55 protein-coding genes, 1 tRNA gene and 1 pseudogene (2 of these 57 running past the window's edge) are annotated in these 55,901 nt (G+C 72.1%); 32 read left to right on the top strand and 25 right to left on the bottom strand.

The window, feature by feature from the left end:
* The 5 genes from FRADC12_RS16880 to FRADC12_RS16860 all read left to right on the top strand — a co-directional run.
* A protein-coding gene (locus FRADC12_RS16880) for a DUF349 domain-containing protein (RefSeq protein ID WP_045877367.1) crosses the window boundary here: on the top strand, positions 1-763 show its 3' portion. It extends 440 nt beyond the left edge of the window; 763 of the gene's 1,203 nt are visible here — the last part of the coding sequence; its start codon lies off the left edge, out of view; its stop codon occupies positions 761-763.
* Between the two features lie 319 nt (positions 764-1,082).
* Entirely contained in the window at positions 1,083-1,838 is a 756-nt protein-coding gene (locus tag FRADC12_RS34055; protein WP_045877366.1) for a helix-turn-helix domain-containing protein, read from the top strand.
* Between the two features lie 180 nt (positions 1,839-2,018).
* Positions 2,019-2,684: a hypothetical protein gene (locus FRADC12_RS30040; protein WP_084010909.1), complete on the top strand. Its 666-nt coding sequence runs from the start codon at positions 2,019-2,021 to the stop codon at positions 2,682-2,684.
* 92 nt (positions 2,685-2,776) lie between these two features.
* Entirely contained in the window at positions 2,777-3,730 is a 954-nt protein-coding gene (locus FRADC12_RS16865; RefSeq protein WP_198152946.1) for an aldo/keto reductase, read from the top strand.
* A 133-nt stretch (positions 3,731-3,863) separates the two neighbouring features.
* Complete coding sequence (locus FRADC12_RS16860; RefSeq protein ID WP_045877364.1) at positions 3,864-4,409, top strand: O-acetyl-ADP-ribose deacetylase; 546 nt, start codon at positions 3,864-3,866, stop codon at positions 4,407-4,409.
* 48 nt (positions 4,410-4,457) lie between these two features.
* Here the strand turns inward: FRADC12_RS16860 and FRADC12_RS16855 are convergent, their stop codons facing one another.
* Positions 4,458-5,645: a glycosyltransferase gene (locus FRADC12_RS16855; protein ID WP_045877363.1), complete on the bottom strand. Its 1,188-nt coding sequence runs from the start codon at positions 5,643-5,645 to the stop codon at positions 4,458-4,460.
* Positions 5,646-5,732: 87 nt separating this feature from the next.
* Positions 5,733-6,605: a hypothetical protein gene (locus FRADC12_RS16850; RefSeq protein ID WP_045877362.1), complete on the bottom strand. Its 873-nt coding sequence runs from the start codon at positions 6,603-6,605 to the stop codon at positions 5,733-5,735.
* Positions 6,606-7,268: 663 nt separating this feature from the next.
* On the opposite strand from FRADC12_RS16850, the gene mshA reads away from it, so the two are divergent.
* The gene (gene mshA / locus FRADC12_RS16845) at positions 7,269-8,501 is read left to right on the top strand and encodes a D-inositol-3-phosphate glycosyltransferase (RefSeq protein ID WP_198153140.1); all 1,233 of its coding nucleotides are present in this window, start codon (positions 7,269-7,271) and stop codon (positions 8,499-8,501) included.
* A 93-nt stretch (positions 8,502-8,594) separates the two neighbouring features.
* Complete coding sequence (locus FRADC12_RS16840; RefSeq protein ID WP_232303853.1) at positions 8,595-9,143, top strand: type III secretion system chaperone family protein; 549 nt, start codon at positions 8,595-8,597, stop codon at positions 9,141-9,143.
* Positions 9,144-9,198: 55 nt separating this feature from the next.
* Here FRADC12_RS16840 and FRADC12_RS16835 read toward each other — a convergent pair whose 3' ends face one another.
* Together FRADC12_RS16835 and FRADC12_RS16830 are read right to left on the bottom strand one after the other, a co-directional pair.
* Positions 9,199-9,774 carry a nitrobindin family protein gene (locus FRADC12_RS16835; protein WP_045877361.1) on the bottom strand — a complete coding sequence of 192 codons (576 nt, stop codon included), beginning with the start codon at positions 9,772-9,774 and terminating at the stop codon, positions 9,199-9,201.
* 15 nt (positions 9,775-9,789) lie between these two features.
* Positions 9,790-9,993 (bottom strand): hypothetical protein, encoded by a 204-nt coding sequence (locus tag FRADC12_RS16830; protein WP_045877360.1) that lies wholly within the window; start codon positions 9,991-9,993, stop codon positions 9,790-9,792.
* Positions 9,994-10,090: 97 nt separating this feature from the next.
* Here FRADC12_RS16830 and FRADC12_RS16825 point away from each other — a divergent pair, with 97 nt between their 5' ends.
* From FRADC12_RS16825 to FRADC12_RS16810, 5 genes are all read left to right on the top strand, one after another.
* Complete coding sequence (locus FRADC12_RS16825; protein WP_045877359.1) at positions 10,091-10,651, top strand: thioredoxin family protein; 561 nt, start codon at positions 10,091-10,093, stop codon at positions 10,649-10,651.
* Between the two features lie 112 nt (positions 10,652-10,763).
* Positions 10,764-10,841, top strand: a complete 78-nt coding sequence (locus FRADC12_RS34975) for an Ms5788A family Cys-rich leader peptide (protein ID WP_368411246.1) — start codon at positions 10,764-10,766, stop codon at positions 10,839-10,841.
* Positions 10,842-10,985: 144 nt separating this feature from the next.
* Positions 10,986-11,408 carry a DUF4395 domain-containing protein gene (locus tag FRADC12_RS16820; protein ID WP_045877358.1) on the top strand — a complete coding sequence of 141 codons (423 nt, stop codon included), beginning with the start codon at positions 10,986-10,988 and terminating at the stop codon, positions 11,406-11,408.
* Positions 11,405-12,238, top strand: a complete 834-nt coding sequence (locus tag FRADC12_RS16815; RefSeq protein ID WP_045877357.1) for a sulfurtransferase — start codon at positions 11,405-11,407, stop codon at positions 12,236-12,238. Before FRADC12_RS16820 ends, FRADC12_RS16815 begins: the two co-directional genes overlap by 4 nt.
* A 75-nt stretch (positions 12,239-12,313) precedes the next feature.
* Positions 12,314-12,613 (top strand): DUF1416 domain-containing protein, encoded by a 300-nt coding sequence (locus FRADC12_RS16810; RefSeq protein ID WP_045877356.1) that lies wholly within the window; start codon positions 12,314-12,316, stop codon positions 12,611-12,613.
* 90 nt (positions 12,614-12,703) lie between these two features.
* On the opposite strand, the gene FRADC12_RS16805 is transcribed toward FRADC12_RS16810, so the two are convergent.
* The 6 genes from FRADC12_RS16805 to FRADC12_RS16780 all read right to left on the bottom strand — a co-directional run bounded on the left by FRADC12_RS16805 (position 12,704) and on the right by FRADC12_RS16780 (position 16,732).
* Complete coding sequence (locus FRADC12_RS16805; protein WP_045877355.1) at positions 12,704-12,916, bottom strand: hypothetical protein; 213 nt, start codon at positions 12,914-12,916, stop codon at positions 12,704-12,706.
* A gap of 119 nt (positions 12,917-13,035) precedes the next feature.
* On the bottom strand, positions 13,036-13,398 hold the full coding sequence (locus FRADC12_RS16800) for a DsrE family protein (protein ID WP_045877354.1): 363 nt from the start codon (positions 13,396-13,398) through the stop codon (positions 13,036-13,038).
* A gap of 84 nt (positions 13,399-13,482) precedes the next feature.
* Positions 13,483-14,247: an LmeA family phospholipid-binding protein gene (locus FRADC12_RS16795; RefSeq protein ID WP_084010903.1), complete on the bottom strand. Its 765-nt coding sequence runs from the start codon at positions 14,245-14,247 to the stop codon at positions 13,483-13,485.
* A gap of 4 nt (positions 14,248-14,251) precedes the next feature.
* Entirely contained in the window at positions 14,252-15,232 is a 981-nt protein-coding gene (locus tag FRADC12_RS16790; RefSeq protein ID WP_045877353.1) for a hypothetical protein, read from the bottom strand.
* 286 nt (positions 15,233-15,518) lie between these two features.
* A complete protein-coding gene (locus tag FRADC12_RS16785) occupies positions 15,519-15,782 on the bottom strand; it encodes a MoaD/ThiS family protein (protein ID WP_045877352.1) in 264 nt (87 codons plus the stop codon).
* A gap of 44 nt (positions 15,783-15,826) precedes the next feature.
* The gene (locus FRADC12_RS16780; RefSeq protein WP_052710969.1) at positions 15,827-16,732 is read right to left on the bottom strand and encodes an alpha/beta hydrolase; all 906 of its coding nucleotides are present in this window, start codon (positions 16,730-16,732) and stop codon (positions 15,827-15,829) included.
* Between the two features lie 158 nt (positions 16,733-16,890).
* Between FRADC12_RS16780 and FRADC12_RS16775 the strand changes: the two genes are divergently transcribed.
* A complete protein-coding gene (locus FRADC12_RS16775) occupies positions 16,891-17,637 on the top strand; it encodes a winged helix-turn-helix transcriptional regulator (protein ID WP_045877351.1) in 747 nt (248 codons plus the stop codon).
* A 203-nt stretch (positions 17,638-17,840) separates the two neighbouring features.
* Entirely contained in the window at positions 17,841-18,818 is a 978-nt protein-coding gene (mshD, locus tag FRADC12_RS16770; RefSeq protein WP_045877350.1) for a mycothiol synthase, read from the top strand.
* Between the two features lie 29 nt (positions 18,819-18,847).
* On the opposite strand, the gene FRADC12_RS16765 is transcribed toward mshD, so the two are convergent.
* A complete protein-coding gene (locus tag FRADC12_RS16765; protein WP_045877349.1) occupies positions 18,848-19,225 on the bottom strand; it encodes an STAS domain-containing protein in 378 nt (125 codons plus the stop codon).
* 223 nt (positions 19,226-19,448) lie between these two features.
* On the opposite strand from FRADC12_RS16765, the gene FRADC12_RS16760 reads away from it, so the two are divergent.
* The gene (locus tag FRADC12_RS16760) at positions 19,449-19,994 is read left to right on the top strand and encodes a hypothetical protein (RefSeq protein WP_045877348.1); all 546 of its coding nucleotides are present in this window, start codon (positions 19,449-19,451) and stop codon (positions 19,992-19,994) included.
* 51 nt (positions 19,995-20,045) lie between these two features.
* Here the strand turns inward: FRADC12_RS16760 and FRADC12_RS16755 are convergent, their stop codons facing one another.
* The 3 genes from FRADC12_RS16755 to FRADC12_RS16745 form a co-directional block, all read right to left on the bottom strand.
* The gene (locus tag FRADC12_RS16755) at positions 20,046-20,417 is read right to left on the bottom strand and encodes a hypothetical protein (RefSeq protein ID WP_045879733.1); all 372 of its coding nucleotides are present in this window, start codon (positions 20,415-20,417) and stop codon (positions 20,046-20,048) included.
* Between the two features lie 264 nt (positions 20,418-20,681).
* Complete coding sequence (locus FRADC12_RS16750) at positions 20,682-21,341, bottom strand: pentapeptide repeat-containing protein (protein WP_045877347.1); 660 nt, start codon at positions 21,339-21,341, stop codon at positions 20,682-20,684.
* Positions 21,342-21,372: 31 nt separating this feature from the next.
* Complete coding sequence (locus FRADC12_RS16745) at positions 21,373-22,125, bottom strand: TMEM165/GDT1 family protein (protein ID WP_045879732.1); 753 nt, start codon at positions 22,123-22,125, stop codon at positions 21,373-21,375.
* A gap of 575 nt (positions 22,126-22,700) precedes the next feature.
* Between FRADC12_RS16745 and FRADC12_RS16740 the strand changes: the two genes are divergently transcribed.
* Positions 22,701-23,552 (top strand): TylF/MycF/NovP-related O-methyltransferase, encoded by an 852-nt coding sequence (locus FRADC12_RS16740; RefSeq protein WP_045877346.1) that lies wholly within the window; start codon positions 22,701-22,703, stop codon positions 23,550-23,552.
* A gap of 160 nt (positions 23,553-23,712) precedes the next feature.
* On the opposite strand, the gene efeB is transcribed toward FRADC12_RS16740, so the two are convergent.
* From efeB to efeU, 3 genes are all read right to left on the bottom strand, one after another.
* On the bottom strand, positions 23,713-24,963 hold the full coding sequence (gene efeB, locus FRADC12_RS16735) for an iron uptake transporter deferrochelatase/peroxidase subunit (RefSeq protein ID WP_045877345.1): 1,251 nt from the start codon (positions 24,961-24,963) through the stop codon (positions 23,713-23,715).
* A gap of 91 nt (positions 24,964-25,054) precedes the next feature.
* Positions 25,055-26,203, bottom strand: a complete 1,149-nt coding sequence (gene efeO / locus FRADC12_RS16730; RefSeq protein WP_045877344.1) for an iron uptake system protein EfeO — start codon at positions 26,201-26,203, stop codon at positions 25,055-25,057.
* 150 nt (positions 26,204-26,353) lie between these two features.
* Entirely contained in the window at positions 26,354-27,379 is a 1,026-nt protein-coding gene (efeU, locus tag FRADC12_RS16725; protein ID WP_045877343.1) for an iron uptake transporter permease EfeU, read from the bottom strand.
* A gap of 304 nt (positions 27,380-27,683) precedes the next feature.
* Between efeU and FRADC12_RS16720 the strand changes: the two genes are divergently transcribed.
* Together FRADC12_RS16720 and FRADC12_RS16715 are read left to right on the top strand one after the other, a co-directional pair.
* The gene (locus tag FRADC12_RS16720; protein WP_045877342.1) at positions 27,684-27,965 is read left to right on the top strand and encodes a hypothetical protein; all 282 of its coding nucleotides are present in this window, start codon (positions 27,684-27,686) and stop codon (positions 27,963-27,965) included.
* A gap of 232 nt (positions 27,966-28,197) precedes the next feature.
* The gene (locus FRADC12_RS16715) at positions 28,198-28,779 is read left to right on the top strand and encodes a DUF433 domain-containing protein (protein WP_045877341.1); all 582 of its coding nucleotides are present in this window, start codon (positions 28,198-28,200) and stop codon (positions 28,777-28,779) included.
* Positions 28,780-28,801: 22 nt separating this feature from the next.
* Here FRADC12_RS16715 and FRADC12_RS16710 read toward each other — a convergent pair whose 3' ends face one another.
* On the bottom strand, positions 28,802-30,466 hold the full coding sequence (locus FRADC12_RS16710) for a hydantoinase B/oxoprolinase family protein (RefSeq protein ID WP_045877340.1): 1,665 nt from the start codon (positions 30,464-30,466) through the stop codon (positions 28,802-28,804).
* A gap of 111 nt (positions 30,467-30,577) precedes the next feature.
* Between FRADC12_RS16710 and FRADC12_RS16705 the strand changes: the two genes are divergently transcribed.
* The 8 genes from FRADC12_RS16705 (at position 30,578) to add (ending at position 39,993) form a co-directional block, all read left to right on the top strand.
* Positions 30,578-32,140: a dipeptidase gene (locus tag FRADC12_RS16705; RefSeq protein ID WP_084010895.1), complete on the top strand. Its 1,563-nt coding sequence runs from the start codon at positions 30,578-30,580 to the stop codon at positions 32,138-32,140.
* A 147-nt stretch (positions 32,141-32,287) separates the two neighbouring features.
* Positions 32,288-35,002 carry a WD40 repeat domain-containing protein gene (locus tag FRADC12_RS28500; RefSeq protein ID WP_198152945.1) on the top strand — a complete coding sequence of 905 codons (2,715 nt, stop codon included), beginning with the start codon at positions 32,288-32,290 and terminating at the stop codon, positions 35,000-35,002.
* 256 nt (positions 35,003-35,258) lie between these two features.
* Complete coding sequence (locus tag FRADC12_RS16690) at positions 35,259-35,792, top strand: MerR family transcriptional regulator (RefSeq protein WP_045877338.1); 534 nt, start codon at positions 35,259-35,261, stop codon at positions 35,790-35,792.
* A 120-nt stretch (positions 35,793-35,912) separates the two neighbouring features.
* Complete coding sequence (locus tag FRADC12_RS16685) at positions 35,913-36,356, top strand: MerR family transcriptional regulator (RefSeq protein WP_045877337.1); 444 nt, start codon at positions 35,913-35,915, stop codon at positions 36,354-36,356.
* Between the two features lie 678 nt (positions 36,357-37,034).
* A complete protein-coding gene (locus FRADC12_RS16680) occupies positions 37,035-37,637 on the top strand; it encodes an ATP-dependent Clp protease proteolytic subunit (RefSeq protein WP_045877336.1) in 603 nt (200 codons plus the stop codon).
* 34 nt (positions 37,638-37,671) lie between these two features.
* On the top strand, positions 37,672-38,034 hold the full coding sequence (locus FRADC12_RS16675; protein ID WP_045877335.1) for a cupin domain-containing protein: 363 nt from the start codon (positions 37,672-37,674) through the stop codon (positions 38,032-38,034).
* A 97-nt stretch (positions 38,035-38,131) separates the two neighbouring features.
* Positions 38,132-38,803, top strand: coding sequence for a helix-turn-helix domain-containing protein (locus tag FRADC12_RS34050; RefSeq protein ID WP_052710965.1), 672 nt, complete (start codon positions 38,132-38,134; stop codon positions 38,801-38,803).
* 146 nt (positions 38,804-38,949) lie between these two features.
* On the top strand, positions 38,950-39,993 hold the full coding sequence (gene add / locus FRADC12_RS16665; RefSeq protein ID WP_045877334.1) for an adenosine deaminase: 1,044 nt from the start codon (positions 38,950-38,952) through the stop codon (positions 39,991-39,993).
* On the opposite strand, the gene FRADC12_RS16660 is transcribed toward add, so the two are convergent.
* From FRADC12_RS16660 to FRADC12_RS16650, 3 genes are all read right to left on the bottom strand, one after another.
* On the bottom strand, positions 39,990-42,440 hold the full coding sequence (locus FRADC12_RS16660; protein WP_232303852.1) for a [protein-PII] uridylyltransferase: 2,451 nt from the start codon (positions 42,438-42,440) through the stop codon (positions 39,990-39,992). The genes add and FRADC12_RS16660 overlap by 4 nt on opposite strands.
* Positions 42,441-42,805: 365 nt before the next feature.
* On the bottom strand, positions 42,806-43,147 hold the full coding sequence (locus tag FRADC12_RS16655; protein ID WP_045877333.1) for a P-II family nitrogen regulator: 342 nt from the start codon (positions 43,145-43,147) through the stop codon (positions 42,806-42,808).
* A gap of 586 nt (positions 43,148-43,733) precedes the next feature.
* Complete coding sequence (locus tag FRADC12_RS16650; protein WP_045877332.1) at positions 43,734-45,077, bottom strand: ammonium transporter; 1,344 nt, start codon at positions 45,075-45,077, stop codon at positions 43,734-43,736.
* Positions 45,078-45,551: 474 nt separating this feature from the next.
* Here FRADC12_RS16650 and FRADC12_RS16645 point away from each other — a divergent pair, with 474 nt between their 5' ends.
* On the top strand, positions 45,552-46,640 hold the full coding sequence (locus FRADC12_RS16645) for a C40 family peptidase (RefSeq protein WP_232303851.1): 1,089 nt from the start codon (positions 45,552-45,554) through the stop codon (positions 46,638-46,640).
* Positions 46,641-46,879: 239 nt separating this feature from the next.
* Here FRADC12_RS16645 and FRADC12_RS16640 read toward each other — a convergent pair whose 3' ends face one another.
* On the bottom strand, positions 46,880-47,104 hold the full coding sequence (locus FRADC12_RS16640) for a DUF3039 domain-containing protein (RefSeq protein WP_041259778.1): 225 nt from the start codon (positions 47,102-47,104) through the stop codon (positions 46,880-46,882).
* Positions 47,105-47,391: 287 nt separating this feature from the next.
* On the opposite strand from FRADC12_RS16640, the gene FRADC12_RS16635 reads away from it, so the two are divergent.
* From FRADC12_RS16635 to FRADC12_RS16625, 3 genes are all read left to right on the top strand, one after another.
* Positions 47,392-48,069 carry a metal-dependent transcriptional regulator gene (locus tag FRADC12_RS16635; RefSeq protein WP_045877331.1) on the top strand — a complete coding sequence of 226 codons (678 nt, stop codon included), beginning with the start codon at positions 47,392-47,394 and terminating at the stop codon, positions 48,067-48,069.
* Between the two features lie 186 nt (positions 48,070-48,255).
* Positions 48,256-48,328 (top strand) — tRNA-Arg (locus FRADC12_RS16630).
* Positions 48,329-48,360: 32 nt separating this feature from the next.
* Positions 48,361-48,552, top strand: coding sequence for a hypothetical protein (locus FRADC12_RS16625; protein ID WP_045877330.1), 192 nt, complete (start codon positions 48,361-48,363; stop codon positions 48,550-48,552).
* Between the two features lie 387 nt (positions 48,553-48,939).
* On the opposite strand, the pseudogene FRADC12_RS34970 reads toward FRADC12_RS16625, so the two are convergent.
* The 3 genes and pseudogenes from FRADC12_RS34970 to FRADC12_RS30015 form a co-directional block, all read right to left on the bottom strand.
* Positions 48,940-49,905, bottom strand: a pseudogene (locus tag FRADC12_RS34970) (recombinase family protein); the annotation flags it as partial.
* 335 nt (positions 49,906-50,240) lie between these two features.
* The gene (locus FRADC12_RS32370) at positions 50,241-50,405 is read right to left on the bottom strand and encodes a hypothetical protein (RefSeq protein ID WP_198152944.1); all 165 of its coding nucleotides are present in this window, start codon (positions 50,403-50,405) and stop codon (positions 50,241-50,243) included.
* A 2,378-nt stretch (positions 50,406-52,783) separates the two neighbouring features.
* On the bottom strand, positions 52,784-53,101 hold the full coding sequence (locus FRADC12_RS30015) for a hypothetical protein (protein WP_084010891.1): 318 nt from the start codon (positions 53,099-53,101) through the stop codon (positions 52,784-52,786).
* Between the two features lie 41 nt (positions 53,102-53,142).
* Here FRADC12_RS30015 and FRADC12_RS16605 point away from each other — a divergent pair, with 41 nt between their 5' ends.
* Both FRADC12_RS16605 and FRADC12_RS16600 read left to right on the top strand, forming a co-directional pair.
* On the top strand, positions 53,143-54,837 hold the full coding sequence (locus FRADC12_RS16605) for a type I restriction-modification system subunit M (RefSeq protein WP_232303850.1): 1,695 nt from the start codon (positions 53,143-53,145) through the stop codon (positions 54,835-54,837).
* Between the two features lie 245 nt (positions 54,838-55,082).
* Positions 55,083-55,901, top strand: the 5' portion of a protein-coding gene (locus tag FRADC12_RS16600) for an IS30 family transposase (RefSeq protein WP_045875091.1). The gene runs 180 nt beyond the window's last position; only the first 819 of its 999 coding nucleotides appear in the window; the start codon lies at positions 55,083-55,085; the stop codon falls past the right edge of the window.

The raw sequence follows: 55,901 nt of genomic DNA, 5'->3' as shown, positions 1-55,901 counted from the left end.
CAGCGAGCGGTTCCGGGTGATCGGCGAGGAGTTCCGCGCCATCACCGGCGTCGACAAGCGGACCGACTCCGGCCTGTGGCGGCGGATCGCCGCCGCGCGCGAGGAGTTCGCCCGCCGGCGCACGGCGCACTTCGCCGCGCTCGACACCCAGCGGGCCAAGTCGAAGGAGCGCAAGGAGGCGCTCATCGCCGAGGCCGAGTCGCTGGCGGACTCGACCGACTGGGGCGCCACCAGCACCCGCTTCCGCGCACTGATGGCCGACTGGAAGACCGCCGGCCGGGCCGCCAAGGACGTCGACGACGAGCTGTGGGCCCGGTTCCGCGCCGCGCAGGACACGTTCTTCAGCCGGCGCAACGCGGTGAACGCCGAGCGGGACGCGGAGGCCCGGGCCAACCAGACCGCCAAGGAGGCGCTGCTGGCCGAGGCGGCCGCGCTCGACTCCGCCGAGGCCGAGCGATCGCTGCGCAAGCTGCGCGAGATCCAGGAGCGCTGGGACGCGATCGGTCGGGTACCACGCGAGGCGGTCGGCCAGCTGGAGCGTCAGCTGGCCACGATCAGCGACCGGATCCGCGAGGCCAACGACGCCCGCTTCTCCCGCAACGACACCGAGACCTCGCCGTTCGTCGCCAAGCTCCGCGAGTCGGTCAGCCGGCTGGAGGAGAAGCTGGAGAAGGCGAAGGCCTCCGGCCGGACGAAGGACGTCGCCAAGGTCGAGGCGGACCTCGCGACCCAACGCGCCTGGCTCGCCCAGGCCGAGCGTTAGCCGCCAGCGCCCGTCGTCCCGGCGGTCGAGATGTCACGCCGCCGGGACGACCGAACCTCGAATCCCGGCCGGCCGCAGGCGGATCCGCTGGTCCCGGTACCGGAAGGCCGGGCGGCGAACCCATCGCGGGCAGGTACGACACGGGGCACATGTGCTAACTGCCCGCTTGCCAGAGTTAGCACCTTGACGTAGCGTCGCCATAGTCCAGCCGGTGTGGCACCGTCACCATACGTCACCAGACGACTAGGCGAGAGCGACAGTCGCGCTCGCCGAAGACGAGCGCGACGAGGCGGAACGTGGACGAAGGGAGGTATAGCCCGTGGCGGCCCTGCATGTCCGCGAGCTCGGCGACTACATCCGGGACCAGCGGCGTGCCGCGCACATCTCGTTGCGCCAGCTCGCCCAGCAGGCCGGGGTGAGCAACCCGTACCTCAGCCAGATCGAGCGCGGCCTGCGCAAGCCGTCGGCGGAGATCCTGCAGCAGATCGCCAAGGCGCTGCGTATCTCGGCCGAGGTCCTGTACGTGCAGGCCGGGATCCTCGAGGAGCGGGAGGGCGGCGAGGACGTGCACGCGGCTGTGCTCGCCGACGAGGTGCTCACCGCCCGGCAGAAGCAGGTCATCCTCGACATCTACGACGCGTTCCGCCGGGAGAACGCGGCGGCGGAGGATCTGGCCGCCAGCACGGTGACCGCGGGCGACGAGGCCGTCGCGCCAGCCCCGGCCGCCGAGACACCACCGGCGAAGGCCGAGCCGGCTCCGGTAGCGACCCGTCGCCGTACTTCGCCGGCCGCCGCCGAAACCGGCGGCACCACCGGAAACGGCACCACCGAGCCGGCGGTGACACGGCGGCCCGCGGCCCGCCGGCCGCCACGCGCGGCGGCCACCGCCGAGCCGGGAGAGACTGCGGGCAGGGCGCCACGACGGGCCACCACGACCCGGCGGACGACGACGCGGCGCGCCACGACCGCGGGCCCGGACCCCGCGAAGCCTGCCGCGCGGGCGTCATCGGACGCGCCCGCCGGCGTCCCGGCCGGATCAGTGCAGCCGGACCAGGCGTCCACGTCCGAGCCCTAGCACCAGCGGGCCGCGGCGGATGTCCCCCGCGGCTGCCGACGCGGGCGGCCAACCCCGACCGCGGCACAACACATCACGGTGTGTCCCGACTGACCCTGAAGGCGGTGCACCGCGCCCAGGACGACCACCGAAACACACGCACGCGGAGGGGCCGCCGGCCCCAGCCGCGGAGGAGGCCAGATGGCTACCGACCGACCCGCCACGCCGAGGACCCGGCGCACCAGCAGCACCGCGGCCGACAAGGCGCCCACGACACGCGCCCCCCGCACCCCGCGCGCCACCTCCAGCGGTTCCGCTACCCGAGCCACCACCACCCGGGCCAGCGCCGCGACCCGGGCCAGCGCCGCCCGCACCTCGACGGCCTCGTCCGCCGGACCGGCCGCGCGGACCGCCCCGACCCAGCGGCGCGCGCCGATGACCGAGATGGCCAAGCCACTGTTCGCGTACGTGGGCGCCGCCGACCTCGCGGTCGAGAAGCTGCGGACGCTGCCCGCGACCGCTGGCACCGAGGTGCGGCGGCTGTCGGACCGCGTCGGCGAGCTGACCGTCGAGGCCGTCAAGGTCCCGACCCAGGTCAGCACGACGGTCCGCGGCCTGCCGGAGACCGTCGGCGCACAGCTGTCCGGCCTGCAGGGCCGGGCCACCCAGCTCTACAACGCCTGGGCGCACCGGGGCGAGCAGCGGGTCACCGAGATCCGGCGCAACCCGGCGACCGAGGAAGCCTTCACCCGGACGAAGACCGCGGTCAGCCGGACCAGGGCGGCCAGCACCTCGGCCCGCCGCGCCGCTGACGCCGTCGGCAAGGCAGCCGTGAGCCAGGCACCGATAGGCCGGCGCGGCCGGTAGCGCCGCCCACCCGGCGCGACGGACGAACGGCCTGGACCACGAGCCCTGGACCCGCGTTCCCGGGCTCGTGGTCCGGGTGTTGTATGGCGGATATGCGCTACCGTCCCCTCGGCAACTCAGGCCTGCTCGTCTCCGTCGTCGGTCTTGGCTGCAACAACTTCGGGTCGAGGGTCGACCTCAACGGCACCCGGGCCGTGGTCGACGCCGCGATCGAGTCCGGCATCAGCCTGTTCGACACGGCCGACACCTACGGCAACAAGGGCGGCTCGGAGACGCTGCTCGGGCACGTGCTGCGGTCCCGCCGCGACGAGATCGTGCTCGCCACCAAGTTCGGCAACGACATGGGTGGCGTCTACGGCCCGGACTACGGTGCCCGCGCCTCGCGCCGGTACATCCGCAAGGCCGTCGAAGGATCGCTGTCCAGGCTGCAGACCGACTACATCGACCTCTACCAGCTGCACAACCTCGACGGCGTCACCCCGATCGAGGAGACGCTCGAGGCGCTCGACGAGCTGGTGAAGGAAGGCAAGGTCCGCTACGTCGGGTCCTGCAACCTTGACGGCTGGCAGGTCGCGGACGCCGAGTGGACGGCCCGGGCGTCGAACCGCACCCGGTTCGTCTCGGCTCAGAACCACTACAACCTGCTGGAACGCTCGGTCGAGGCCGAGCTGGTCCCGGCGACGCTCAGGTACGGGATCGGCATCCTGCCGTATTCCCCGCTGGCGAACGGCATCCTGACCGGCAAGTACATCCGGGACGAGCAGCCGGCTCCTGGCACCCGGCTGGCCGGCCGCCAGGATGAGCTGACCGACGAGGTCTTCGACGCGGTCGAGGCGCTGGAGACGTTTGCCCGGGAGCGGGATCGCTCGCTGCTCGACGTCGCGATCGGTGGCCTGGCCGCGCAGCCGGGGGTCACCTCGGTGATCGCCGGCGCCACCAGCGCCGCCCAGGTACGGGCGAACGCCGTCGCGGGCGCCTGGGTGCCCCGCCCCGACGATCTCGCCGTCCTCGACAAGATCGTCCCCACCCTCCACCCCAGAGGCTGATCCGGCCCGAAGCTCACAGCGCGCGCCCGCGGCTTGTTCGGCGGAAAGGGCAATGCCGTGGGCGCGGCGCGGTACTAGCGTGCCCAGGTGACGGGACGGGAAGCCACTCCGTCTGGGTGAGGGGAGGCCGCTGATGCCGCCGACGACCACCATCACGCTCGTACGCGGGGACATCACCACCCAGCACGTCGACGCGGTCGTCAACGCCGCCAACTCGTCGCTGCTGGGCGGCGGCGGAGTCGACGGGGCCATCCACCGAGCCGGCGGCCCGGCGATCCTGGCGGCCTGCCGGCGGCTGCGGGACACCGCCTTCCCCGCGGGCCTGCCCGCGGGCGGCGCCGTGGCGACGGTCGCCGGACGGCTGCCGGCGAAGCACGTGATCCACGTCGTCGGCCCGGGCTACCGGCGCGACGAGGATCGGTCGGCTGTGCTGCGGTCCTGCTACGTCGAGGCCCTGCGCGTCGCGGACGACGTGGGCGCCCGGACGGTGGCGTTTCCGGCTGTCAGCGCGGGCGCGTACGGCTGGCCACTTGACGACGCGGCGCGCATCGCCGTCGTCGCCGTGCACGAGACAGTGTCCTCGGTCCAGGAGGCGCGCTTCGTGCTCTTCGACGACCACGCCCTGCGCGCCTTCGAGGCCGCCCACGCCCTGTTGCCCGCCGGGCCGGCCGAGCTCTGACGCCTCCCCGGTTCCGTCGATCTCGCCGGCCGGGCAGCCGACGGGTGGTCAGGCGCCGGTCGGCCGCGGGCTGGCCGCCCGGCCGACCGAGACGCGGCGCGGGACCGACTGCTGCCGTGAGATGACGGGGTAGTTCGCGCGGGGAAGCAGCAGCTCCAGCTCGTCGGCCGCCGTGGCGGCGCCGTCGACCGCGCGCAGCTGGGCGCCCAGGCCGGCGGCCGCGGCGCGGTGCGGCCCGTCGTCGAGCATCCGGGCGATCGCGGCGCGGATGCGGCCGGCCGGGGCGGTCCGACGGACCATGAGGCCGGCACCGGAGCGGGCCACGGCGGCGCCGACCGCGCGCTGGTCTCCCAGGTGGAACGCGGGCAGGACGACCATCGGCAGGTCATGCGCCAGCGCTTGCAGCGTGGTGCTGAAGCCGCCGTGGCCGACCACCATGCCGACGTTCGGCAGGACGTCCCGGTGCGGCAGGAAGCCGTGCGCCTCGACGTTGGGCGGCACCTCCAGCTCCGCCGGGGCGACGGCGCGGCCGGTGGTCAGCACCACCTGGACGGGCAGGTCGGCGACCGCGGCCATGATGGCCCGCAGCGTCTCGACCTGCCCGCCGTAGTAGATCGAGCTCAGGCTGACCAGCACACGCCCGGTCCCGGTGTGCGGCCGCGGCGACACGCCAGCCGGCCAGACCGGGCCCGTCAGGCGCACGTTCGTGGCTCGGACGGCCCGGGGCTCCAGCGCGGCGATCCCCGGCATCAGGACCCGGTCGGCCCGCCGCCACAGGCGGATGGGCGAGAGGAGACGTGGGCCGCTCAGCAGCCGGACCCAGGGCGCGAAGCCGCGGGTCATGAAGCCGTGCAGGGTGTGGTGCAGGACGGCGTGGCGCACCGGGCGCCGTGCCTGCAGGACCTGCAGTGCTCCGAGCAGCATCGCGTCGACGACGACGAGGTCGGCGGCCTCCCGGTCGAGAGCGGCCACCAGGTCGAGGCCGGCCCCGGTGTCGAGGAACACCCCGAGGTAGTCCGAGGCCCATCGGGCCAGGCCCTGGCGGTCCAGCGGAGTGTGCGCCGCGGCGCGCCGGTAGGCCTCGAACCGCAGCCCCGCGGCCTCGAAGGTCTCCTCCTGGTCGGCGTTGCCGAGAACCCGCACGTCATGCCCGCGACGGCTCAGCTCACCGGCGATGCCGAGCGCGGGCGGGACATTGCCGCCACCATTGAAGGTAGCCACGAGAATCTTGCTCATGGTGACGACTCTCTAACACTGAGTCTCTGGCGATCCGAGCGGGGGGTTACATATGCCCGATATGCCAGTTGTCAATCAGTGCGCCGATCACACCCGATCCGGCGGCCACGAAATCGTGAGCTCGCCGAGCCGCCAGCGCCGCGGGGCGCGGTGGACGGGCCAGCCGTCGGCCCGCAGCCTCGCGACGGCGACCGACCAGCGCATCCGCGGCCCGAACGGCGCGTAGCTGGCGGCATGGTCCCAGGCCTCGTCAAACGCGGCCAGCAAGGTGTGGATCGGTTCGCCCGGAACGTTGCGGGCGATCAACGCCTTGGGCAGCCGTTCAGCCAGGTCGGATGGGTATTCAAGGCTCGGCAGGTGCGCGGAGAGCGTCAGCGTCGCTGCACCTGCCCAACCGTCCGCCCGGCTGGCGCGGGCCCCCTCGTCCGCGGCGCCGCCAGCTTCGAGGGCGGACAGCGCGAACCAGCAGGCGCGGCGGCCGAGCTCGTCGCAGGTGCCCTCGATCAACAGCCCACCGGGGGCGAGCCGCGCGCGCATCGCCCGCCAGGCGGACGCCACCTCGCGCTCGGGGTACTGCCGCAGGACGTTGAGGGCACGGACGACCGTCGGCCGGCGGCCGGCCAGCTCGAAGCCGCCGCGAGCGAAGGTGAGCGCGGGCGACCGGGCGGCCGACGCCGCCGCGGCGACCCGGTCCGGGTCGAGCTCCAGCCCGAGCACCCGCACGTCCGGGCGGACGGTCCGCAGCCGCTCGTAGAGCTCGACGGTGGTCACCGGCGACGAGCCGTAGCCCAGATCCACGACGAGAGGGTCCGAGGCGGCCCGCAGCCGGCCGGCCTGCGTGCCGACCAGCCAACGGTCGATCCGGCGCAGCCGGTTGGGCGCGGTCGTGCCGCGGGTCGGCAGGCCGAGCGCACGGGCCCGGCCCGCCGCCAGCCGTGGCGCGCGGCGCCCCGAGACCACAGTCACCCCACCACCATGCCAGGGAAACGCACCCGGCCAGCGCGCCCGGGCGGCCGCGTGGGCACGGTCCGGATGACCACCGCCGAACGCGGGGATACCGGCTGCTGGCCACGCCTCGCTGGCCGTCGGTCCGCGGGCCGGTCAGCCCGGCGCGGACAGCCCGTCCGCGCGGCAGGTAGGTACACGGGAGGCCCTGGGACAGACGTGAGGAGGATCGCCCCCACCCAATACACCAGCAAGCAGGCAGTTCAACTCTAAGGTGAACAGTCGGCCGAACCGGATCGCGAGCTCTCTGGTCGGCGGAGCGGCGGGCATAGCTCGGCCGAGCGGTGATGTTGCAACGTTCGGGTAACAAACCGGCCGGCGCTCGGGCCGGTTTCGCGGCAGCTACACGGCCGGGTTTGCCAGCAGTGGGCACGGGCCAGGTCTGCATGGTGGGCACGGGCCGGGTCTGCCTACGGGGCGGGCCAGGCTCTGCCCACAGGGACACGGGCCGGTCTGCCCACAGGGACACGGAGGTGGTCGGTGCGGCTGGTAGCGCGCGGGGCGGCGGCGTCCCCGGCTTCCTCGATCAGGGCCGAGAGCGACACCGGGAGCAGGGCCGAGCCGAACTGGAGCGGCGCCGGCCCGAGGACCCGGCGAGCCGTCCCTCGCCGGGTGGCGATGCTGTCGATGCATACCTCGCCGCTCGAACAGCCAGGCACCGGGGACGCCGGCGGCCTCAACGTGTACGTCGTGGAGCTGTCCCGTCAGCTCGCCGAGCAGGGCACCGAGGTGGAGGTGTTCACCCGGGCCACGAGCAGCGGCCTGCCGCCAGCCGCCGAGCTACACCCGGGGGTGACGGTCCGGCACGTGCCGGCCGGCCCGTTCGAGGAGATGCAGCGCGCGGAACTGCCGGCCTGGATCTGCGCCTTCACGGCCGACGTACTGCGCGCCGAGGCCGAGCGTGAGCCGGGCTGGTTCGATCTGGTGCACTCGCACTACTGGCTGTCCGGCCAGGTGGGCCTCGCCACCGCGCGCCGGTGGGGCGCCCCCCTCGTCCACACCGCGCACACCCTGGCCAAGGTGAAGAACCGGTCGCTGGCGATCGGGGACCATCCCGAGCCGGCCGACCGGGTCCGCGGCGAGCAGGAGGTGGTGGCCGGCTCGACCCGGCTGGTCGCGTCGACCGTCGAGGAGGCCCGTCACCTCGTCGACCTGTACGGGGCCGACCCGCTCACGGTTGACGTGGTCGCGCCGGGCGTGGACCTCGACATGTTCCGGCCGGGTGAGCAGGCGGCGGCGCGGCGGCGGATCGGCGTCCCGGTCGACGGGCACCTGCTGCTGTTCGTCGGGCGCATCCAGCCGCTGAAGGCGCCGGACCTGCTGCTGCACGCGGCCGCCGAGCTGTTGCGCCGCGACCCCTCGCTGCGGGAGTCGCTGACGGTCGCCGTGGTCGGCGGACCGAGCGGCAACGGCCTCGACCGTCCGGACGCGATGGTCAAGCTGGCCGCCGACCTCGGCATCTCGGACGTCGTACTGTTCCGGCCGCCGGTGCCGCGCGCCGAGCTGGCCGACTGGTTCCGGGCGGCGACCGCCGTCATCGTGCCGAGCCACAGCGAGAGTTTCGGCCTGGTCGCGATCGAGGCGCAGGCGTGCGGGACGCCTGTCGTCGCCGCGGCCGTCGGCGGGCTGCGCACGGCCGTGGCGGACGGGAGGTCGGGCCTGCTGGTCGCCGACCGCGACCCGGCGGCCTACGCCACCGTGCTGGCTCGGCTGCTCGCGGAACCAAGCTGGCGGCGGCGGCTGGCGACCGGGGCCCGCGCGCACGCGTCCGGCTTCGGGTGGACGGCGACCGCCCACGGGGTGCTCGCCGCCTACCGGGCCGCACTCTCCCCCGCCGCGGTCGCGGTCTAGGCCGGCAGGCGGCGGGGTAGGGGCTCGTTGCCGATCGCGGCTCACACGCCTACGGTCACAGACAGCCGGGGCGAGGTAGGAGGCTTGTCGTTCATGACCACGACGACGACCGATGTCGATGGTGTCGTACCGGGCGCCCGGACCGGGGTGACGGGGCGCATCGGCGACGCCGACCGCGAGCGCCTCGACGGGATCATCCAGCGCGCGCTCGACGAGCTGGAGCTCGCCTACGAGCACCCGGCGCTCGGTACCTTCCTCGTCACTCTGGAGGGTGAGCACAAGCTGCGGACGATGACGTGGCTCGTCGTCCAGGACCACACCCTGCTGGTCGAGGCGTTCTTCATGCGCAAGCCGGCGGAGAACGCGGCCGGTACCTACGCCTTCCTGCTCAGCCGCAACGCGAAGACCTACGGGGTGCACTTCTCGATCGACCGGATCGGCGACATCTTCCTCACCGGCCAGGTGCCGTTGACCGCCGTCAACGCCGACGAGATCGACCGGCTGCTCGGCTGCGCCCGCACCTACGCCGACGAGAACTTCGACCCGGCGATCGCGCTCGGCTTCGCCCAGGCGGTCGCCCGCGAGAAGGCCTGGCGCGCGAAGGTCGCCGCGGAGGCCCGCGCCGCCCGCGCGCAGGAGTAGAACCACCGGCCGGCCTCGCCCTCGTGCGGCGGGAGCGCGCGCCGAGCGGTGCCGGTCAGCCGACCTTACGCAGGCGGGCCGAGAGGTGCGGCTGCAGGGGCTTGCCGCCGGCCTCCATGTCGATCGCGTAGGCGAGGTCGCCGCCCTCGACGATCCCGTAGAGGCGGACGGACCTGGTCACGTCGCGGGCGGTGGCCGTCCGGATGACGACGTTGTGCTCCAGTTCGATCTTCGTACCGTCCAGCGCGCCGACGTAGATCTCGGCGACGCCGAACGGGTGGGCGAGCATCACCTCGACGAAGCGGCGGCCAGGGTTCTCCGCGTCGTCCTGGAGCCGCCAGAAGCCGGTCTCGGTCGCCAGCGGGCTGCCGGGCGAGCGACCGTCCCGCGGCTCGTCGGCCCACCAGGTCGTCGACGCGTAGCCGAGCGCCGGCCTGCCGGTGGTGACGAACGTGACCTCCTGCTCGTAGCGGAAGTCGGCCAGTCCCTCGTAGCCGCCGACGCCCTCACCGCGCCAGGTGCCGACCAGGAACGCCAGCGGGGTGAGGCTCGGGTGCAGGTCGGGAAGGCCAGTGGGCTGGGCGCTCAGGTCGGGGCTCGACCCCGCCGCCGGGCCGCTCGTGCTCGCCACCTGGTCCTCCTCGTGTCACGGCGCCGCCGGGGAGCTCTTGCCCTCGCGCGGACGACGGGTGGGTGGCCGGTCCGCGCCGGCCGGGTCGGGCACCGATGATCGCACCTGCGCCGGGCCGGGCCGGTGTCGGCCCTGGTGGAGCGCATAGGCGACGGAGCCGCAGCACCAGGCGATCAGCAGCGCGGCCAAGGCCAGCAATCCGGTGAAGACGTACGGCATGCTCCCCGCCACAGGACGGCGTGTGTGCTGACACTCTGACCTTACGACGGCGAGTCGGCGGGAATATCGCGCGGCATCGCCGACGCTTGAGCGTGCTGTGACCGGGCTTTGGGCATTGTTGGCCGCCGTCCTCGTCGCGACCGTGGCCGGGCTGACGCTGCGCCACCGCGACGGGCGGTTCCGGCCGGCGCGGACCCGTCGTCCGGACGACGCACCGGCGGTGGCCGAGGCCCGGGACGCCGAGAGGGCGCCGGCCGGCGGACCGAGCCAGGCCGCGTCTGACGGGGCGGACGACGCTCCGTGGACGGCCGGACCGGCGGCGGGATCACTCGCCGCGGAGCTGTCCGCGCTGGGACAGCCAGGCGGCGAGCGGGCGACGCTGCTGCAGTTCTCCACCGCGTTCTGCGGGCCGTGCCGGACGACGCGGGTCGTGCTCGCGGACGTGGCGCGGATCGTGCCAGGGGTGGCGCACATCGAGGTCGACGCGGAGGCGCACCTCGGGCTGGTCCGCAGGCTCGGGATCCGCCGGACGCCGACGGTGCTGGTGCTGGACGGCGACGCCCGAGAGGTCAGCCGGGCGAGCGGAGCACCGCCCAGCCGGGCGGCCGTGATCGCCGCGCTCGGCCCGGCCGCGACGCCTGACGGCGATGCCCGGTGACCGGCCGCACCGACCCCAGCCGAACGCCGCCGGCCGCCGTCTGCAAAAATCACTCGATTCAGCCGCGAACTGTTAACACCTACGTGACGTCGGCTGCTAACCTGGCACCGTTATGTTCACGACACATTTGATCAAGCGCCGCGCGGTGGATCTATGCCGCGTGGGCAGCTGCTTGTGTCGACTTTCCTGATCGGGCGCTAAGCCCAGGCATGCCCGCGGCCGGATGGCCGGGCACTCGCCTCCGCGAAGGCAGATCTGGCGGGTTCCGCCGGTCCGCCACGGACCCACGGCCTCACCGCCGCCTCCTCGCCTCGCAGTCAGGAAGAAGATCAACATGGTTGACCCTCGAGGTCTGCGGTTCGCCGCGGCCGTCACCACGGTCGTGCTCGCCGTCGCCCTCATCACCGGCAGCCCCTGGGTGCTGCTGGCGCAGCTGGTCATCTTTCTCGTCGGAGCCGTGGGTGGCGTGCGCCGCGCTCCGTACGGGCTGCTCTTCCGGTATCTGATCCGGCCGCGGCTCGGGCCGCCGGCCACCACCGAGGACCCAGTGCCCCCTCAGTTCGCACAGGCCGTCGGCGCCGTGTTCGCCGCCATCGGTGTCATCGCCTTCTTCGTCGGTGTTCCCGTGCTGGGATACGTGGCGGCGGCGTTCGCGTTCATCGCGGCCTTCCTGAACGCCGCGTTCGAGTTCTGCCTCGGTTGTCAGCTTTATCTGTTCATTCGATCCACCATTACTGCGAGAGGAGCCCGCGCATGAGCCGCGAGCAGGCGCTGGTCGACGCGAGTTGGGCCGAGGCGCACCTGGCCGACCCGTCGGTCGTGATCGTCGAGGTCGACGAGGACGTGTCCGCCTACGACAAGGGCCACATTCCGGGTGCCGTCCGGCTGGACTGGAAGTCCGAGCTGCAGGACCCGATCATCCGCGACTTCGTGGACAAGGCGGCCTTCGAGGCCCTCCTGTCCGCCAAGGGCATCTCGAACGACGACACGGTCGTTCTTTACGGCGGCAACAACAACTGGTTCGCCGCCTACGCCTACTGGTACTTCAGCCTGTACGGCCACGCGGACGTCCGGCTGCTCAACGGTGGCCGCAAGAAGTGGGAGCTCGACAGCCGCGAGCTCACCACCGAGGTCACGCCCCGCCCGGCCACCGAGTACAAGGCCAAGGAGGCGCGCACCGACATCCGCGCCTTCCGCGACGAGGTCATCGCCGCGATCGGCGAGAAGGCCCTCGTCGACGTCCGGTCGCCAGACGAGTTCTCCGGCAAGCTGCTCGCCCCGGCGCACCTGCCGCAGGAGCAGTCGCAGAAGGCCGGGCACATCCCGACCGCGAAGAACATCCCGTGGGCGAAGACCGCCAACGAGGACGGCACCTTCAAGAGCAACGACGAGCTGACCGCGCTGTACGGCGAGGCCGACGTCGACCTCTCGAAGGAGATCATCGCGTACTGCCGGATCGGCGAGCGCTCGGCGCACACCTGGTTCGCGCTGCACGAGCTGCTCGGCCTGCCGAACGTCAAGAACTACGACGGCTCGTGGACCGAGTACGGCGCGCTGGTCGGGGTCCCGATCGAGAAGGGCGCCTGAGTAAACCTTTTCCATTGCCGTTGACGAGCAGGGCTCGACTCTTTTCAAGAGACCCATGAATGGAAAAGATTCACTATGTGTGGTGCAGTCTCCGGCGGGCCGTCCACTGAAGGGATTGACGTGGCCAAGGAAACCGTAATTCAGGGAATCGTCGTCAAGGGCGGCGAGCCGGTCTCGTCCGGGTACGCCCGGCTGCTCGACGAGGGCGGTGACTTCACCGCCGAGGTGCCGCTGTCGGCGACCGGCCAGTTCCGCTTCTTCGCCCGCCCCGGCACCTGGACCGTCCGCGCCCTCGTGCCCGGCGCGTCCGGCGAGCAGAAGGTCTTCGCCCGCCAGGGCGAGCCCGTGGACGCCCGCGTCGAGGTCTCGGCCTAGCCAGGCTCCGAACTTCACAGGCAGAAAGAGGAAGGCGGCAGCGGCCCACCGCTGCCGCCTTCCTCTTTTCGGTTCCTCGGCTGGCCAGGTTCAGGTAGGACGCCGGGGGGACGGGATGACCGGTGGGACCGGTGGAGCGGCCAGCACCATGGGCCGGACGGTGAAGTGCCGCATCTCGTTGTCGACGGCGAAGGTGGCTGCGGCGCCGCGGTCGGGAAACGGGGCGACGACCTGGCGGACGTCCTGGCCTCCGGCTCCGTCGTACTGGATGACGGCGTACAGAGCTTGCGGCTCGAACATCATATGATCATCTAACCGCATCCACGCAAAGTCACGGAATCAATCCGCGGTGTGCCTACAGTGGTCCGTGCTCGCGATAGCGCCGGGCTGGGGATGCTCTGACCGTTTCTCCCGGTAGTGGCTCAGTAGACGAGAGCCTGGGCACCGTCGGTCATGATCTCGGCCACGAAGGCGGCGGCGCCGGCGATGCGGATGCCGTCGATGACGTCGCCAGGACCGATCGAACGGCGGGCGGCGCACTGCGTGCACAGGGTCACCGTGCCGGCCGCGAGGACCGCGTCGAGCAGGTCGGGCAGCGGCGCCGCCTCGGGCAGGGAGAACTCGGCGGCCCGACCCGGCAGCGCGAACCAGGCGGACTCCCCGGTCAGCCACAGGGAGACGGCCACTCCGCTGCTGACCGCGACCGACGCGACCGTGAAGGCCTGCGAGCAGCGCTCCGGCGCGTCCGTCCCCGCGGTCACCTTGATGACTAGCGATCGGCTCATCTCGCCAGTCTCGTCCCCACCGAACGGCCCGGGCCACCGGCCTCCGGACCCGGGCCGGCTGACCCGGGTCCGGTCGGCCCCCGATCAGCCGGCCGGCGCCGGAGTCGGAGTGATGGCGGCCGTGTCAATGATCACGTTCGTGCCGGCGGCACTGAACCGCATCCGGTCGGGCAGCACCGTCGCGGCCGTCAGCTTCAGGTTGAACGGCAGGCCCTCCACCGGGACCGTCACGGTCAGCAGCTTGACGACCTCGTCGCGCAGCTGAGGCGGCAGCAGGCCCGCGATGCCCTGGCTGAGCTCCCGCGGGGTGTAGGTGAAGGCGGCCGGCTTCACCCCGATGTCGGCGGTGCCGTCGAACGGGTAGCTCTGCCCACCCCAGTTGATGGTCGAGGTGATCTTGACCGCCGATCCGGCCGCGCCGATCTGGATGTTCGTGACGAGCGCGCCCGGCTGGTTCTGGGTGGCCAGGTAGGCGTTGATGTCGGCGTAGGTGAGCTCGACGTCCGCATCCAGGCTGTCGACCGGGATCCTGGTGACGGCACCGCCGATGATGCTGGAGAGCGGGATGTGGACGCCGTCGAGGTGCGAGCGCACCCGGTCGACGCGCAGGCCGTTCTCGGTGAGGCCGCGGACGTCGACGTCGACGTCCCGGTAGTCGCCCTTGACGACCTGCGGCAGGAACAGCGCGCCGCCGATCGACACGGACGGCTTGGTCGGCAGGTTCTGGCCGCGTTGCGTCTGCGTGGCGATCTGGTCCGAGACGGCGTGAACCGCCAGGCGGTCCGCCACGAATCCCAGCACCAGCAGCACTACGACGACCAGCGTTATTCGAATCGCTCTACTGCCCACCGGATCATCCTGGCAAATGCCGCCCAACCAGGTAGACGAGAGGTGCCGCGACCGTAAGGGGCGCTACGGCGGCCAACAGGACAGCGGCGACGGATCTAGCCGGGACGGGTCGCACCCGCATCCCGCCCGCGGCGAGCAGCGCCGCGGGCGAGCCCAGCGCCGGCCGCCCGCCGTCGCGCGCGCGTCTCGTAGACCGGGGCGACGGTCCCTCGGGTGACGCCTCCGTCGGCGGTGGACCGGACGGCGCTGCCACGGCGTCCACCGAAGCGGCGAGCGCGGGGCCGGCTCGGGCTATGAGCACGCCCATCACCGCGGCGGCCAGGGCGCCCGCGGCGGCGAGCAGCGCACCCGAACCGGCCGACAGCTCGTCGGCGAAGCCACCGTAGCCCGCGCCCAGGCCGGTGCCAGCGGCGAGCCCCAGTCCGCCCGCCAGCAGCGAGCCCGCGCCGAGCAGCCCGGCAAGCCAGGCGACCAGCACCGCGCCGCCGACCCCAGCCAGCCCGACCGCGACGAGCAGGTCTCCCGACTCGGGCGCGCCGGGCTGCGCCCGCAGCGCGAGCAGCCCGGCCAGGAAGGCGACCAGAGTGCCGCCGCCGAGCGCCGCGGCGAGTTCGGCGGTCACTCGCGCACTCGCCGGCGCGTCCGCCTCCGACGCGTCACCGGCCGTGGCCGGGGCGGGCGGGACGCCGAGGCGGCGCCGGCGGAAGAGCTGGTAGACGATCACCACAGCGAGCCCGGCGCCGATGACGCCGGCGATGCTGCCGAGGTCGTGGCGGGTCGCGCCGAGCACGGCGCCGTCCGCGGTCAACGCGGCGGCGGCGAGCAGCAGCACGGTCGGCCGGGACGCCCGCAGCACGGCCACCCAGGCCCAGCCGAAGGCCAGCTGCTCGACAAGCAGCACGGCCGCCAGCTCCGGAGTGCCGGCCATGGCGGCCGCCGCGGGCAGGGCGGCGGCCAGCGCCGCGCAGAGCAGCGCCACGGTCATCCACCGCCCGGCGGCAGGCGTGGCCGGCCGCGGCGACGGCCCGGGCGGGCTCAGGGAAGGTGGGTCCGGGGAGGATGGGTCCGGGGAGGATGGGTCCGGGGAGGATGGGTCCGGGGAGGATGGGTCCGGGAACGCCGCAGGACCCGCCGATCCGGCGGGGGCGCAGGTCCGTGGATCGCGGGCGCGCACCCCCTCATGCTTGCACGACACCCTGCCGCTGCCCGGCCGACCAGGCATGTTCATCCGATCGGCCGTGATATGGGCCGCGCGCCCGCCGCGGCGGGCCTCAGCCGCCCGCGAAGGGCGGCAGCGCCTCGACGACGCTGCCGGCGCGCAACGGGATCGTGGCCGGGTCACGCCTGCCGGCGGGCTCCTCGTCGACGAGGAACGAGCAACGGGCGAGCACCTCGGCGAGCCGTTGACCATGCCGGTCTGCCGCCGCGGTGATCACGGCGGCCAGCGTGTCCGCCCGGAGCAGCTCCTGTGCGGCGCCGGCCGCGTCCCGCGCGGCCGCCCAGTACCGGACGGTTACCTCCGGCGCTTCGGTCACCTCGGCTCCCCTCGTCGACTTCAGATCATCCCCCTCGCCGCAGGTCACGGCACCCCGGGGCGATTGCCGGTATGTTTCACTGTCGTTTCCCAACCGTTATCCACGTCGAGCCCGGAGCCGTGACGGTGCCCATCCAGGAGACAAGGGAGATACCTCCCAATCCTGTCGACGAGCCCCGGCACGACACCGGCCTCCGCATGCCCGAAGCCGGGCACGAGCCAGAGCCGGGCCGACGGGCCGGCCGCGGCGGCGAGCGCCCGCGCGTGCTCCACGGAGAAATAGGCGTCCTGCTCGCCATGGACGATCAACGTCGGTGCAGGGGCGATCTGCCCGATCAGGTCGACCGGCGCGGCCGGCCACTCGGCGGGCACGGGCGACCAGGGCGAAGCCGGAATCCGCACCCCGAAGCCGAGCCGGGCAACCAGCCGGCCCGTCGGCGTCTCGGCCATCCAGTGAATGCGACGCATCGGCGCCGTATCACGCACGAACCACCGACTGGTCGCGCTGACCCCGACGACGGCATCTGGAATGTGACGCAGCAGACGCCCGTAAACGGACGTTCCAGAACGCGCCAACGCGGCGTGTCTCAGTACGGCCGCGCCACCCATCGACCACCCGACAGTGACCACGCGGTCATATCCGAGTCGCCGAGCCTCGCCCACGGCCGCGTCAACGTCGAACACCTCGCGGTCACCGAATGTGCAACGGCCGGTGGAGCTGCCGTGACCCCGCGTCTCGATCAGCAGCACGTTTGTGTGCCAGCGCAGGCCTTCGGCGACGGAGCGCACTGCTCGGCGCGCGATGGTTCCGGAGAATCCCGGGACGACCACGACCACTGGTGGCCGCGGCTCGCCCCCCACCAAAGGGCCGTAGTCAAGCAACGCAGTGGCCAGAATCTCAGCGTCGGCGGTTGGGAGAACCCGGTAGACGGTGGGAGCGCGGTCGAGCACTCCGCTATCCTCCTCACGTACCGATGTGCGTTTCATGCCCATGACGGTCGTGAGACGCCGCAGTCTGACTTGTGTCAACCAAGGCCAAGAACGGACCGCTCGGCACCACCTGGGTCGACGCTGCCCCACCACCATCCGCCGCACCTGGAGGAGCCGTCTTGAGCGTCGTCCTTTTGCTCACCAACGCCCCCGGTCCGTCCGCCGAGTCCTTCCCATCGCTCGGCCTGCTCACCCACACCGTGCGCGTCGCGCCACTGGAGGCCAGCGCGCTGCTCGACGCCCCACCGGTCGACGTCATCGCCGTGGACGGACGGCGCGAGCTCGTCATCGCCCGAGGTCTGTGCCGCCTGCTGCGCACGACGGGCCTCACCACCCCGCTGCTCGCCCTGGTCACCGAGGGCGGCCTCGCCGCGGTCTCCGCCGACTGGGGTGTCGATGACGTGGTGCTCGACACGGCGGGCCCGGCAGAGGTGGAAGCTCGGCTGCGCCTCGCGATCGGCCGGGTGGCCGCCGCTGGCGGGACCGCCGAGGCCGGCGTCATCCGTTCGGGCGACCTGTCCGTGGACGAGACCACCTACTCCGCCAAGCTGCGCGGCCGTCCGCTCGAGCTCACCTTCAAGGAGTTCGAGCTGCTCAAGTACCTCGCCCAGCACCCGGGCCGGGTGTTCACCCGAGCCCAGCTGCTGCAGGAGGTCTGGGGCTACGACTACTACGGCGGTACCCGTACCGTGGACGTGCACGTCCGCCGGCTGCGCGCCAAGCTCGGCGCCGAGCACGAGTCGATGATCGGTACGGTCCGGCACGTCGGTTACAAGTTCGTTGCCCCGCCGATCACGCCGCTGCCTGACACCACGGCGGCCAGCCGCCTGGAGCGCGACGAGATCCGCACGCCCGAGCGCGTCTGACCCCGCGGGCGGCGGACGCCTCGCCCGCCGCCCGGCCCCGGCGGTTCCGGGACCGGGCATTCGGTGATCCCACACGATCGCGACGTCGACGCGGCGTCGGCCACCGGGCCGGCGCCGCGTCGACGTCTGTCGGCGAGTGCTCGCCGGTGGCCGGTTAGTCCATGGTTCGTGCGGCCAGGGCAGGCCTGGCTTACCGTCGGCTGGTGAGCTTGCTGAGCTGGTCGGACAGTCTGCCGGCGGGACTGGCCGCCGGCGTCGGCGCGCTGGTCGCCGCCGCGCGGACCGCCGACGGAGTCGGACCGGTGTCGGACGACGTGGCGCTGACGCTGCGGCCCGGCCCCGGCGCCTCGCCCGGCCGGTCTCATCTGGTCGCCGCCGACGACGCGGGGGTCGTCGGGTACGCCCAGCTGGCGCGGGCCGGCGACGGCGCGTGGGAGGCGGAGCTGGTCGTCCATCCGGCTCACCGGCGCCACGGCGTCGGGACCCGGCTGGTCGAGACGCTGCTAGGCGCCGTGCGCCAGGACATGCCGGCGGGACCAGGCCGACCGGCCACCCTGGACATCTGGGCGCACGGCGACTCGGCCGCCGCCGCGACGCTGGCCGACCGGGCCGGGTTCTCCCGCGGCCGGGTACTGCTGCAGCTGCGCCGCCCGCTGCTCGACGGCGCTGACCTGCCCAAGCCGGTCTGGCCCGCGGGCGTCACGGTGCGGACGTTCGAGCCGGGGGCGGACGAGGGCGGCTGGCTCGCGCTGAACGCCCGGGCCTTCGCGAACCACCCGGAGCAGGGCCGCTGGACCGAGCGGGACCTGCTGCCCCGCGAGGCGGAATCCTGGTTCGACCCGGCCGGCTTCTTCCTGGCGGAACGGGACGGCGAACTGGTCGGCTTCCACTGGACGAAGGTGCATCCGGTGGACCCCGTCCCACCGCCTGGGGCCGTCGCTGCCGGGCCGATCGGGGAGGTCTACGTCGTCGGCGTGGATCCGGCGCGGGCCGGCGGCGGCCTGGGCCGAGCCCTCACTCTGGCCGGGCTGCGCCACCTGCGTGACGACCGGGGCATCGCCGCGGTGATGCTCTATACCGACGAGGACAACGTCCGGGCGGTACGGATGTACGAGGGCCTCGGGTTCAGCCGCTACGCGGTCGACGCGCAGTACCGCGCCACCGTCGCCGCCTCCGGGTGATCAGGGCCGGTCTCCGGCACGCCGGGCCGTCAGCCGCCGCGGCTCACGGAACGCGGGCCGGTGACCGCGGCAGCGGTCGGCGGCTCGCCCACGCCACCCTCGACGTCCAGAACCGCCGTGAGGTTCGTGACGTGCAGCAGGCGACGGGCCATGTCGTTGAGGTTGCGCAGGACCAGCCGGCCGCCGGTGGAGCGCTGCCTGCGGTGCGCGTAGAGGATGACGGCCAAGCCCTGCGAGTCGAGGAACCCCACCTCGGCAAGATCGACTACGATCTCGCTGACGCCCGCCATCCGGGCGTCCATCAGAGCCTCGCGCAGGGGCTCGAGGGACGAGTAGTCGATGTCGCCCTCGGGCCGGATCACGATGGCATGCGGGCCTGTCACTTCGACGCTCACTCTAAGGATCATCGCTCCCCGCCACTGCCGGTTCCAGGCCGATCGGTCGTTGCCCTACCCCCCTCGACGCGGCCTCACACCCCGTCCCCCAAGTCGCCCACCGCTCCCCCACCCGTTTCCGCGGCGGCCCGAAGGCGCAACCGGCGGCCCGGACCGAGAGCCCGCGCGGAGACCGCCAGAAAGGTCCCCGCCTCGCGGGGTGGGATCGGGTCGGCCCCGATGCGATCTTGCGAGCATGCGTGATGAACAGGACCGCACCCTCAGCCAGCGCGCCGCGTCGCCGAGACCCGCGGGAGGCACGAGCTTCGGGCAGCCGATAGCCGTGGCCGGCGGCGAACGAGATCCGCACGGAGTCACGTTCCTGCAGCGGACCGACGGCAGCTCGATCACCATCAGCACCCAGCCGGGCGGCTTCACGGGAGATCGGGTGGTTCTCCTGCGACTGCAGTCACCGCTGCTCGACGCCGTCAACGCGGTCTACCTGCGGCCGGCGGAGGCGGACCGGCTCGCGGACGGCCTGGCCCATGCCGCCGAGCTCACCCGCCGCGGCATCCGCGCAGGCGGGGCCGGTGCCGGGATCCGGGCCGGCGGCGAAGAACCGCACGACGAGCCGGCCGGCCAGCTCGTCGTCGTCGCCGGCCAGGGCACCAGCGCCCAGAGCCTCCGCACCGCGCTGGACGACCTGCCCCCTGGGGCAAGCCTGCTGGACTTCGGCGCGGATGTCGACGTGAGCCTCGTGTTCGCGCTACCGGCCACGGGCGCCAGCCGGGGGCCCGGCTAGGTCCGCCCTCGTGTCGCTTCCCGGGCCAGGCGACGGCCGCAGGCGCGGGGCTCAGCCGCGGGTCAGCCTCGCGTCGAGCTCCGCACGGTCGGCGACCCAGTAGGGGCCATCATCCTCGACCACGTCCGCCAGCAGCACGTGATGACGGCCGGTGTGGCCGTTCGGGAGCAGGCAGGTCAGGCCGTCGGCGCGGCAGCCGGGCGCGACGACGGTCCTCGGGACGGTCCAGAGCAGCCACACCTCGTCATCGCCCCAGCCCTGCAGGACGGCGGTGTGGTTGCCCTGGTGACCGCCCTCGAGCGCGCAGGTCACCTCGTCGGGCACCTCGTACGCGGCTCCGGGCACATCACCGAGCCGCTGCGCGATCTCCTCGGGCACCCGCTGCCATTCGCCACAGGCGCCATCGTCCACGGTCTCGCCCACGCCCCACTCACCTCCGCCGAAGCGGCCACCCGGATCGCCGACGCTGGTCGACCGCGTGGTGCCCGCGCTGTCCATGACGACAGGACACCCCAGACCCGAGGCTGCGCTTCGCCCGATGGCGGGGCGACGACTCAAACCCTGTCGACGCACCGATATAAGCACGCGGGGTCGCGCGCCCCGACACCGGGTCGAAACGATGCGTACAGAATTAGTTACTCGTAGAACCCATAGTAGGGTCGTATGCCTCTTTCGGTGACATTGGTGTCACTGAAAGACGATACCGAGTGCGGTCGCGAGCGACGGAGCGAGGCCAACCAGGTCCCCGGCGCCGATCTGCGCGCCAGCCAGGCCGTCGGCACCGGTCACCCGGTCGAACCGGCAGTCGGCGAACCGTGCGGCGGCCACGGTCATGCCGGTGAAGTCGGCGCCGGTGAGGTCGCAGCGGACGAACTCGACATGGTCGAGCCGGCTTCTGGTCAGGTCCAGGGCGGTCAGGTCGCAGTCCTCGAACCGGCAGCGGCGCAGCCGGCAGAACCGCAGGGTCAGGCCGTCGGCGCGGACACCGGTCAGCCTGGCGTCGTGGACCTCGCCACTCACCCAGACAGCGCCAGACAGCCGGCCACCGTCGACGGTCACCCTCGTCGCCGCACCACCGTCGGCCACGGTCCCCGCGAGCGCGACCTCCCGGAGGGCGACATCCCGCAGGGTGACGCCGGCCAGGTCGCCGCCGACCACCCGCAGCCTCGCCAGCCGGACCCCAACCAGCCGGACGTCGCGCCCGTCCCCGTCGCCGGTCTCGGCGAGCAACTCCGCGAGCTCCACGGCCGCCGCCGGGCCAGGCGTCGCGGGGTCCGGCGGCTCCGCCGGGAGGTCCGGAGCCACCGGAGCCCAGGGATCGCCTCGCCGCCGCGCCGTCGTCGCCATGAGAACAGCATGCCGGGTCGCACCGGCCCGCTCAGCCGCGGATGACGTCGAACAAGCTGATGACCGCGAGGACGACGAAGGCCGCTGCGGCGACCCGGGTGATGACCTTCACGGGGATGACGCGCAACAGGCTGCGGCCGCCGGCGATCGCGAGCCCGGCGACGGCCCAGAGGGCGAGGACCGCGCCGAGCCAGACCGACACCGGCGAACCGAACCGGGCGGCGAGATTGGCCGTCGAGATCTGGGTCAGGTCGCCCATCTCGGCCACGAAGATGACGGTGAACGACGTCGCCGCCACCCGCCAGAACCCGCGCGGCGTCTCCCGGGCCTTCCTGCTCCTGCCACCCATGGCCGCGACGCTCGTCCCCGCGGCGTCCGGGACCGTCGAGGGCTCACCTGGCCGGGCCAGGCCCGGGGCGTCGACGGCACCGGGCATGACCTCGGCCGTCACGCTCCGCCCCTGGCCGACGACCTGCGCGACCTCCGCTTCGGCCTCGAGCTCCTCCTCGGCCTCGTCCTCGTTGCCCTCCCGGTAAACGAGGACCGCTCCGGCGACGAACAGCACGAGGGCCACCGCATCGACGACCCGGTGCGGCAGGAGCGTGAGGACACTGCCGACGGCGACCGCCAGCGTGACGTGGACCAGGAACGCGGCGGCCACCCCGACCCACACGTGCAGCGGCCGGAACCGGCTGCCGAGCACCAGGCTCGCCACGAGGGTCTTGTCGGGAAGCTCAGCCAGAAAAATGATGCCGAACGTTACGAGCGCGGCGGTGGGGCTCACGGCCTGGCCCTTCCTCTCGGGCCGGGCCGGGCGCGGGGACGCCTTCGACCCGGCGTCGCGAACCGGATCGAAGGTCTCGCCCACCCGGCCGGTTCCGAGACCGACCAGGCCCGGCCGCCGGGCCTGCGCCGCCTACCGGCCGGCCGTCGCCGACCCGCCTCGCGACGCCGCCAGTATGTCGACGGCAGGGCCGCCCGACACTCTCATGCCGGACAGCAGGGCTACTCCCCTTCTGAGCCCACCTTACTCAGCGCCGCACGGCACCGGACCGCGCTGCGGCGACCGTCACCCCGCCGCGCGCGGGCGAACGACCGCCACCTGGCCGGCCGCCCAGGCCGGACCGGGCCACAGCCTGAGGGCCGGGAGCGGGCCACAGCCTGAGGGCCGGGAGCGGGCCACAGCCTGAAGGCCAGGAGCGGGCCACAGCCTGAGGGCCGGGAGCGGGCCACGGCTAAATGGGCCAAGACCGGGCCACATATGCCACAGACCGCTATGAAATCATCGCTCGAACGCCGTCGGGCGCACCTGCTCGTACTGCCGACGGCGACGCGCGGGCCGTAGTCGACGAGAGGCGCATGGCTTCCAAGAAGCAGGTCACGGCGTACGCCAACCAGGCCAGGTCGACCCTGCGCAGCGCGGTGCGACAGAGGGGCTTCGATGTCGTCCGTCGCCGCGCCGGGTTCGAGATGCCGGGCATGGACGCGCTGGCCGTCTCGACCATCCGGGAGACCTCGCCGTACACGATGACCGACGCGTCGAAGGTCTTCGGCCTCATCCAGGCCGTTCGTTACCTGCTGAACAACAAGATTCCCGGCGACATCGTCGAATGCGGGGTCTGGGCCGGCGGCTCGGCGATGGCGGCCGCGCGCACGCTGCTCCAGGCCGGCGACACCTCACGTCACCTGTACCTGTTCGACACCTTCGAGGGGATGCCGGCGCCGACCGGCGTGGACATCGCCCCGGACGGGCAGACCGCCGAGAACCTGCTGGCTCACGCCGACCCGACCGACCCGGCCTCGGCGTGGTCGATCGTGCCACTGGAGCAGGTGCGGGAGAACATGGCCCGGATCGGCTACCCGGAAGACAGGATCCATTTCGTCAAGGGACTGGTCGAGCAGACGGTCCCCGAGCAGGCCCCGGAGCGGATCGCGCTGCTGCGGCTGGACACCGACTGGTACGAGTCGACCCGGCACGAGATGGAGCACCTCTACCCGCGGATCATGCCCGGCGGGGTGCTGATCGTGGACGACTACGGCTGGTGGAAGGGCTCCCAGCAGGCCGTCGACGCCTACGTCGCGACCCACCGCATCCCGATCCTGCTGAACCGGATGGGGCCCGAGTGCGGCGCGATCGGCGTCGTCCCGGCGGCGAGCACGCAGCCCGCACCCCTGCCGCGCCCCTCGGCCATCGGCGCGAAGACCTTCTGACGCCACGTCTTCCGGGCCTCCCCGGCCCCCACCCGCCGGCCTCGGTCCAAGATGGCCGTCCTGGCCCTGGAGTGGTCGTGGACGGTCCCGGAACACGACCACTCCAGGGCCAGGACGGCGATCATCTCGACCGCCGGGTCGGCCTGCCCAGCGCCGGGTCTCAGGCGAACAGGCCCCGGGCCCAGTAGTCGCCGCCGGTGGCGGAGACGCCCGGGGGGACGGCGAACAGCGCGCTGCTGGTGTGCCGGATGTACTCGTTGAGCGCGTCCGACTGTGCCAGCCTGCGCTGGACCGGGACGAACCCGGTGCGCGGGTCACGCTGGAAGGCGATGAAGAACAGGCCCGCGTCAAGCTGACCGGTTTGCTGGTCGACGCCGTCGGTGTAGGAGTAGCCGCGCCGCAGCAGCGTGATGCCGCCGTTGGTGGCCGGAGCGGCGAGCCGGATGTGGGCGTCGGCCGGGATCACCGGGGCGCCGTCCTCGCCCTTGGCCGCGAGCGGTACCGGGTCGAACTCCGTCTCCGCGCCGAACGGGGCGCCGGTGTCCTTCCGCCGGCCGAAGACGTCCTCCTGGTCGGCCAGGAAGTCGCGGTCCCACGCCTCCAGCAGCATCCGGATCCGGCGTGTGACCAGGTAGGTACCGCCACGCATCCAGGCCTGGTCGGTGTCCGGGCCAACCCAGACGTGCGTCGCCAGGGACTTGGTGTCCTCGCGCTTGATGTTGTTCGTGCCGTCCTTGAAGCCCATCAGGTTGCGCGGCGTCTGCTGGGTGGAGCTGGTGGTGCTCGTCCGCCCGAACCCCAGCTGGAACCAGCGCAGCACGGCGGTGCCCTGGGCCAGCCGGCGCAGGTTGCGCACGGCGTGGAAGGCGACCTGCGGATCGTCGGCGCATGCCTGGATGCACAGGTCGCCGCCACCGCGATCCGGCTCGAGCTCGTCGCGGGGCATCGCCGGGATGTCGGCGAGCGCCGCCGGCCGCCGGGCGCTGAGGCCGAAGCGGTCGTCAAACAGCGACGGGCCGACGCCGAAGGTGATGGTGAGGTGGGCGGCCGACAGGCCCAGTGCCTCGCCGGTGTCCCGGGGCGGCGACTGCGGCGCCGACTCGACGTCGCTGACCGGCTGACCGGCCGCCATCCGGCTGGCCGCGTCGGTCCAGGTCCGCAGCAGGTCACGCAGCTCGTCGCGGGTCACGCCGGCGGAGACATCGAAGGCGGCGAAGGCCAGCCGGTCCTGAGCCGCGGTGCTCACGCCGGCCTGCTGCGGGCCGTGGAACGCGACGACGTCTCGCGGCGCGCCGGCCGGCGGCTTCGAACCGTCGTCCGAGCAGCTGGCCAGTGTCGCCGCCCCTGCCCCCGCCAACCCGGCCGCGCCGAGCAGTGCCCGGCGCCGGGAGAATCCACGCTGGTCGGCCATCACTGCTGAATCCCCTCGTGATCTTCCTGGGAGGTACCCGCCGCCGGGCGGCCGTCCGGCTTCTCGCTCGAACGGCCGCCTGTGCGGTGCCTTACTGCACGATCGTCCCGGCCACCTGCGACAGCGGCTCCGCCAGTGCGTCGACGGCCTGCGAGAGCGTCTTACGCTGGTCTTCGGTCACCTTGTCGTAGGAGACGTAGCCCGTTCCCTCCTTGTACGGCGCCATGGCGGCGTACATGTCGGCGAAGCGGCCCTGGACCGTCGAGGCCAGCGTCGGGTTGATCTTCGACAGGCCCGGCTGGAGCAAGGTGAACGCCTTGTCCGCGCCGTCGATGTTGCCCTGCATGTCCAGGAGGTCGAGCTTGCTGTAGCGCTCCTCCTCACCGGTGATCTTGGACTGGCCCACCTCGTCGAGCAGCTCGGTCGCGCCGTTGGCGACCTGGGCCGGCTGGTAGGTCGTCGTGGCGACGAGCGTGTTCAGCTTGCCGACGTCGGCCTGCAGCTGGTCGGCGATCGGGCCCATGCCGTCCAGCGACTTGTCCGCGAAGATGGACTTCTCCAGGCGGTGGAAGCCGGTCCACTTCGCCGGGTCGTCGACGTCGTCGATCCGGGCGTCGATGGCCGGGTCGAGATCCCCGAACGCCTCCGCGACCGGTTCGATCCGCTCGTAGTTCAGGCGCGGCGCGCCGTAGAGGGCGGCGGCCTGGGTGAGGTCGCCGGCCTTGACCGCGGCGACGAAGGGCGTCGTGTTGGTCACCAGCTCCGCTACCTGGGCCTTTACGTAGTCGGCGTACTGGGTGGTGGCCGTGTTGAGCTCGGCGGCCACCTCCGGCGACAGCGTGGCCACGGCGGCGCCGGAGACCGCCTCGGTGACGACGAAGCCGACCTTCTCCGGGCCGCCCTTCGCGCCAGGGCAGTAAATCTGGTACTTGCCCGGCTTGACATTGAGGGAGAACGTGCCGGAAAGGCCCGGCGTGAGGTTCTCCTTCTCGCCGAGAATCGTGTCGCCGTTGAGCAGCTCGGTCTCGGTGATGGCGTCGGCGTCCTTGTTCGTAATCTTGAACGTCGTCGCCCCCGCCGGGATGGTGGCCGGATCGGCAGTACAGCCCTTCACAGAGATCGTCACGTTGACGGTCTGCTTACCGGCGCTCGTCCCGGATCCGGACGAGCTACCTCCGCAGGCGGCGCACGCGGCAGTGATGACGGCAATGGCGCTGAACGCGAGTGGTGCGCGGCACACGGAGTACCCCCAGTATTGGTGAGTGTTTGGTTTGCGCGGAGGCCAGCCCTGGTGGCGGACGCGGAACTGTCCTGCCACCGGATGCCCTGGCTGCGGCGGGCCTGGACCAGGCATCCGGCGTGTTGCGGGCCGGCGGTTTTCGGGCGGTGGCTATTTCCGGGGAGCCGGCTCCGGCTGAAGCTCACCTGTCGTCGTCTCGGCTGCCGGCCCGACGGCTGCCGACCCGACGGCTGCCGACCCGACGGCTGCCGACCCGACAGCGGCTGGCACGGTGGCTTCTGGCCCGATGGCGCCTGGAACGGAGCCTTCTGGCGCCACCGCTTCGCCCGCTTCTCCCGTCGAGGGCTGGGTGGCCGCCGCGGCAGGAGATCCGCGCCGCCTGGTGGGCCAGGCGATGAACAGCACCAGCGGGACGAGATAGATGATCCACGCCACGAACTCGGCGACGACCGGTCGCGGCTGCATCCCCAGCACGCCGGTCAGCACGCTGGCCAACGGCGTGCCCGGCCGCACGAGCCACGACATGTCGAACATCTGCCCCTGACCGGTGTTCAGCCAGCCGGCCTCATGGGCGGTGTGTGCGGCCGTCGCAAGCAGTCCGGCGGCGACCAGGACGAGAACGAGCCCGGTAACCCGAAAGAAGCGGGAAAGGTTGATGCGTACGCCACCGCGATAGATACCGACACCAATGACGACGGCGACGAGCACACCGAGAAGCGCGCCTATACCGGCGCTGGCGGGCGAGGTGCTCGCGTTGAAGGCAGCGATGAGGAACACCGCGGTTTCGAAGCCCTCCCGCAGCACGGCGAGGAAGGCCATCGCTACCAGTGCGCCGGTCGACCCTGTCTCCAGCGCCGACTCGGTCGCGTTCTCCAGCGAGCGCTTGAGGTCGCGGGAGTTGCGCCGCATCCAGAGGATCATGTAGGTGACCATTGCCACCGCGATGAGCCCGATGACGGTCTCCAGCCCCTCCTGTTGGCGCTGCGGCAGCTCCCGGTCGACGGCCTGCAGGACGATGCCGACGGCCAGGCAGAGCACCAGGGCCAGCCCGACACCGATCCAGACCTGGCGCAACGCGTCGCGACGGCCCCGCTGCCGGAGGAAGGCGGCGACGATGCCGACGATCAGGGATGCTTCCAGCCCTTCGCGCAGCCCGATCACAAAAGTTGGAAGCACCGGCCACCCTTCCCTTCGCCACTCCACCGACTCAAGCTGACCTAACCTAAGGCAAGCTTGCCTAACTTAGGACAGCCTTACCCTCGAGTGCAAGAGTCTCCGGAACGACGACACCTAGACCTCTGACCCATCGAGACGCACACGTCCGGCCATCGGAAACGACACGGAAGCAGAAGAACGCGGGTAGTGACGAGCCGGCGGGTTCGTCGCTCCGGTCGGCACCAGACCGCGCACCTGGCGACACGTGAGCAGGAGCGAAGCCCACGATGTTGCCTTGGTCGAACACCCGTGCGAACGTGAACGCGTGACAGGGACCGGCCGGCCGGAGGCCGGGGTGCGGATCGTGATCGACGGTCAGGTGTTCGAGCTGCCGGCCGACACCAACCCGGAGGAGCTACGCCGACGCGTCGCCCAGGCCGTCTTCCGTTGCGAGGTCGAGCAGCTCCACCTGGCGAACGGCCGAACCATGCTCGTCAACTGGCGCTCCGTGCGCACCATCCAGATCCACCTCGGCCCGCCCGACGAGCTCCAGCCCGGCCCCGGGCTCACCGCGTCATCCACCGGCCACCACCCGCCGGCCCCCTAGACGGGATCACGGTCGTGCGGTGGCCGAGGCGGGAACCTGGTCACTTCCCCCGCACGACCGTGATCCCCCACCCATCGCGCACAGGCTCGAGTAGTGGCCCGCGATCCACCGCCCCGCCAGGGGCCAGCCCACGAGGCCGGCGGGGTATACGATCATGACGGTTAGGTCGCCTCCTGGCCACGCGCTCCTGGAACGGGCGACCCGGAAGCCGACTGGGCGCAGAGGAGGCGACGTGGCGTATACAGCTCAGCTGGCGGCGGCTTTGTCGGGCGCCACCCAGCGGCAGCTGTCGCACTGGCGCCGAGAAGGCGGCGCCGGGCCGGTTCTCGTGCCCGAGATCGCCGCCAAGCCGCCGCGCGTCCTCTATTCTTTCCGGGATCTACTGGCGCTGCGAACCTGCGTCTTTCTGCGTCGCACGGTTTCCCTGCAGCGGGTCCGGAAGGCGATCGACAACCTGCGTGGACTGGGCGAGTACGAGCACCTTTCCCGATATCGACTGGTGTCTGACGGCGGCACGGTCATGCTGGTCGACGGCGGCACGGTCACCAACCTGGTGCGCAGCCCCGGCCAAGGTGCGCTGGTCATGATGGGCGACATCCTCGAACCCTTCGCGGCCCGAGAGGGCGTCGTGGTTCCCAGCCTTTTCCACCCACGCAGAAGCCTGGAGATCGATCCGGAGACCCGCGGCGGTGAGCCCGTGGTCGCCGGCACCCGCGTGCCCTACGACCTCGTCGCCGGCCTGGTCCGAGCCAGGCTTAACTTTTCATGCGGGCGCTACACCGTCACCGACCTCCACCCGGACCCACCGCGCTAATGGCGGTGAGAGACCGGGATGGTCAGGACGGCGGGACGCCCCAGCCGCCGCCGCCTGGGGTGCGAATGGTCACGACCGACCCGGGGGCGAGCGGGCGGCTGGCCTTGGGTGGGAGTGGCTCGCCGTCGACGTCGTTGTGGCCGACGGCGCCCGGTGCGCCGCCCTCGGCGCCTTCGGGGGCGTGGCGGCGGCGGTCGGTGAGGACTGAGAGGGTCGCGGGGGCGAGCACCCGGATGGAGCGGACCAGGCCGGCGCCACCGGGGTGGCGGCCCGCGCCGGCGGTCGTCTCGTCCAGTTCGTAGCGCTCGACCCGCATCGGGTACTCGAGCTCCAGCGCCTCGATCGGGGTGTTGAGCGTGTTCGTCATCCCGACGTGGACCCCGGACGGGCCCGGACCGCGGGCCGAGCCGCCGGCGCCGCCGGCCAGCGTCTCGTAGTAGGTCCAGCCGTCGCCGCCGATGACCAGGTTGTTCATCGTCCCCTGGCCCTGCGCGGGCAGCACGGGCAACGGGTCCGCGGTGGCCGCGCCGGCTCCGGCCGCGCGCGCGGCGGCGACAGCCGCGCCGAGAGCGGCGAGCACCGTGTCCGCGATCCGCTGGGAGGTCTCGACGTTGCCGGCGACGACGGCCGACGGGCGGCGGGCATCCACCAGCGACCCGGGCTCGGTGACGACGGTGAGCGGCGCGTACGTGCCGTCGTTGGCCGGGACGTCGTCGGGCAGCAGCACCCGCAGCGCGAAGCAGCAGGCCGAGCGGGTCACCGCGCGCGGGCAGTTGACGTTGCCGCGCACGGCCGGGGATGTGCCGGCGAAGTCGACCGTCAGGCCGTCGCCGGCGATCGTCACCGCTACCCGCAGCGGGATGTCGACGTCGTCCGCGCCGTCGCCCTCCAGCTCGCTGGCCGCCTCATAGCGGCCGTCGGGCAGCAGCGCCACCAGCGCCCGGCTGCGCCGCTCGCCATAGCGCAGCACCTCGTCGAAGGCGGTCAGGACGGTCGACATGCCGTGCCGCTCGGCGAGCTCGGCCAGCCGGACGCCGGCCAGTCGGTTCGCGGCCGCCTGCGCGCGCAGGTCGCCGCGGCGCAGGTCGGGGGTGCGGGAGTTGGCGCAGATCAGGTCGAGGATGTCGTCCTGCCAGACACCGGCCCGCACCAGCCGGACCGGCGGGATGATCAGCCCCTCCGCGAAGATCTCGCGCGAGTCGGCCGGCATCGAGCCGGGCCGCATGCCGCCCATGTCGGAGTGATGCGCCCGGGTGGCCGCGTAGCCGACGAGCTCGCCGCCGAAGTCGAGCGGGCTGACGAGGGTGACGTCGGGCAGGTGGTTGCCACCCGCGAACGGGTCGTTGAGGACCCAGACGTCGCCAGGCCCGTGCGAGGCCTCAGCCACTCGCGCCCCGTCGCCGGCCCGTGCCAGCGCGGCCGCGCGGCGCTCGGCGACCACCCGGACCGACTCGTACAACGCGCCCAGGTGCACCGGGACGTGCGCCGCCTGCGCGACCATCCGGCCGGTCGCGTCGAACAGGGCGGCCGAGCAGTCGCGCCGCTCCTTGATGTTCGACGAGTAGGCGCTGCGGACCAGCAGCGTCCCCATCTCCTCGGCGACGCCGGCCAGCGCGCTGGACAGCACCGAGAGCGTCACCGGGTCCAGCCCGGCCGTCTGCCTGTTCTCGCTGGCCAGCTCGTCCATGCCCGCCAGGATCCCAGCCCCGCGGGCGGCCGGCGCACCCGAGGCTGGCGGGCGTCGCGCTCGGTTACCCAGCGCCGGCACACCGGTGGTGGGCGTGGTCAGATAGGGGCCATGCCCGCCGCCTCCGGCCCGCCCCGGACCTCCCCGCAGACCTCCCAGACCGGCGTCGCCGGCCCGGCGGGGACCCTGGGATCCGCCTACCCGGCAGGCTCCCCGGGCCTGTCCGACGCCCTCACAGATGAGCTGGCGGCCGACGTCGCGGCGCGGGTGCGGGCGCTGATGCCGCGCGCGCTCGCGGATCTCGCCGAGCTGGTCGCGCTGCCGAGCGTCTTCGACCCGAAAACCGGCCCGTCGGCCGAATGCGTGCGCGCCGCCGACCTCGTGGCCGCCGCGCTGCGGGACGCCGGGCTGCCGGACGTCCAGTTGGTGGAGACGCCGGACGGGTCGACGGCCGTCGTCGCCCACCGCCCGGGCCGTGCCGTGGGCCCGGCCGCCAGGAACGGGCCGAACGACCCGGCGGCCAATAACGGGCCGAACGACCCGGCGGCAGAGAACCCGCCAACGGTCCTGCTTTATGCCCACTACGACGTCCAGCCGGCCGGCGACGACACGGGCTGGGACAGTCCGCCGTTCGCGCTGACCGAGCGGGACGGCCGCTGGTACGGCCGGGGCGCCGCCGACTGCAAGGGCAACCTGATGGCCCACCTCACGGCGCTGCGCACGGTCGGGGACGCGCCGGCCGTCGGGATCAAGGTGATCGTCGAGGGCTCCGAGGAGCAGGGCACCGGCGGCCTGGAGCGGTTCGTCGAGCAGCACCCGGACGTGCTGGCCGCCGACACGATCGTCATCTGTGACTCGGGCAACGTCGCCGTCGGCGTGCCGACCATGACGACCGCGCTGCGCGGCATGGTCAGCGCGGTCGTCCGCGTGACGACCGGGACCAGCGGCATGCACAGCGGCACGTTCGGCGGCCCGACGCCGGACGCACTGCTCGCCCTGGTCGCCATGCTCGCGACGCTGCACAACGAGGCCGGCGACGTCACCATCACCGGTCTGGCCAACGGCGGCGTCTGGGACGGCGAGAGCTACCCCGAGGACCAGCTGCGCACGGACGCGCACGTGCTGCCCGGGGTGGACCTGCTCGGCAGCGGAACGGTCGCCGACCAGCTGTGGGCCCGGCCGGCGCTGACAGTCATCGGCATCGAGGCGCCGCCGCTGACCGGCGCTCCGTCCGCGGTGCAGCCGCACGCGGCGGCGCGGCTGAACCTGCGGGTGCCACCGGGAGTCGACCCGCGGGCCGCGTTCGAGCTGCTCGCCGACCATCTCCGGGCCGCCGCGCCCTGGCACGTCGAGGTCGAGGTCACGCTGGAGGGGGTCGGCGCGCCGTTCCGGGCATCGACCGCGGGAAGGGGCTACCAGGCGATGGCCGCGGCGATGGCCCTGGCCTACGGCCGGCCGGTGACCACCGCCGGGCAGGGTGGCGCGATCCCGCTGTGCAACACCTTCGCCCGGACCTACCCGGACGCGGAGATCATGCTGATCGGCGTCGCGGAGCCAGCCTGTCTCATGCACGCGCCGAACGAGAGCGTCGCGCCGAGCGAGATCGAACAGGTCGCGCTGGCCGAGGCATTGTTCCTGCTGGGCTATCCGGCCACCCCGGCGGCGCGGAAGTAACGAAACCAGGCCGAAACCAGACCGGTGTCGGCCGGCGGCACGGGCCTGGCGGCCGGGCGGCGCCCAAACCCGACAACCCAGCGCCAGACTCGGTCCCGCCTGATGCCATTCTTGGGGGTCATGGGACCGCGGGGGGACGAGACTGCTGTGCCCGCGCCCGCACCGCCGCCGTCGACGGCGCCCGAACCAGCCGCGCCCTCCGACGCGGCAACGACCGAGGAGGCCCCCGAGACACAGCCGCCATCGGCTCCCCGGGCCCAGCCGACCAAGCCGGCCCGAGTCAGGGCGTCGCGCGCGCGGGCCAAGGCGACGAACGCGGCCGTGGCCGCCGAACCCGCGGCGACGCAGGCCGTGCCGGCGCCGCCGGCCGCCCCGGACACCATGCCGGAGCCGGTCGAGACCAGAAGTTCGTCGGTCGGCTCCACCGGCAGCGGCGATCTCGGCGACCTGATCCGTTTACTGATCCCGGACGATCCGACCACCGGCCCGGTCCCGATCCCGCCGCCCGGCCCCGAGACCGGGCCGATGCTCCTGCCCCCGATCGACGGGCCGTTCGCGCCGGCCACGGCGACCGCGTCGGTCACGGTGACCGCGCCGACCGCCGGACCCGCCGGCGCACCGACCCGCGTCGTCACGTCGGCCGCCGCGGCCACCGACCGCGCGGCCGTCCACGACGACACGACCCACGCGGCGACCGCCCACCCGACCGATCCGCGCGCAGCCGACTCGCAGGACGCTGATCCGGACCAGGCCGGCCCGTCCGACACCGCGGCTGTCGAGGAAGACGCGACGGACGAGGGGCCAGCCGCGTTCACGGTCGTCGGGGTGCTGCCCGGGCGGGGACGCCGGCGCTGGGCCTGGGCCCGATGGCTGCGGGCACGGTGGATGTGGCTGCTCACCTGGCCGGCGGCGGCGGTCTGGTCGTTCGTGCCGGGGTGGCGCGGGGCACTGCGCTGGTCACTGGCCCCGCACACCACGCCGACGCCGGATGGGCCGCGGCGGCTGCGCTGGTTCCGGGAGCGCGGCTGGCGACGGTCGCCCCGCTGGTCGCGCCCACCGCACACGCCGATCCGACCAGGCTGGGCCAGAACCGCCGTCGACGTGACCGCGCCCGTCTACGCGGTCGCGTTCTCGCCGGACGCCCGGCGGCTGGCGACGGCCAGTGGCGACGGAACGGTCCGGCTGTGGAACATCACCGACCCGGCCGTGCCCTGGCAACGCTGGATGATCAGGACCCGGTTCGCCGTCGGGCCGGCGGTGGCGATCTCCCCCGACGGGGCCTGGCTGGCCACCGGCTACGACACGGCGCACGCCGCGCTGTGGCGGATCGACCGGCCGGGGCCGCCGGTGCCGCGCGCGCTGCTCGACCATCCCGGCGGACTGACCGGCCTGCACTTCTCGGCTGACGGGCAACGGCTGGTCGGCACGTTCGCCGGCGAGTCCGCCCGGGTCTGGGACGTCAGCGTCCCGGCCCGGCCCCGGGTGCTCGGGCGCGCCGGCGACCGACGCGCGGCTCGCGGCGCCGCGATGTTCCCGGACGGCCGCTGGCTGGCGACCGTCGGCGAGCGGGTCGAGTTCTGGGACGTCTCCTCGGCGCCGGTCCGCCGTACCCACCTGACGGCCGGCGAGGGCCCGCTGTTCGGTGTCGCGGTCGCGCCGGACGGCCGGACGCTCGCGGTCGGGCGCAACGACGGCGCCGTCGACCTCTGGCACACCGTCGACCCGTCGGCGCCGGCGCCACGGGCCTCGATCGACGCGCACTCCGGCTGGGTGACCACGGTCGAGTTCGGGTCGGACGGGCGGTGGCTGGCGACCGTCAGCGCCGAGCAGGTCGCGCTGTGGGATCTGACCGACCCCACCGTCCCGGTCGGCCGGCTGCAGGCCGGGCAGCCGGTCACCGCGGTGGCCTTCTCACCGGCCCGCGGGCTGTTCGCCGTCGCGAGCCTGGACGGGTCGGTCAGCCTGCTGCGGCCCACGGCGTCGATCGAGCTCTCGCCGGCGGAGACGGCGGCTCCGGTCCGGCTCGCCGATCTGGACGACCTCAATGACCCGGCGGACGCCGTCGGCGAAGACGCGATCCCGCTGCCGGGCCAGCGGCCCAGCCCGAAGACCACCGCGCAGGGCGCGGCCTTCGGGACCCTGTCCATCGTGCTGGGGCTCGCGCTCGCTCTCGGCCCCCGGCTCAACCTGATCCAGGCCCTCGCGGTGGTGGTCCCGGCCACACTGGGCCTGCTGATGGTCATCTTCTGGTGGCCGGCGGTCCTCGGGGGGCGCGGCGGGGAGGCCTCCGACGGCAACCAGCCTCCGGCCACCGACGAGGCCGGGGCCACGAAGCCGAGCCCGGTCCCCAGGACAGACACCGGGCCACTTCCGACCGGGGGACCCGGCACAGGCCCAATCCGGACCGCCAGGCCACTTCCGCCCACCGGTCCTCGGACCGGCCCGTTGCCGTGGACCGGGCCGCGGTCGAGCCCGCTCCCGAAGATCGGCCCCCAGACCGGACCGATCCCCACGACGAGGCCCCGGACCGGACCGATACCCACCACAGGGCCCCGGACCGGACCGATCCCGACGACAGGGCCGAAGACAGGACCGATCCCGACGACAGGGCCGCGGACAGGGCCAGCTCCGTACACCGGGCCGCGCACCGTTCCGCTGCCCCAGCTCCCCCAGACAGGGCCGCGGACGGGGCCCCTCTCGACGACCGGACCGGCGACGAGACCACTCCCGACGACCGGGCCAAGATCGGCTCCGCGAACTGCCGCGCCCAAGACGACCGCCGAGCGCGCCGGCCCGGGCAAGCACCCGCCTGATCGGACTGACGGCGAGAGCACCCTCGGTGACGGCCCGGCGAGGCCCTGAGACAGACGCTTCGGCGCTCTCGCCCGCCGGCCCGATCAACATCCCCCAAACTGGCCGGCCGGCGCCCAACCTGGCACTACGCTCGGATCGTTCGCCCGAAACCGGCGGATGCGTGGGCTTGACGCGCGGCTAGCCGGGCACGTCGAGCGCCAGCCGGCCTCAGGCTCGCGAACGCGCTGCGTTAGGTTAAAGGGATGAAGCGCCGCAAAGCCGCGGGAGCGGTCCGCCGGCCTTCGACCTACGGATACTCGACGTGATGGGGGGGCAGCCTTTGTTCACCGTCCGACGGGATCCGAACGCGGCCACGCTCAGCTCGGCCGCGGAGATCCCCCCGGTCCTCCAGATCGGGGATGTCGCCCGCCAGGTAGGGCTGTCGCTGCGCACTGTCCGGTTCTACGAGGAGGCCGGGCTCCTGACCCCGGTCGGGCGGACACAGGGCGGCTTCCGGCTCTACGACGAGGATGCTCTCGATCGCCTGCTGCTGATCAAGCGGATGAAGCCGCTCGGTTTCACTCTCGAGGAGATGCGGTCGCTGCTGGGCGTCCGCGATGAGCTGCGGCTGCCGGACCTGACCGCAGAGCGTCGGCACGAGCTGCAGGAGCGGCTCAAGACCTGGGCCGCGCTGGCGGAGCAGAAGCTCGCCGACCTGCGGGCTCGCGCCGGCATCGCGGCCGACTTCGTCGCCGGTCTGCACGACGACGCGACCCGTGGTCCCAGCACCCCCGCGACCGCGCGAGGCAGACAGGACGACACCGGCCACGGCCAGGAGGCGCTCCCGGACCGGGTCTGACCCGGTCCGGGAGCCATCGACGCGGGCGCGTGGGCAGCCAGGCCAGCCGGCCTGGTCGCCGCCGGCCGCGGACCCAGCAGCACTCATCCGTCCGAGTCCCGCATCGAGTAAAGGGTTCCGTTGTCCAACACCCAGAGCATCCCGTCCGCCGCCGGCGCTGGGGGCGAGGCCTACCAGATCGGTGACGTGGCGGACAAGGTCACCCTGTCGCTGCGTACCACCCGCTTCTACGCCGAGGCCGGGATCCTCGCCGCCGTCGGCGAGGACGGGACCGGCACGCCGCTGTACGACGACGAGGCGGTCGACCGGTTGCTGCTCATCAAGAAGATGAAGCCGCTCGGTTTCGCCCTCGAGGAGATGCGAGCACTCATCGACCTGCGCGACGAGGCGACCAGCTCCGGCGCCACCCCGGAGCGGCGCGCCGAGCTCCTGGAGCGGCTGGAGACCTGGATCGCCCTGGGCGAGGAGAAGCTGCGCTCGCTGGAGGAGCAGGTCCGCATCGCCGAGTCGTTCCTGGGCGTCCTGCACGACGACGCCCACCGCGCGCGGCGCGCCGCCGACTAAGGCTGGGGGCCGGACACGGCGCTCCGCGCCTCCGGCCCCCAGCCCTCGGGCGCTGAGCGCCCTCCCAACGCCTAACTAGCTGGGCGTGGACGACCTGGGCTGGCCTCCGCGGTAGTCGGCATCTGCGCCACGTCCCAGCACCAAGGCGACCGGCGGCACCACACGGCGCTCCGCGCCTCCGGCCCCCAGCCCTCGGGCGCTGAGCGCCCTCCCAACACCTAACTAGCTGGGCGTGGACGACCTGGGCTGGCCTCCGCGGTAGTCGGCATCTGCGCCACGTCCCAGCACCAAGGCGACCGGCGGCACCACACGGCGCTCCGCGCCTCCGGCCCCCAGCCCTCGGGCGCTGAGCGCCCCTCGCGATGCCTGGAGGCGCGCCCGCTGCGGTAGCACGGTGTGATGATCGCTCTTTTGACTCTCTGATGGCTGCGAGACAAGCCCGGTTACGACCACCCGACGGCTGAGATGGCGATCATCGGGCTGCCGGGGCCTGGCCGGGGCGGCCTCCGTGCCCGGGCGCTGGGCGTTCTCGGCATCGGGGTGTTCTGCCTGGGGCAGATCTGCTGGGGGCAGAGGATCGGCCGAGGTGGGGGCCCGGCGGGGCAGGCTGGGCTTACCGGACGGGACCGCACTCGCGTAGGTCGCGAGGCCCGACGGGCACAGCCGCCGGAGGAGCAGATGGCCGAGGGATCGGACGAGTTCGGGTTGGGCCAGCAGGTGTTCCAGCGCCTGCTGCGAGAGCGGATCATCTTCCTCGGCTCCGCCGTCGACGACGAGGTCGCGAACAGGATCTGCGCGCAGCTGCTTCTGCTCGGCGCCGAGGACCCGCGTCGCGACATCTTCCTGTACATCAACTCGCCGGGCGGCGTCGTGACCGCCGGGATGGCGATCTACGACACCATGCAGTACCTGGACAACGACATCGCGACCGTCGCGCTGGGCCTGTCCGCCTCGATGGGGCAGTTCCTGCTCTGCGCCGGCACTCCGGGCAAGAGGTACGCGCTGCCGCACGCCCGGATCATGATGCACCAGCCGTCCGGCGGCATCGGCGGAACCGCGTCGGACATCGCGATCCAGGTCGAGCAGACGCTGCACACCAAGCGGGTCATCCAGGAGCGGACCGCCTTCCACACCGGCCAGACCGTCGAGCAGATCGACCGTGACTCCGACCGGGACCGCTGGTTCACCGCGGATGAGGCCAGGGACTACGGTCTCGTCGACCAGGTGGTGGCCTCGGCCCGCGCCGTCCCGGCGGAGTCCCCCTTCGGCTACCGCACCTGAGCAGGCCCACCGGCGCCTCGGCGAAGATGTCCGTATGCCCACCTTCATCGAGAAGCCGACCATCATCGAGGCCGCCGGCAATCTTCCGAAGATCATCCGGGAGTACGTCGGGCGGGTGAACACCGGGACGCCCGGCGTGAGCATCGCCCACATGACCGCTCCCGGCGGCTGGGAGGAGCCGGGCCAGCGCCCCGAGTTCGACGAGTACACGCTGGTGCTGCGCGGGGTCGTCACCGTCGAGCACTCGGGCGGGCGGGTGGACGTCGGCGCCGGCCAGGCCATCCACACCGCGGCCGGCGAGTGGGTGCGCTACAGCACGCTCGGCGCGGACGGCGCCGACTACCTCTCGGTCTGCCTGCCCGCCTTCGCGCCCGACACCGCCCACCGGGACGACTGAGCCCACCCCTTCCCGGGGTTGCCGGACCTGGCCCATCCGGCCGGCCTACGATCGGTGCGAACGAGGCCTGCGGGCTGGAACCCTGGGGAGGCGGCGGATGGCCGAGTCGGGCGAGGCGCCACCGCTGCTGCGCCGGTTGGTCGGGGACGCGCTGCGTGGCTACCGGACCGACCAGGGCCGGACGCTGCGCGACGTCGCCGCCGCCGCGCGGGTGTCCATCCCTTACCTTTCCGAGGTCGAACGAGGCCGCAAGGAGGCATCTTCCGAGGTGCTCGCCGCGGTCTGCAAGGGGCTCGACGTGCGGCTGAGCGACCTGCTCGAACAGGTCCGCCGTGAGCTGCTCGCGCTGGAGCGCCGGCCCGTCCCGGCACCGGGGCCACGCCGGCCGGCCCAGGGCCCGCGGACGCCGGCTCGGGCTGGGGCCGCGGGTGCCGCCTCTGCTTCGGCGGCCCGACCGGGAGCCCCGGCGGCGCCGCTGCGCCGGCTGGTCGTGATCGCGCCCGCCCAGACGTCACGACAGTCCCAGTCGGGCCCGACCTGCCAGCTCGGCGCACCCCTGCCGATGACCGGCCAGCTTCTCCCCGTCCCGCTGGGCCGGCGCCGACGGCGCCCGGCCGGGGCGACCCGGGCGCCGATCGTCCCGGCTACCGCGGTCCGGCGGCCGCCCCGTGCGGGCGCACGGCCGAGCGGGCCACGTCACGCGGTCCGGGGCTGCCCGGCCCACGCGCGGACGACCCATGGGGTCACCGTGCCGCTTCTCCTGGTCTAGCCGCCTGGGCCGGCGCGCCGGCCCAGGCCACGCGTGACCTGGACTTTCCCGCACCGAAACGACAACGACGCTCCCGGCATCCTAGCGTGGGTCCGCCCGGCCGCCCAGACATGCGGCCCGCGGCTCCGTGTCTGTGGAGGCGAGCGATGGACTATCCCGAGTACCTGCGCAAGGTGCCGAAGGTCGAGCTGCACTGCCACTTCGAGGGAACAGTCCGGGCGGCGACCTTCGCCGGCCTGGCCCGCAAGCACGAGGTGGCGCTGCCGACCGACGAGGTGGCCCGGCTCTACGACTACGACACCATCTACGAGTTTCTGAAGATCTTCGGCATGGTGTCGTCGACCCTGATCGACCGCACGGACTTCGCCCGGTGCGCCTACGAGTCCCTTGAGGACGGGGTTCGGCTGGGCAACCTGCGCTACCGGGAGATGTTCTTCAACCCCACCCTGCACACCCGCCGCGGCATCCCGATGGCGACCGTCATCAACGGCCTGGTGGACGGCATCAGGGCGGCCGAGACCGACTTCGGCGTGCGCTGCAAGCTGATCGCCGACGTCTACCGGCAGGACGCGCCGGAGCTGGCCAGGCAGATGGTCGAGGAGGTGCTGGCGAACCGGGTCGACGAGCTGATCGGCCTGGGGATGGACGGCGCCGAGGCGCCCGACCCGCCGGAGAAGTTCGTCGCGGCCTACCGGGCGGCCAAGGCCGGTGGCCTGCGGCTGACCAGCCACGCCTCCGAGGACGCCCCGCCTGTCAACATCACCACCTGCCTGGACGTGCTCGGCTGCGAGCGGATCGACCACGGTTACCACATCCTGGCCGACGCCAGCGTGCTGAACCGCTGCAAGGACGAGGGCATCTACTTCACCTGCTGCCCGACATCGACCGCCGTCGTCTACGGCTGGCCGGACCTGACCGCCCACCCGATCAAGGGCATGGTCGCCGCCGGCCTGAACGTCATGCTCAACTCGGATGACCCGACCATGTTCGACACCGACATCGGCCGGGAGTACGTCGAGCTGTGCACGGCCCTCGGGTACGACCAGAAGACCGTCCGCACCCTGGTCCTCAACGGCGTGGACGCCACCTGGCTCGACGACACCGACAAGGCCGCGCTGCGCGCCGAGTTCACCAGCCAGCTCGACGCACTCGACGCGGCCCTCGCCGGCCCGGACCAGCAGGGGCGCTAGCCCGCCTCCGGCGCCGGGGGGTCGGCGGTCGTGAGGGCGGCCGCGACCGCGTCGCCGACCTCGCGGCGGCGGGCCTCGCCGACGACCTCGGCGCCGTCGGCCTCCTGGATGTAGAACGCGTCGACGACGTCCAGGCCGATCGTCGCGACGATCGCGGTGTGCACGTCGATGCCGACGCCGGCGAGCGCCCGCACGATCCGGAACAGCACCCCGGCCCGGTCGGGCGCCCGCACCTCCAGCACCGTCCGCGAGCCGGAGTCGTCGAACGTCGCCCGCGGCGGCCCGGGGGTGCGCCAGGGCCGGCGGGTCGCGTAGGCCTCCTCGCGGGCGGTGAGCTGGGCCGCGACGTCGAGCCGGCCCTCCAGGCCACGGCGGACGTCGGCGAGCAGCCGGCGCGGGTCGGGCTCCTGCCCGTGGGTCGCCGCGACCGCGGCCTGCAGCAGCGCCCGGCCGTCCGCGCCGCGCGCCGAGGCCCGGCGGATGTCGAGCCGGTTGATCGCGAGCACGCCAGCGGTGACGGCGAGCAGGCCGACGTGGTCGGGGGCGAGCACCACGATCTCGTACATGCCCTCGTCGGGCAGCTTGTTGACCTGCACCAGATGCTCGTCGGGCAGCGCGAGCAGGGCACGCTGCCGGTCGCTGAGCTCCCCGGGGTACGGCACCGGGCCGCCGCCGAGGACGGCCGTCGCCCGCACGACCAGGTCGCTGATGAGACGCGCCTTCCAGGCGCTCCAGGCCGTCGGGCCGGTCGCCTTCGAGTCCGCCTCGGTCAGCCGGTGCAGCAGGCCGAGTACCCGGATGCTGCCGGCCGCCTGCGCGACGGCCTCGACCGTGGCCAGGTCGTCGATGTCGCGGTGGGTCGCCGAGTCTGGCAGCAGCAGATGGTGGCGGACCATCGCGACCAGCACGTCGACGTCGTCCGGCGGGAGGCCGAGGCGGGGCCCGAGCTTCTCCACGATCAGGATGCCGGCATCGGTGTGGTCACCGGGGTAGCCCTTGCCGATGTCGTGCAGCAGCGCGCCGAGCAGCAGCAGGTCGGGCCGGTCGACCTCGCGGGTGTGCTGGGCCGCCTTCGCCGCCGCCTCGATCAGGTGCCGGTCGACGGTGTAGCGGTGGTACGGGTTGCGCTGCGGGCGGCTGCGCACGGCCGCCCATTCGGGCAGGACCCGGACGAGCAGGCCGACCTGGTCGAGCGACTCGAGCACGGGGACGGCATTGTCACCGGCGGCGAGCAGGGCGACGAGCGCGTCGAGCGCGGCCGGCGGCCAGGGGTCGGGCAGCGGCCTGGCGTCCCGGGCGAGCCGGTCGATCGCGTAGCGGCCCAGCGGGATGCCGGCGCGGGCCGCCGCGGCGGCGGCGCGCAGCACGAGCGCCGGGTCGCTGGCCGGGTCGGCGTCGCGGGCGAGCTGCACCTCGCCGTCCTGTTCGACGACGCCGGCGTCCAGCGGGCGCCGGGTCGGCCGGGCCGCACGCCACCGGGAGCGGGACCGCAGCGCGCCGCTGACCTGGTTCCAGGTGGTGTCCCAGGTCCAGGAGATGGCTCGGCCGGCGTCCGCCACGGCGTGCGCGAGCGCGAACGAGTCGGGCTCGCCGGGCTGGTCGGGTTCCTGGCTGCCGCCGCCGGCGCGGTAGCCGAGGGCGGCGGCGACCGCGTCGCCGTCCTGGAGCAGCAGCCGGTCCTGGTCGCGGCCGGCGGCGACGCGGCGGATCTCGCCCCGGACGTCGAGCAGCAGGTGCTGGGCCGCGCGAACCCGCTCACCTGGCGGCTCCGCGACCCAGGCGGTGGCGAGCGCGTGCAGCGCCTGCACGTCGCGCAGGCCGCCGCGGCCCTCCTTGAGGTCCGGCTCCAGCAGGAACGCGACCTCTCCGACCCGCCGGGCCCGCTCGGCCTGGAACTCGGCCAGTTCGGGCAGCCGCCGGTGAGCCCGGGCCCGCCAGCGGGTCCGGGCGGCCTCGACGAGGCGGGTGGCGAGTGCTTCGTCGCCGACGATCAGGCGGGCGTCGAGCAGTCCGAGCGCCGCCTTGAGGTCGCTGTCGGCCACCGACACCGCCTCGTCGACGGTACGGACGCTGTGGTCGAGGCGGATCCCGGCGTCCCAGACGGGGTACCAGATCCCGTCGGCGAGCGCGGCAAGCGAGTCGGAGCCGCGTTTGCCGTCGTGTACGAGCACCAGGTCGAGATCGGTGCCGAAGGCCGGCTCGCGGCGGCCGTAGCCACCGACCGCGATGAGCGCGACGCCGGGGCCCGGGTCGCCGAACAACGCGCGCAGCGCCGTGTCCGCGCGATCGGTCAGCGCGGCGCGCAGCGGGGCGCCGACGAGTTCCGGGAAGGAGTCATCGCGACCGCGCAGCGCCGCCAGCCCGGCGACCGCGTCGGGGCTGCCCGCGCCCGGTGCCGAGGCGGCGCCGGGGCCGGGATGACCAGTCGGCCGATCCACCGCGACCATCTCCAGATCCGTCAGCTCAGTCAGATCCTTGCCCGAGGCACGCTTATCTACCGAATCGGGCAGGCGGGACGACGCCCACGGCGCCTGGTCCACGTTCTCCGGACCGGCAGGGCAGGCACATCCACGCAATGACGTCGAGGGCAGAGACGTCAGTGGCAGCGAAAAGCGGAGGGCTCACCGACGGCGAGCCCCCCGCTTGTCAGGCCGTCACCCAGCGGGCGCGGCGGGAGCGGTCGGGAGTGCCCGGGAGTCCCGAGCCTCGGTACGCGTTCCGGCCGCGGCCGCGGCCGGAGGTTCTGGCGGCGCCGGTCGCGCGGGCGCCTGACGGGCGGCCACGACGGTCTCGCCGCTGGCCGACGTCGGTTCTAGAGGGCGTCGGAGCCGCGTTCGCCGGTGCGGACCCGCACGACGGTCTCGACGGGCACGACCCACACCTTGCCGTCGCCGATCTTGCCGGTCTGGGCGGCCTTGGTGATCACGGCCACGAGGTCGTCGACAACCTCGTCGTCCACGACGACCTCGACCTTGATCTTCGGTACGAAGTCGACCTTGTACTCGGCGCCTCGGTAGACCTCCGTGTGTCCCTTCTGGCGGCCGTATCCCTGAACCTCGGAGATCGTGAGCCCGTGCACGCCCCGGGCCTCCAACGCCGCCTTGACGTCGTCGACCTTGAACGGCTTGATCACCGCGGTGACAAGCTTGGTCATTGCTGTTCCTCTCCCTTGTCAGACCCGAGCCCCCTTGGTCAGGCCTGCGTCCGGTCCGGTGTGCCGAAACCGACCGGACCCGGCGACGCTACCGCCACCGCCGACCAAAGTGAACCTAAAAGCCTTCTCTCACCACAACCATCGACGGACCTGGCCCACCAGGACCACTCTCCCCCTCGACCGCGGGGCCGAACGGCGGATCGCCCACAGCGACCGCGCCAGGTCTTCGGGTCGCCGACCCGCGGCTACGTGGAGTAGTCACCGCCACCGCCACCGCGCGAGCGCGACCAGTGAACACCCACAGTGACACGACCGGCTCCAGGCCGACGATGGCCAGAAAGCGTCTCGCAAAGACGCGCCGCCCACGGACCTTCAGCCGCGGGAAAGCGCTGCCCACGGCGCCGGGGCGGGCGCGCTCGCGGGTACCGCCGAGAAGACCAAAGAATCCTTTTCAGACATCCTGAGGCACAAAAAGGCGAGGGTGTGCCGATTTCGGCACACCCTCGCCCATCGAACCGTGGGGCCGCCCAGGGAGGCGCAGGAAGAACCTCCGCCGCCCCGGGTCAGACCACCGTGACGCGACCGATCAGGCCTGTGCGTCTTCAGGCACGAGCGACGGAGCCGGGGAGGAAACGGTACCCGCGCCGCCGATCGAGCTGTACTGGTACGCGGACTCGCCGTGCAGGACCTCGTCCATGCCGATCTCTTCGTGCTCTTCGCTCAGCCGGCCCTTGACCACGTACCGGATGAACAGGCCCAGGATCAGCGTGCCGATGGCCGAGTAGCCAAGGGTCGCGCCGACGCCGATGGCCTGCCAGCCGAGGACGCTCCAAGGCCCGCCGTACAGGACGCCGTCCTTGCCCAGCGGGTTGACGTCCGTGGTGGCCAGGAAGCCGTTCAGCAGGGCGCCGAGGACACCGCCGACCAGGTGGACCGCGCCGACGTCGAGGGCGTCGTCGATGCCGACCTTGCCCTTGATCGCGGTGGCGAGAGCGCAGAGCGCGCCGGCGAGAACACCGACGACGATCGCGCCCATCGGCGAGACGAAACCACAGGCCGGGGTGATGGCGACCAGACCGGCGACGGCACCAGAAGCGGCACCGAGGGTGGTCGGCTTGCCGTCACGCAGCCACTCGACCCCGACCCAGGCGAGCGAGGCCACACCGGTGGCGATCTGGGTGTTCAGGAACGCCCAGCCCGCCAGCGAGCCGGAGCCCGCACCCGAACCGGCGTTGAACCCGAACCAGCCGAACCACAGGATGCTGGCGCCGAGGACGACGTACGGAACGTTGTGCGGACGGAAGTCGCCGCCGGGCCAGCCACGGCGCTTGCCGAGCACGAGCGCCAAGACGACACCCGCGATACCGGCGTTCGCGTGGACGACCGTTCCACCGGCGAAGTCCATGACGGCGTGCTTGAACAGCCAGCCGTTCGCGTTCCAGACCCAGTAGGCGATCGGCGAGTAGATCAGAACCGACCACAGGGTGACGAACAGGCAGAACGCGCCGAACTTGAGGCGGTCCGCCGTCGCGCCGGTGATCAGCGCCGGTGTGATGATCGCGAACATCATCTGGAAGGCGACGAACACCGTCTGGTGGGTGGCGCTGCCCTGCGGGTTGATCGACCCGATCGCGGTCGGGTCACCCAGGTGCTGCATCGCGGCGTAGTGGAAGCCACCGAAGAAGCCGTTGGCGTCCGGGCCGAACGCGATGCTGTACCCGACCAGTGCCCAGACCAGCGTGACAATGCCGATCGTAAAGAAGTTCTGCATCAGCATGCCGAGAACGTGCTTGCTGCGGACCATGCCACCGTAGAAGAAGGCGAGTCCCGGCGTCATGAAGAGCACCAGCGCGGAGCTGGCGAGCATCCAGGCGTCGTTCGCGGACAGGCCTGCGTTGGTGACTGCGTCCTGTAGTTCTTGTGGGGACATATCTCTCCCGTCGTACTCCCCCCGCGCGAGCCGCCGCGCGGACTACGGTCCCCGGTTCGCCTGCTCGCGGCACTCGTCCCGGATCCTCCGGTGTCGAAGGTTCTTTAGGCGCTGTTCCAGACCAGTGACCGCCCTGTTTCTGGTGTGTGAATTCGCTAAATTGGGCCGCTGGTGGTCGAGGACGGTGTGCCTGCAGTGGGTGTCCGGAGACTCTCCGTGTCGATCAGCGCAGATGCGTGACTGTACAACTTCGGACAGTTACTGTGACGCGCCGTGTGCAATACACGATCGGAGGGCCCCCATAGTGGCTGTGGTCTGTCTCAGGACCCGCAGAAGCCGCGGTGTTGGCCCGTCAAGGTCACGACCGCATCCGTCCGACGCGGCCGGCCTCCGGGGTCCCGCGGTCTGCTGGGATTTCTGATCGCCGGGTGGTTGGCCCTCGCTCCTGGGGTGTCACCCGCTTGGGCGCAGCCCGTGCCGTCCTCGTCTGGCGCACCCGACACGATCGCCGGGCTGACGGCCCAGATCGCCTCCGTCCGCGACCAGCTGGCCGGGCTCGACGCCCAGCTGACGGCGGCGACCGAGGCGTTCGACGCCGGCCGGCTGCGGCTGGAGCGGGCCCAGGCCGCCGCGGACGACGCCGTGCAGCGCGTCACCCGCGCCGACCAGACCGTCCAGGAGGTCGTGCGAAAACGGCGCGACCTCGCCGCGTCGGCCTACCGTGCGGGCGGTCTGAACACTCTCTCGGCGATCCTGGGCGGTGATCCGGGCAGCGCGCTCGACCGCGTCGGCGCGCTGGACGCCCTCTCCCGCCGGGCCGGCGCCGCCGAGACCCAGGAACGGCTGGCCCGGGTCGACCTCACCCAGGCACGGATGGACGCGCAGGCATCGCTGGCCGCGGCGAAGGCTGCCTTCGACGACGTCGCGACACAGAAGCAGATCATCGAGACCTCCGCGGCCCGCCAGAAGGGCCTGCTCGACGGCCTGGTCAGCAAGCAGGCCGACCTCGAGCGGAAGGCCCGGGAGGAGGCCGCCGCGGCCCAGCGCGCCCGCCAGCAGGCCGCGGCGGCCGCGGCGGCGCGGATCGCCCAGCAGGCGGCGGACCAGCAGGTCCAGCTGCGCCAGCAGTCGGCGCTCGTCGGGCAGGCAGCGGGCGCGTTCGCCGCGGCGCCGGTCACGCCCCCGGCACCCGCGGCAGCGGCCACCGGCAGCGGCGGAGCCGCGGCCGCCGTGGCCGAGGCCTACAAGCAGCTCGGCAAGGCCTACGTGTGGGGGGCGGCCGGCCCCGACACGTTCGACTGCTCAGGGCTCACGCAGTGGGTCTGGGCGAAGGCCGGCGTCCAGCTGCCGCACTACACCGGCGACCAGTGGAACGCGGGGCGCCACGTCACCCGCGACCAGCTGATCCCCGGTGACCTGGTCTTCTTCGACGCGAGCCTCGACCATGTCGGCATCTACATCGGCAACGGTCAGATGATCCACGCTCCGCACACCGGCGCCGTCGTCCGGATCGAGAACGTCTGGTGGAACGTGTTCCAGGGCGGCATCCGCCCTGGCGGCTGACCGCCGTCCCAGCGGCCCGGCTCAGGCCCCGGCTTCGGGGCTCGGGCTGGCCGCGACGGCCTCCAGAACGGCGCTGACGTCCTCGTGGCCCTGGCCGTGGGGGCGGGGGGGCCACGGGAGGCCGGTGCGGCCTTACCGGCACCAGAACTCGTCGAGAACCGGGGGCGTGCCGCGGTGGAGGCCGCCGAAAGCCCAGCCGTGAACGGTCCGGCCGGGCTGGTGCTGCGTCGGGCGAGCCTCTAACCGAACTGCTCGGCCATCTCGACGAGCTCCTTGCACTTCGGGCAGACCGGGAAGCGGCTCGGGTCCCGGACCGGCTCGAACTTGAAGCCGCACAGCGCGGTCACTCGGCCGCCTTCAATGGAGGCCCGCACGATGTCCTCACGGCGGGCGAAGTGGGAGTAGTCGTCGCCCTCGCCCGTACGCGTGTCGGACGTCTCTGGCCGGATCTGCGTGGTGCTCACCCGTCGAGTGTAGTTCTCGGCCGCGCTTCCCGCCGGCAGGGGATTCGGCGCGTGCCCCGGTCCCGGTGGCCATCCAGGCCGGAATCCGGCCCCGACGCACCGGTGGAAGCGGCCGTCCGTCGGGTTGTTGCCGTTGACGCGCCGGGTGGCAAGCCCGGGCAGCCCAGGAGACTGTTGTCAAGGGCCGTTCTGACGGCGCGCCCGGTCGGCCCGGTGCGTCGGCACGCCCCTGGGGGCTCTTGTAGCGGCGAGTGCCGGCGTACCCTGGTAGCGAACGAAGGAGGCCGGTGACTGCACTGATCGACAGTACCGAGATGTACCTCCGTACCCTGTACGAGCTACGGGAAGAGGGCATCCCGCCGCTACGCGCGCGCTTGGTGGAGCGGCTACATGTCAGCGCTCCCGCCGCCAGCGAGTCGACGGCTCGGCTGGCGCACGAAGGCCTGGTCTCGCTCGCCGAGGACCGGACCGTCCAGTTCACCGACAAGGGCCTGCTTCGGGCCACCGCGGTGATGCGCAAGCACCGCCTTGCCGAGCTGCTGCTCACCAAGGTCATCGGCCTCGACTGGGCTCTCGTCCACAACGAGGCCTGCCGCTGGGAGCACGTCATCTCCGACGAGGTCGAAGCACGCCTGACGGTGCTACTGGGCGACCCGAAAGTTTGTCCGTTCGGCAACGAGATCCCACCCGCAGTGGAACAGCTCGCGGTCGGCAGCGGCATCCCGGCGAGCCTGCTCTCCACCGCGGACGGCGCGGCCGGGCAGGCCAAGCCGGTCACCGTCGGCTGGATCTCGGAGCGGCTACAGAGCTACGAGGACGTCATGCGCCGCCTCCAGGAGGCCGGCATCGTCCCTGGCGCCCCGATAGTCATCGAGTCCGCCGGCGACATCGTGAGGATCCACCAGAACATCGACAAGCCCGCCCAGATCGACCGCCGAACCGCCTCCCTCGTCTACGTCCAGTAGTCGCGCCCTTGATCGGGGCCGCTGAACCTGGCCCAGCGGCGCCTGACGTGATGCCTCGTGTTGTCTCCCACCTCCGGCCGGACGGCCTGTCGTACCTGGGTCGCGGCCCTGCGGGCGATCCGGCGTACTCTTGCTTGGTCGACACGCGGCATGATCCGGTTTCAGCCGGCTCCGGCCGATGCGCCCGCCCTCGTAGCTCAGTGGATAGAGCGACCGCCTCCTAAGCGGTAGGCCGCAGGTCCGATTCCTGCCGGGGGCACGTACAGCATCCACGCGAGAGAGAGTTCCTGTGTGGGGTCCGGGGGCGTTGGTGGTGCCTTCCGCGAGGGCTGCGACCTGGTCGAGGTCGACGGCCGGAATTTTGATCGTCATCTGGACTTCCTGCCTTTCGTGGTCGAGCTGGACGGTGAGCTGGGTCAGTTCGTAGAGGCGTCGCTGCAGGGCTTCCGGTGCCTGGTGGAGCTTGAGCCTCAGCTCTGGTAGGGCGTCGAGGAGTCGGAGGTTGTCGGGGCCGGGCCTGTCGGGTTCGGCGGCGTCTGCTTCGTCGAGTTCGTGGATCTTCGCCTCGGTGATCTTGCGTTCGGCGTCGAGCTGGTTGTAGGTGGCGCGCAGTCCTTGGGTGAACGGGTCGTCGGGGTCGCCGTCTTGGGCTTGGCGCAGGAGGTTGGCTTGCCGGCGGGTCAGGTCGTCGGTCTTCTTGTGGAGCCGGCCGCGTTCGGCGTCGCGTTCCTGGGCGGCGCGGTCGTCGTAGCTGGCCATGTCCGCGGTGAGCAGGGTGATCCGGCTGCGGCCGAAGACCCGTTCGGCGTAGAAGTCGGCGATCGCGGCTTCGAGGACGTCCTCGCGGATGCGGACGGTCTTGGGATGCCCGTCGAGCTTGTCGTCGCGGCCTCGGTTGGCGGCGCGGGGCCAGCAGATGTACCAGACGGGTGCGCCGGGTTCGCGGACGTTGCCGAACATCCGCCGCCCACAGGTGCAGTGGACCATCCCCCGGAACACATATGTTCGTTTGCTCGCGGGATGGCTGTTCAACGTGTTGGTCTGGCGTGAGCCGCGCCGGTCCTGGCGGTGGGCGTTGAGCTCGTCGAACATCCACTTCGGGATCAGCGGTTCGTGGACGGGCTTGTCCGACCAGACCCACTTCTCCGGCCCGTTGACCGCCCCGTGCCGCGACCGGCTCGCCCGGCGGTTGAACACCTGGTAGCCGGTGTACTTCGGGTTGGACAGGATGTCCGCGACCGTGGACCTGCCCCAGGCGCCGCGGGCCCGGTGCGCCCCGCCGACTGGCTCGGGCGGCGGCCAGCGTTCCGGGTCGGCGTTGAGCGCCTCGGCGATCGCCCCGTAGCCGAGTTTCCGGTAGTAGCGCCAGTGCGCCATCTGCGTGACCGTCTCCCCGCGCAGCCCGTCGGGTTCGAGGCGGGTCTTCGTCGCCCCCCGGTCGGCTTTCGCCGGGTTCGGATGCCGGAGGATCTTGGCCCGGTAGCCATGCGGCGGTTTCCCGATGTTCCAGCCGTCCCGGATATGGGTGCACAGCCCACCCCAGGAGCTTTCGAGGGTCTGCCAGACCTCGTACTCGGCGACCGATTGGTTGATCCGTCGCTGCAAGATCTGCGAGGCCCGCGGCCCGTCGACCTTGATCGGCTCGTTCCACGCCAGGAGCGCGACTCCGGCCGCTTCGAGTTGGCGTTCGATCGCGAGGGTCTCGTACATCCGCCGGGCGATCCGCGACATCGACTCACAGATCACCACATCGAACCTGTGGTTCGGATGCGAAGCCTCGGCGAGAAGATCGTCGATGCCTCCGTCGCGGGGGATCGGGATGTCGAACCGGGACACGTCCGCCCCGTGGCCGCGGTCCGCGAGGTCTTTGCGGCCGGACTCGACGTCGTAGTAGTGGGCGACGATCACCCACGTCTCCGGTAGCGCGGACTTCGCCCGGTCCAGCTGACGGATCAGTGACTGGCGGGGGTCCTGCTGCTCCTCGGTCGAGGTCCGCCCGGCGAACGCGACCCGGACCTCCCGCTCCAGCAACGCCAGCGGCAACGCGAACGGCGACACTGCCAGGTCCGACAGGGCCGGGCTCGCCGGACGCGCCGGGTCCGTCGCCCGGTTCGCCGGGCCGAGTCCCGGACGACCTGGGTCGGCCGCCCGGGACAGATGACCAGGGTCGATCACGCCGCCTCCCCTTCTTCCGCTGCGCCACCGTCCCGCGCCGCGCCGCCGCCGTGGTCTTGTCCGGCGGCCCAGAGCAGAAGATCACGGATCACGTCCGCCAACTCCGCCCGAATCCGATCGGCTTCCGGACCGGTGATCGTCTGGACCTCGCCGTGGAACACCCACCGCCGGCCCGACCCACCCCGCGACCGAGGCCGCAACGCGAGGACTCGCGCATCCGGCCCCTCGGGCCGCTCCCCCACCGACCCGTTCGGGTGTTCGGTGGTCGGCGCGATCCGGCCAGCCCGCTCGTCGGCGCGCCGGGTGATCCGAGGGTCGCCGCTGCCTTCGGGGGCGCCGGCCGCTGTCAGGGCGCCTCCCGGCGTCGCGGGAAACGACGGGGCAGAAGTGGAGGTCGGCAGGATGGGGCAGCCGCTCCCAGCAGGGCACGGGGCAGTATCCGGCTCATTGACCACAAGAATAACCTCCGGACGGTCGGGAAGGGAACCCCGCAAACACGGGAAATACTCCGATCCAGGAATGGACCGCGGACACACAATCGCCGGAGCCGGGTCCGGATTCCCATCTACGCCGGAGGCGGAGGACCGACCGGGAAAGGAGCCGGGTCCGGACCCGGACCAACCCCCGGACCGCACGCCGACCGGCGGCGGGTCGGGGGACGGACGCGGGCTGCCCGCGGGCGCGGCGCCAGGCCCGGCGTCGACCGTGTGCTGTGGCGCAGGGGATAGGGGTCGGGCGGGGCGGGGCTGGTCACGGGCGGGGGAACGGTCCGGATCAGCGTGGGCAGGGTCGGTCACAGGAGGTCCTCCTTCCGCGCGGCTGGAACCGCAGCTACATAAGAAACCCGATTTTGACCCCCATTTTCCGCCAGTCGATCTCCAGAGTTGTTCGAACGTTGTGCAACAGGGTGTGCGGGTGTTAGGCCCAGCGACCTGCTGGGCGGCGTGCTTTCCGCCGGACGACTAGTAGGAATTGCCCCTACCCATCGGAACGCCGGGCCAGGAGATCGAAATAGGCTCTGACGTGCATTGCCAGCGGAAAATAGTGCGCACGGACTAGTCCGATTGAACGATGACCGTCGGCCGCAGCGACCCGGCCACCCCGAGGGTCGCCGGTGCCGCCCGCCGCCCTCCCACGCCCGCGACCCCCGCGGGACCGGCGACCAACCTCGGGTGATCACCGACTGTCCGGCGGGCGGGTATCGGACCGGTCGGCAGGTCGGCAACGGCCCGGAGGGCCGCTGGGCGACCCGCGCCGCGACCGGGCGAGCCCGACCGGCATCGGCCTCGCCCCGGCGACCAGCGCGCAGCGACCGCAGGCGCGCCGAGGCAGCTGGACGAGCGACGGCCGGGCCAGCGGCTCGCGGAGAAAGGGAAAACATCTCGTCGGGCACGACGCGGGTGTCCTTTCCGGGCTCCACTTGAATCGGAGGAGTCTGAGGACACCACATTGATGCCAGCGAAAAGACAGCGCGATCTTGCACGCTCTGCCAGACGAAGATCGCTGTCAGACAGCGGGCCGCACAGCCGAACCGTGCACCCAGCCGAACCACCCGGCCGCGAGCCAGACGCCAGCGACACCTCTGGCCTGCCAGCAGGCCACTGACCTGCGGCGCTGCGATGCCAGCAGCCATGCACGGGTACCGCCGGCCTCCCGCCAGCGGGTCGCACGCCCCATCCTCCAGACACCCAGCGAAAAATCTTGAAAAGACTTCGAGACATTCCGCCAAGAGGCCAGCCGCGCATGCCAGCGATCAATGACTCGACCATACTAGTCCTGTGCCAGCGACAAGATAATCGGCTATGCACGTCCTCCAGAAAGGCCCGACCGGCAGGCGAAGCCCGTTTCCCGGCACAAGAGGCGGCTCACCTAACAAGGGCAGAACACCGATGACCGCCACGACCACGACCGGCGTCCGCAGCGCCGGGCCCAGGCATGCTGCGCGGCCCGACGTCCGGCGGGCCGCTTCGGCCATCTCAGTCGCTGGCGCCCAGCCGCTCGATCGCCGCCCTTAACAAAGGCCGGCCCCGGGTCCCCGACCGTCCGCCCGAGCACGAAGCGGCCCCGGTCCGGGTCCGGACCCGGACTCGGACCGGTCGGCCCTCAGACCGAACCGCACCCCGACCGGACACGGAGACGACCCGCGACCGGCTGACAGACCGGAGCCCAGCCCGACGGGCACTGCTCCGCTCGCAATCGGCAGAACACGCAAGACGGCGCCTGAGCCGGCGCGTCCGAGGCAACGGTCAGCAACCGTTCGGTGGGGATGCGAAGGCCGGCCGGCCGTGACGGTGCCCCGCCGCAGGGACTCGACGACCTCGGCGGGACACCGCCACCGATCCTGCCACGCGAGTCCGAGACTCCGTCTGGGACCCGGCCTGGCCGGCAGTTGTGAGGGAAGCCTGGCACTGAGCGTGGATTCAACTGCTCGAAGACCGTCCGGCTGAAGCAACCCCATCGATGTGACGACTCAGTCTGGCCTGCTGCCCGGCTGATCGAGCCGGAGCAGGCGTCCCCGGGACCGCCTAGCCACGGCGGCTCAGGTCTCCTCGAAGTACGCCTGCGCGGCCCGTCGGATCTGGGCCAGACGCTTGGAGATGGCGCTGTGATTGGCGTAGCCGAGGATGTCGGCGATCTCGGTCGCGCTGGTCATGCCACGAGCGAGCCACCGATCCGCTGCTGGGCGGTGATAGGAGCGCGCCGGTGCGTGCGGCAGACTAATGCGGTGGCGGTCACGATACATGAATTGCTGGACGGGCTTCGCGCGACATCGCTCGACGAGCGAGACAAGGGCGACAAGTCCGATCGGCTGATCAATTACGTGATCGGCCCGTCCACTGCGCAACACGTCCGGCATGATCGGAGCACTGCCATCACGACGAAGGATCCCATCCGCCTGTGATCACACAGACCGACCTTGAGTCGCGGTTGTGGGCCGCGGCCAACGCACTCCGCGGCCCCGTCGACGCGGCCGACTTCAAGACCTACGCGTTCCCGATGCTGTTCTGGAAGTGGATCAGCGACACCTGGGACTACGAACACAGGCAGGCGGTCGAGAAGTATGGCGAGGAGCTGACTGACGAGGTCGAAGCCGACTTCCACCGCTTCGAGCTCCCGAAGATCACCCGCTGGTCGGTGGTCACCAAGACCCAGGTCAACCTCGGCGACGCGGTTGCGAAGGCGTTCCAGCGCATCGAGCAGGCCAACCCCAAGTCCCTCGCCCGGATCTTCGGCGACGCGTCCTGGGGCAACGAGGAGCGGCTGCCGCCCTCGGCGCTCCGCGGGCTGGTGAAGGCGTTCGACGACATCTCACTCGACCCGTCCACGGTCAGCCACGACCTGCTCGGCGCCGGCTATGAGTACCTGCTGAAGAAGTTCGCCGACGTCTCCGGCCAGAAGGCCGGCGAGTTCTTCACTCCGCGCGAGGTGGTCAACCTCCTGGTCGCCATCCTGCGGCCCGAACCCGGCGAGACAATCTACGACCCAGCCTGCGGCTCCGGCGGCATGCTGGTTGCCACCATCCACCAGGTCCGCGAGTCCGGCCAGGACCACCGCACCCTGCGCCTGTACGGCCAGGAGGTCAACCTGACCACCTCGGCGATCGCGAAGATGAACCTCTTCCTCCACGAGATCGAGGACTTCGAGATCAAGCGCGGCGACACCCTGCGCAAGCCGCTCTTCAAGGAGCCCTCGGGTGCACTGACCCAGTTCGACGTGGTCATCGCCAATCCCCCGTTCTCCAAGGAGAACTGGGGCGCCGACCAGTGGGCCTCCGACCCGCGTGCCGTCGGCGGCGTACCGCCGGCGAAGAACGGCGACTTCGCCTTCGTCCAGCACATGGTCGCCTCGATGAGGCCCAGCACCGGCCGCGTCGGCGTCGTCATGCCCCACGGCGTCCTCTTCCGCGGCGGCGCCGAGGCCAGGATCCGCCAGTCCCTGATCGAGCGCGACCTCCTCGAAGCCGTCGTCGGCCTCCCGCCGAACCTCTTCTACTCGACGACGATCCCGGCCTGCATCCTGGTCTTCCGCGACCAGAAGCCCGCCGACCGCAAGGACAAGGTCGTCTTCATCGACGGCTCCGAGCGGTTCGCCAAGGGCAGGAACCAGAACACCATGTCGTACGAGGACATCAAGGCCCTCACCGAGGCGTACCGCACCGGCCTCGCCCAGGGCTGCGGCAAGATAACAGTCCGGATTGATCAAACTACGCTTCCAGTCTGGTCGGGCCTGGAGAAGTACTTTGAGTTGATCCGGAAACCCAGTAACCACAGGCGGTTCACGTCGCTGCCGGCCTATCCGTGCCGACCGAATCCGACTACCTTGAGTTGCCATACGCTACCGAGAGCGATCTCGCCGCAGCCCTGGGCCTCGCCCCTGACGGCCCCGACCTCAGCGTGTACGTCCACGTCGCCGACTTCGACGAGATCAAGACCAACGGCTTCGACCTCAACATCGGCCGCTACATCACCAAGACCGCAGGCGAGGCGGTTGACCTCGGCACCGCGCTGGTCGCGTACGCCGATGCTCGCGAGCAGCGGATCGTCGCCGAGGCCGCGTTGTTCGAGCGGCTCACCGCTGCCGGGATCGACCTGACAGCCTTTGGGGTGGCGGATGGCTGAGTGGCCAATGGTTCGTCTCGGCGGCGTGACTCGCCAGGTCCGGGGTCAGGTCTCCGTCGAGGCTGACATGTCGTACCCACTGCTGGGCGTCAAGTGGTATGCCGAGGGTCCGTTCCTCCGCGAGACGGTCACGCGAGAGACCTCGAAAGGGCGGCATCAAACGGTCGTAGCGACGCCCCGATAGGATGATCGCGATGGTGTCGAGGGGCTGGATGGTGGATGGGCGTACGGGAGCGGTTGACGGTGGAGGACCGCGAGGTCATCTCGCGGGAGTTGAGTCAGGAGCGTTCGGCTCGGTATATCGCCGCTGTGCTCGGTCGTCATCATTCGGGGATCTCCCGGGAGATCGAGCGTAACGGCGGTGCCGCGGCGTATCGGGCGGTGGATGCGCAGGCACGGTGTGATCTGATGTGCGCCCGCCCGAAGGAACGGAAACTCGTCGCGTCGAAGGAGCTGCACGACGCGGTGAACACCGGCCTGGTCGAGAAGTGGTCGCCGAAGCAGATCAGCGAGAGACTGCGCACGGACTTTCCCGACGACGAGAGCATGCGCGTGAGCCACGAGACAATCTACGAGTGCCTCTACCTCCAGGCGCGCGGCGAGCTGCGGACGGAACTGAAGATCGCGCTGCGTAAGGGCCGGGCCAGGCGGGTCAACCGGTCGCGCAGCACCCTGACCAGGGGCGGGATCGTCGGCATGGTCAACATCAGCGAGCGGCCGAAGGAGGCCGAGGACCGCGCCGTCCCCGGTTTCTGGGAGGGCGACCTGATCATCGGGAAGGGCAACAAGTCGCAGATCGCCACGCTGGTCGAGCGCACGACCCGGTTCGTGATGTTGGTGCGAATACCGTACGACCGTAACGCCGACAAGGTCGCCTACCTGCTGGGCAAGAAGATGGAGACCCTGCCCGAGTTCATGCGGAACTCGGTGACCTGGGACCAGGGAAAGGAGATGGCCCGGCACGCCGATTTCACCGTCCGCACCGGTATTCCCGTGTATTTCTGCGACCCGCACTCACCGTGGCAGCGCGGCTCGAAC

This window comes from Pseudofrankia sp. DC12, from assembly GCF_000966285.1.
Taxonomy (GTDB): Bacteria; Actinomycetota; Actinomycetes; order Frankiales; family Frankiaceae; genus Pseudofrankia.
Note: the sequence above shows the minus strand (reverse complement) of the source record. Positions and strands in the feature narration are given on the sequence as shown.

Coding starts and splice junctions, on each gene's coding strand:
- FRADC12_RS30040 (WP_084010909.1), top strand. CDS start 2,019: ATGGCTACCGACCGACCCGCCACGCCGAGGACCCGGCGCACCAGCAGC.
- FRADC12_RS16865 (WP_198152946.1), top strand. CDS start 2,777: ATGCGCTACCGTCCCCTCGGCAACTCAGGCCTGCTCGTCTCCGTCGTC.
- FRADC12_RS16860 (WP_045877364.1), top strand. CDS start 3,864: ATGCCGCCGACGACCACCATCACGCTCGTACGCGGGGACATCACCACC.
- FRADC12_RS16855 (WP_045877363.1), bottom strand. CDS start 5,645: ATGAGCAAGATTCTCGTGGCTACCTTCAATGGTGGCGGCAATGTCCCG.
- mshA (WP_198153140.1), top strand. CDS start 7,269: ATGCTGTCGATGCATACCTCGCCGCTCGAACAGCCAGGCACCGGGGAC.
- FRADC12_RS16840 (WP_232303853.1), top strand. CDS start 8,595: ATGACCACGACGACGACCGATGTCGATGGTGTCGTACCGGGCGCCCGG.
- FRADC12_RS16830 (WP_045877360.1), bottom strand. CDS start 9,993: ATGCCGTACGTCTTCACCGGATTGCTGGCCTTGGCCGCGCTGCTGATC.
- FRADC12_RS34975 (WP_368411246.1), top strand. CDS start 10,764: ATGTTCACGACACATTTGATCAAGCGCCGCGCGGTGGATCTATGCCGC.
- FRADC12_RS16820 (WP_045877358.1), top strand. CDS start 10,986: ATGGTTGACCCTCGAGGTCTGCGGTTCGCCGCGGCCGTCACCACGGTC.
- FRADC12_RS16815 (WP_045877357.1), top strand. CDS start 11,405: ATGAGCCGCGAGCAGGCGCTGGTCGACGCGAGTTGGGCCGAGGCGCAC.
- FRADC12_RS16810 (WP_045877356.1), top strand. CDS start 12,314: ATGTGTGGTGCAGTCTCCGGCGGGCCGTCCACTGAAGGGATTGACGTG.
- FRADC12_RS16805 (WP_045877355.1), bottom strand. CDS start 12,916: ATGATGTTCGAGCCGCAAGCTCTGTACGCCGTCATCCAGTACGACGGA.
- FRADC12_RS16800 (WP_045877354.1), bottom strand. CDS start 13,398: ATGAGCCGATCGCTAGTCATCAAGGTGACCGCGGGGACGGACGCGCCG.
- FRADC12_RS16790 (WP_045877353.1), bottom strand. CDS start 15,232: ATGACCGTGGCGCTGCTCTGCGCGGCGCTGGCCGCCGCCCTGCCCGCG.
- FRADC12_RS16765 (WP_045877349.1), bottom strand. CDS start 19,225: ATGATCCTTAGAGTGAGCGTCGAAGTGACAGGCCCGCATGCCATCGTG.
- FRADC12_RS16760 (WP_045877348.1), top strand. CDS start 19,449: ATGCGTGATGAACAGGACCGCACCCTCAGCCAGCGCGCCGCGTCGCCG.
- FRADC12_RS16750 (WP_045877347.1), bottom strand. CDS start 21,341: ATGGCGACGACGGCGCGGCGGCGAGGCGATCCCTGGGCTCCGGTGGCT.
- FRADC12_RS16740 (WP_045877346.1), top strand. CDS start 22,701: ATGGCTTCCAAGAAGCAGGTCACGGCGTACGCCAACCAGGCCAGGTCG.
- efeB (WP_045877345.1), bottom strand. CDS start 24,963: ATGGCCGACCAGCGTGGATTCTCCCGGCGCCGGGCACTGCTCGGCGCG.
- FRADC12_RS16710 (WP_045877340.1), bottom strand. CDS start 30,466: ATGGACGAGCTGGCCAGCGAGAACAGGCAGACGGCCGGGCTGGACCCG.
- FRADC12_RS16705 (WP_084010895.1), top strand. CDS start 30,578: ATGCCCGCCGCCTCCGGCCCGCCCCGGACCTCCCCGCAGACCTCCCAG.
- FRADC12_RS16690 (WP_045877338.1), top strand. CDS start 35,259: ATGGGGGGGCAGCCTTTGTTCACCGTCCGACGGGATCCGAACGCGGCC.
- FRADC12_RS16680 (WP_045877336.1), top strand. CDS start 37,035: ATGGCCGAGGGATCGGACGAGTTCGGGTTGGGCCAGCAGGTGTTCCAG.
- FRADC12_RS16675 (WP_045877335.1), top strand. CDS start 37,672: ATGCCCACCTTCATCGAGAAGCCGACCATCATCGAGGCCGCCGGCAAT.
- FRADC12_RS34050 (WP_052710965.1), top strand. CDS start 38,132: ATGGCCGAGTCGGGCGAGGCGCCACCGCTGCTGCGCCGGTTGGTCGGG.
- add (WP_045877334.1), top strand. CDS start 38,950: ATGGACTATCCCGAGTACCTGCGCAAGGTGCCGAAGGTCGAGCTGCAC.
- FRADC12_RS16660 (WP_232303852.1), bottom strand. CDS start 42,440: ATGGTCGCGGTGGATCGGCCGACTGGTCATCCCGGCCCCGGCGCCGCC.
- FRADC12_RS16655 (WP_045877333.1), bottom strand. CDS start 43,147: ATGACCAAGCTTGTCACCGCGGTGATCAAGCCGTTCAAGGTCGACGAC.
- FRADC12_RS16650 (WP_045877332.1), bottom strand. CDS start 45,077: ATGTCCCCACAAGAACTACAGGACGCAGTCACCAACGCAGGCCTGTCC.
- FRADC12_RS30015 (WP_084010891.1), bottom strand. CDS start 53,101: ATGCCGGACGTGTTGCGCAGTGGACGGGCCGATCACGTAATTGATCAG.